The organism is Variovorax sp. 01N429 (assembly GCF_056399425.1).
Window position 1 is genome coordinate 223161 of record NZ_JBFTRG010000007.1, and the last position, 56666, is coordinate 279826.

Annotated in this window: 54 protein-coding genes and 3 tRNA genes (2 of these 57 cut by a window edge); 32 read left to right on the forward strand and 25 right to left on the reverse strand. The window is 64.3% G+C overall.

Annotated elements, in window-relative coordinates; genetic code table 11:
* The 7 genes from AC1DSF_RS15100 to AC1DSF_RS15130 all read left to right on the forward strand — a co-directional run.
* Positions 1–128 carry the final stretch of a TetR/AcrR family transcriptional regulator gene (locus tag AC1DSF_RS15100; RefSeq protein WP_478126988.1) on the forward strand. 547 nt of this gene lie to the left of the window's left edge, so 128 of the gene's 675 nt are visible here — the last part of the coding sequence; the start codon falls outside the window, past its left edge; its stop codon occupies positions 126–128.
* Positions 125–1312 carry an efflux RND transporter periplasmic adaptor subunit gene (locus AC1DSF_RS15105; RefSeq protein WP_478126989.1) on the forward strand — a complete coding sequence of 396 codons (1188 nt, stop codon included), beginning with the start codon at positions 125–127 and terminating at the stop codon, positions 1310–1312. The genes AC1DSF_RS15100 and AC1DSF_RS15105 overlap by 4 nt, the downstream gene beginning before the upstream one ends.
* A 10-nt stretch (positions 1313–1322) precedes the next feature.
* On the forward strand, positions 1323–4553 hold the full coding sequence (locus AC1DSF_RS15110; protein WP_478183045.1) for an efflux RND transporter permease subunit: 3231 nt from the start codon (positions 1323–1325) through the stop codon (positions 4551–4553).
* A gap of 20 nt (positions 4554–4573) precedes the next feature.
* Entirely contained in the window at positions 4574–5260 is a 687-nt protein-coding gene (locus AC1DSF_RS15115) for a protein-L-isoaspartate O-methyltransferase family protein (protein ID WP_478183046.1), read from the forward strand.
* 13 nt (positions 5261–5273) lie between these two features.
* On the forward strand, positions 5274–5612 hold the full coding sequence (locus AC1DSF_RS15120; protein ID WP_478126992.1) for a rhodanese-like domain-containing protein: 339 nt from the start codon (positions 5274–5276) through the stop codon (positions 5610–5612).
* Positions 5613–5778: 166 nt separating this feature from the next.
* Positions 5779–7278 (forward strand): TolC family outer membrane protein, encoded by a 1500-nt coding sequence (locus AC1DSF_RS15125; protein WP_478145701.1) that lies wholly within the window; start codon positions 5779–5781, stop codon positions 7276–7278.
* Positions 7279–7428: 150 nt separating this feature from the next.
* A complete protein-coding gene (locus AC1DSF_RS15130; protein ID WP_478126994.1) occupies positions 7429–8313 on the forward strand; it encodes an autotransporter outer membrane beta-barrel domain-containing protein in 885 nt (294 codons plus the stop codon).
* 16 nt (positions 8314–8329) lie between these two features.
* Here AC1DSF_RS15130 and AC1DSF_RS15135 read toward each other — a convergent pair whose 3' ends face one another.
* Entirely contained in the window at positions 8330–9688 is a 1359-nt protein-coding gene (locus AC1DSF_RS15135) for a 3-deoxy-D-manno-octulosonic acid transferase (protein WP_478126995.1), read from the reverse strand.
* Between the two features lie 11 nt (positions 9689–9699).
* Positions 9700–11082 carry a phosphomannomutase/phosphoglucomutase gene (locus AC1DSF_RS15140; RefSeq protein ID WP_478145702.1) on the reverse strand — a complete coding sequence of 461 codons (1383 nt, stop codon included), beginning with the start codon at positions 11080–11082 and terminating at the stop codon, positions 9700–9702.
* Positions 11083–11191: 109 nt separating this feature from the next.
* Here AC1DSF_RS15140 and AC1DSF_RS15145 point away from each other — a divergent pair, with 109 nt between their 5' ends.
* Genes AC1DSF_RS15145 through AC1DSF_RS15155 form a run of 3 tightly spaced genes read left to right on the forward strand, consistent with a single transcriptional unit; the run spans position 11192 to position 14237 of the window.
* Positions 11192–12730 carry a DNA-3-methyladenine glycosylase 2 family protein gene (locus tag AC1DSF_RS15145; RefSeq protein ID WP_478145703.1) on the forward strand — a complete coding sequence of 513 codons (1539 nt, stop codon included), beginning with the start codon at positions 11192–11194 and terminating at the stop codon, positions 12728–12730.
* A gap of 8 nt (positions 12731–12738) precedes the next feature.
* Positions 12739–13263, forward strand: a complete 525-nt coding sequence (locus AC1DSF_RS15150) for a methylated-DNA--[protein]-cysteine S-methyltransferase (RefSeq protein WP_478126998.1) — start codon at positions 12739–12741, stop codon at positions 13261–13263.
* Positions 13263–14237 (forward strand): DMT family transporter, encoded by a 975-nt coding sequence (locus tag AC1DSF_RS15155; RefSeq protein ID WP_478183084.1) that lies wholly within the window; start codon positions 13263–13265, stop codon positions 14235–14237. Before AC1DSF_RS15150 ends, AC1DSF_RS15155 begins: the two co-directional genes overlap by 1 nt.
* On the opposite strand, the gene AC1DSF_RS15160 is transcribed toward AC1DSF_RS15155, so the two are convergent.
* Both AC1DSF_RS15160 and AC1DSF_RS15165 read right to left on the reverse strand, forming a co-directional pair.
* On the reverse strand, positions 14187–14948 hold the full coding sequence (locus tag AC1DSF_RS15160; protein WP_478183047.1) for a DUF1345 domain-containing protein: 762 nt from the start codon (positions 14946–14948) through the stop codon (positions 14187–14189). The two genes, AC1DSF_RS15155 and AC1DSF_RS15160, sit on opposite strands and share 51 nt — an antisense overlap.
* A gap of 28 nt (positions 14949–14976) precedes the next feature.
* Positions 14977–15855, reverse strand: a complete 879-nt coding sequence (locus AC1DSF_RS15165; RefSeq protein ID WP_478183048.1) for a mechanosensitive ion channel family protein — start codon at positions 15853–15855, stop codon at positions 14977–14979.
* A gap of 133 nt (positions 15856–15988) precedes the next feature.
* Between AC1DSF_RS15165 and AC1DSF_RS15170 the strand changes: the two genes are divergently transcribed.
* The gene (locus AC1DSF_RS15170; protein ID WP_478127001.1) at positions 15989–16705 is read left to right on the forward strand and encodes a c-type cytochrome; all 717 of its coding nucleotides are present in this window, start codon (positions 15989–15991) and stop codon (positions 16703–16705) included.
* A gap of 6 nt (positions 16706–16711) precedes the next feature.
* Positions 16712–17980, forward strand: coding sequence for a cytochrome c (locus AC1DSF_RS15175; RefSeq protein WP_478127002.1), 1269 nt, complete (start codon positions 16712–16714; stop codon positions 17978–17980).
* 21 nt (positions 17981–18001) lie between these two features.
* On the opposite strand, the gene AC1DSF_RS15180 is transcribed toward AC1DSF_RS15175, so the two are convergent.
* Positions 18002–18976: a cupin domain-containing protein gene (locus AC1DSF_RS15180; RefSeq protein WP_478183049.1), complete on the reverse strand. Its 975-nt coding sequence runs from the start codon at positions 18974–18976 to the stop codon at positions 18002–18004.
* A 192-nt stretch (positions 18977–19168) separates the two neighbouring features.
* Here AC1DSF_RS15180 and AC1DSF_RS15185 point away from each other — a divergent pair, with 192 nt between their 5' ends.
* Positions 19169–21418, forward strand: a complete 2250-nt coding sequence (locus AC1DSF_RS15185) for a heavy metal translocating P-type ATPase (RefSeq protein ID WP_478127004.1) — start codon at positions 19169–19171, stop codon at positions 21416–21418.
* 17 nt (positions 21419–21435) lie between these two features.
* Positions 21436–21831: a Cu(I)-responsive transcriptional regulator gene (gene cueR, locus AC1DSF_RS15190; protein ID WP_478183050.1), complete on the forward strand. Its 396-nt coding sequence runs from the start codon at positions 21436–21438 to the stop codon at positions 21829–21831.
* On the opposite strand, the gene AC1DSF_RS15195 is transcribed toward cueR, so the two are convergent.
* Positions 21780–22475 (reverse strand): HEAT repeat domain-containing protein, encoded by a 696-nt coding sequence (locus tag AC1DSF_RS15195; RefSeq protein ID WP_478183051.1) that lies wholly within the window; start codon positions 22473–22475, stop codon positions 21780–21782. The two genes, cueR and AC1DSF_RS15195, sit on opposite strands and share 52 nt — an antisense overlap.
* Before the next feature lie 122 nt (positions 22476–22597).
* Between AC1DSF_RS15195 and AC1DSF_RS15200 the strand changes: the two genes are divergently transcribed.
* Positions 22598–24103 carry an ATPase domain-containing protein gene (locus AC1DSF_RS15200; protein WP_478183052.1) on the forward strand — a complete coding sequence of 502 codons (1506 nt, stop codon included), beginning with the start codon at positions 22598–22600 and terminating at the stop codon, positions 24101–24103.
* Positions 24100–25632: a hybrid sensor histidine kinase/response regulator gene (locus AC1DSF_RS15205; protein WP_478183053.1), complete on the forward strand. Its 1533-nt coding sequence runs from the start codon at positions 24100–24102 to the stop codon at positions 25630–25632. The genes AC1DSF_RS15200 and AC1DSF_RS15205 overlap by 4 nt, the downstream gene beginning before the upstream one ends.
* Positions 25633–25644: 12 nt before the next feature.
* On the opposite strand, the gene AC1DSF_RS15210 is transcribed toward AC1DSF_RS15205, so the two are convergent.
* Entirely contained in the window at positions 25645–26946 is a 1302-nt protein-coding gene (locus tag AC1DSF_RS15210) for an acetyl-CoA hydrolase/transferase family protein (RefSeq protein WP_478145708.1), read from the reverse strand.
* A gap of 57 nt (positions 26947–27003) precedes the next feature.
* Here AC1DSF_RS15210 and AC1DSF_RS15215 point away from each other — a divergent pair, with 57 nt between their 5' ends.
* Positions 27004–27378, forward strand: coding sequence for a VOC family protein (locus tag AC1DSF_RS15215; RefSeq protein ID WP_478127010.1), 375 nt, complete (start codon positions 27004–27006; stop codon positions 27376–27378).
* Here the strand turns inward: AC1DSF_RS15215 and AC1DSF_RS15220 are convergent, their stop codons facing one another.
* A complete protein-coding gene (locus tag AC1DSF_RS15220) occupies positions 27379–27843 on the reverse strand; it encodes an EVE domain-containing protein (RefSeq protein ID WP_478183085.1) in 465 nt (154 codons plus the stop codon). It lies immediately after the preceding gene.
* Positions 27844–27848: 5 nt separating this feature from the next.
* Positions 27849–29600, reverse strand: coding sequence for an IlvD/Edd family dehydratase (locus tag AC1DSF_RS15225; protein ID WP_478183054.1), 1752 nt, complete (start codon positions 29598–29600; stop codon positions 27849–27851).
* A 165-nt stretch (positions 29601–29765) separates the two neighbouring features.
* Here AC1DSF_RS15225 and AC1DSF_RS15230 point away from each other — a divergent pair, with 165 nt between their 5' ends.
* The 3 genes from AC1DSF_RS15230 (at position 29766) to AC1DSF_RS15240 (ending at position 31185) form a co-directional block, all read left to right on the forward strand.
* On the forward strand, positions 29766–30143 hold the full coding sequence (locus AC1DSF_RS15230; protein ID WP_478183055.1) for a hypothetical protein: 378 nt from the start codon (positions 29766–29768) through the stop codon (positions 30141–30143).
* A gap of 117 nt (positions 30144–30260) precedes the next feature.
* Positions 30261–30653 (forward strand): DUF3597 domain-containing protein, encoded by a 393-nt coding sequence (locus AC1DSF_RS15235; protein WP_478183056.1) that lies wholly within the window; start codon positions 30261–30263, stop codon positions 30651–30653.
* A 40-nt stretch (positions 30654–30693) separates the two neighbouring features.
* Positions 30694–31185 carry a hypothetical protein gene (locus AC1DSF_RS15240; protein ID WP_478127014.1) on the forward strand — a complete coding sequence of 164 codons (492 nt, stop codon included), beginning with the start codon at positions 30694–30696 and terminating at the stop codon, positions 31183–31185.
* A gap of 36 nt (positions 31186–31221) precedes the next feature.
* On the opposite strand, the gene AC1DSF_RS15245 is transcribed toward AC1DSF_RS15240, so the two are convergent.
* The gene (locus AC1DSF_RS15245) at positions 31222–32292 is read right to left on the reverse strand and encodes an AraC family transcriptional regulator (protein ID WP_478183057.1); all 1071 of its coding nucleotides are present in this window, start codon (positions 32290–32292) and stop codon (positions 31222–31224) included.
* Between the two features lie 142 nt (positions 32293–32434).
* Between AC1DSF_RS15245 and AC1DSF_RS15250 the strand changes: the two genes are divergently transcribed.
* Complete coding sequence (locus AC1DSF_RS15250) at positions 32435–33925, forward strand: coniferyl aldehyde dehydrogenase (RefSeq protein WP_478145713.1); 1491 nt, start codon at positions 32435–32437, stop codon at positions 33923–33925.
* Between the two features lie 40 nt (positions 33926–33965).
* Here AC1DSF_RS15250 and AC1DSF_RS15255 read toward each other — a convergent pair whose 3' ends face one another.
* Positions 33966–35681 (reverse strand): M30 family zinc metallopeptidase, encoded by a 1716-nt coding sequence (locus AC1DSF_RS15255; protein WP_478183058.1) that lies wholly within the window; start codon positions 35679–35681, stop codon positions 33966–33968.
* A 224-nt stretch (positions 35682–35905) separates the two neighbouring features.
* Here AC1DSF_RS15255 and AC1DSF_RS15260 point away from each other — a divergent pair, with 224 nt between their 5' ends.
* On the forward strand, positions 35906–36670 hold the full coding sequence (locus AC1DSF_RS15260) for a carbonic anhydrase family protein (protein WP_478127018.1): 765 nt from the start codon (positions 35906–35908) through the stop codon (positions 36668–36670).
* Positions 36671–36719: 49 nt separating this feature from the next.
* Here AC1DSF_RS15260 and AC1DSF_RS15265 read toward each other — a convergent pair.
* From AC1DSF_RS15265 to folC, 9 genes are all read right to left on the reverse strand, one after another.
* Positions 36720–36796: transfer RNA gene (locus AC1DSF_RS15265), tRNA-Asp, on the reverse strand.
* Between the two features lie 71 nt (positions 36797–36867).
* Positions 36868–36943 (reverse strand) — tRNA-Glu (locus AC1DSF_RS15270).
* Positions 36944–36973: 30 nt separating this feature from the next.
* A tRNA-Ala gene (locus tag AC1DSF_RS15275) sits at positions 36974–37049 on the reverse strand.
* Between the two features lie 35 nt (positions 37050–37084).
* The gene (gene gltX, locus AC1DSF_RS15280) at positions 37085–38473 is read right to left on the reverse strand and encodes a glutamate--tRNA ligase (RefSeq protein WP_478183059.1); all 1389 of its coding nucleotides are present in this window, start codon (positions 38471–38473) and stop codon (positions 37085–37087) included.
* On the reverse strand, positions 38470–39684 hold the full coding sequence (locus tag AC1DSF_RS15285; RefSeq protein WP_478127020.1) for an O-succinylhomoserine sulfhydrylase: 1215 nt from the start codon (positions 39682–39684) through the stop codon (positions 38470–38472). The genes gltX and AC1DSF_RS15285 overlap by 4 nt, the downstream gene beginning before the upstream one ends.
* A gap of 6 nt (positions 39685–39690) precedes the next feature.
* Positions 39691–41190: an amidophosphoribosyltransferase gene (gene purF / locus AC1DSF_RS15290; protein WP_478127021.1), complete on the reverse strand. Its 1500-nt coding sequence runs from the start codon at positions 41188–41190 to the stop codon at positions 39691–39693.
* A gap of 12 nt (positions 41191–41202) precedes the next feature.
* Entirely contained in the window at positions 41203–41688 is a 486-nt protein-coding gene (locus AC1DSF_RS15295; protein WP_478127022.1) for a CvpA family protein, read from the reverse strand.
* A 15-nt stretch (positions 41689–41703) separates the two neighbouring features.
* Positions 41704–42570, reverse strand: coding sequence for an SPOR domain-containing protein (locus tag AC1DSF_RS15300; RefSeq protein ID WP_478127023.1), 867 nt, complete (start codon positions 42568–42570; stop codon positions 41704–41706).
* Positions 42571–42632: 62 nt separating this feature from the next.
* Positions 42633–43940: a bifunctional tetrahydrofolate synthase/dihydrofolate synthase gene (folC, locus tag AC1DSF_RS15305; RefSeq protein ID WP_478183086.1), complete on the reverse strand. Its 1308-nt coding sequence runs from the start codon at positions 43938–43940 to the stop codon at positions 42633–42635.
* 34 nt (positions 43941–43974) lie between these two features.
* Here folC and AC1DSF_RS15310 point away from each other — a divergent pair, with 34 nt between their 5' ends.
* The 4 genes from AC1DSF_RS15310 (at position 43975) to argG (ending at position 46703) form a co-directional block, all read left to right on the forward strand.
* Positions 43975–44328 carry an ArsC family reductase gene (locus tag AC1DSF_RS15310; protein ID WP_478127024.1) on the forward strand — a complete coding sequence of 118 codons (354 nt, stop codon included), beginning with the start codon at positions 43975–43977 and terminating at the stop codon, positions 44326–44328.
* Positions 44329–44403: 75 nt separating this feature from the next.
* The gene (locus tag AC1DSF_RS15315; RefSeq protein ID WP_478127025.1) at positions 44404–44922 is read left to right on the forward strand and encodes a hypothetical protein; all 519 of its coding nucleotides are present in this window, start codon (positions 44404–44406) and stop codon (positions 44920–44922) included.
* A 104-nt stretch (positions 44923–45026) separates the two neighbouring features.
* Positions 45027–45350 (forward strand): pyrimidine/purine nucleoside phosphorylase, encoded by a 324-nt coding sequence (ppnP, locus tag AC1DSF_RS15320; RefSeq protein WP_478127026.1) that lies wholly within the window; start codon positions 45027–45029, stop codon positions 45348–45350.
* Between the two features lie 15 nt (positions 45351–45365).
* Positions 45366–46703 carry an argininosuccinate synthase gene (argG, locus tag AC1DSF_RS15325; RefSeq protein ID WP_478127027.1) on the forward strand — a complete coding sequence of 446 codons (1338 nt, stop codon included), beginning with the start codon at positions 45366–45368 and terminating at the stop codon, positions 46701–46703.
* A gap of 109 nt (positions 46704–46812) precedes the next feature.
* Here the strand turns inward: argG and murB are convergent, their stop codons facing one another.
* A complete protein-coding gene (murB, locus tag AC1DSF_RS15330; protein ID WP_478127028.1) occupies positions 46813–47865 on the reverse strand; it encodes a UDP-N-acetylmuramate dehydrogenase in 1053 nt (350 codons plus the stop codon).
* 75 nt (positions 47866–47940) lie between these two features.
* Between murB and AC1DSF_RS15335 the strand changes: the two genes are divergently transcribed.
* A complete protein-coding gene (locus AC1DSF_RS15335; RefSeq protein WP_478183060.1) occupies positions 47941–48426 on the forward strand; it encodes a YajQ family cyclic di-GMP-binding protein in 486 nt (161 codons plus the stop codon).
* Between the two features lie 267 nt (positions 48427–48693).
* Positions 48694–49266 (forward strand): retropepsin-like aspartic protease family protein, encoded by a 573-nt coding sequence (locus AC1DSF_RS15340; RefSeq protein ID WP_478127092.1) that lies wholly within the window; start codon positions 48694–48696, stop codon positions 49264–49266.
* A gap of 3 nt (positions 49267–49269) precedes the next feature.
* On the opposite strand, the gene AC1DSF_RS15345 is transcribed toward AC1DSF_RS15340, so the two are convergent.
* From AC1DSF_RS15345 to AC1DSF_RS15360, 4 genes are read right to left on the reverse strand one after another with little or no spacing between them, the layout of a single operon-like run.
* Complete coding sequence (locus tag AC1DSF_RS15345) at positions 49270–49623, reverse strand: RidA family protein (protein WP_478127030.1); 354 nt, start codon at positions 49621–49623, stop codon at positions 49270–49272.
* A gap of 15 nt (positions 49624–49638) precedes the next feature.
* Positions 49639–50274: a glycerol-3-phosphate 1-O-acyltransferase PlsY gene (gene plsY / locus AC1DSF_RS15350; protein WP_478127031.1), complete on the reverse strand. Its 636-nt coding sequence runs from the start codon at positions 50272–50274 to the stop codon at positions 49639–49641.
* Positions 50275–50326: 52 nt separating this feature from the next.
* Complete coding sequence (locus AC1DSF_RS15355) at positions 50327–50818, reverse strand: aminoacyl-tRNA deacylase (RefSeq protein ID WP_478127032.1); 492 nt, start codon at positions 50816–50818, stop codon at positions 50327–50329.
* A 10-nt stretch (positions 50819–50828) separates the two neighbouring features.
* Positions 50829–51890: an aldo/keto reductase gene (locus AC1DSF_RS15360; protein WP_478127033.1), complete on the reverse strand. Its 1062-nt coding sequence runs from the start codon at positions 51888–51890 to the stop codon at positions 50829–50831.
* Between the two features lie 83 nt (positions 51891–51973).
* Between AC1DSF_RS15360 and AC1DSF_RS15365 the strand changes: the two genes are divergently transcribed.
* The 4 genes from AC1DSF_RS15365 to pepN all read left to right on the forward strand — a co-directional run.
* The gene (locus AC1DSF_RS15365; RefSeq protein WP_478145719.1) at positions 51974–52891 is read left to right on the forward strand and encodes an alpha/beta fold hydrolase; all 918 of its coding nucleotides are present in this window, start codon (positions 51974–51976) and stop codon (positions 52889–52891) included.
* Between the two features lie 92 nt (positions 52892–52983).
* A protein-coding gene (prfB, locus tag AC1DSF_RS15370) for a peptide chain release factor 2 (RefSeq protein ID WP_478127035.1) occupies positions 52984–54088 on the forward strand; the annotation gives its coding sequence in 2 pieces (ribosomal slippage) (positions 52984–53064 and positions 53066–54088; 1104 coding nt in all).
* An 11-nt stretch (positions 54089–54099) separates the two neighbouring features.
* A complete protein-coding gene (locus tag AC1DSF_RS15375; RefSeq protein WP_478127036.1) occupies positions 54100–54774 on the forward strand; it encodes an HAD family hydrolase in 675 nt (224 codons plus the stop codon).
* Positions 54761–56666, forward strand: the 5' portion of a protein-coding gene (gene pepN / locus AC1DSF_RS15380; RefSeq protein ID WP_478127037.1) for an aminopeptidase N. 785 nt of this gene lie beyond the right edge of the window; the window shows 1906 of its 2691 coding nt (coding positions 1–1906); the start codon lies at positions 54761–54763; the stop codon falls past the right edge of the window. Before AC1DSF_RS15375 ends, pepN begins: the two co-directional genes overlap by 14 nt.

The following is a 56666-nucleotide window of genomic DNA, read 5'->3' on the forward strand; positions in this document are numbered from 1 at the left end:
TGATGCTGTGGAAGCACTCTGCTGCCATTTGCGTCGACGGAGAATCCGAAATCGACCCCCAGAAGTACCTGGCCCTCCAGGCCGAAATCGTCCTCAACGGCCTGCGTGCGCCCAAGGCCGGCGTATGAAGCGTTCCATCAAGTGGGTCGCCGCGGCCCTCATCCTCGTTCTTGTGCTCGGCGGCATCGTGCGCGCCATTGGCGCCCGCAAGGCGCATCAGGCAGCCGTTGCGGCAAGCGCCAAGCCGGCCGCAACCGTGGTGGAGCTTTCATCGGCCGACGTGGTGCGGGCGACCCGCCGCGAACTCGCCGAAACCCTGGCGGTGTCGGGCACGCTCAAGGCGGTCGACTGGGCAGCGGTCAAGGCACGCGTGGCGGGCGAACTCATCGGTCTCACGGTGCGTGAAGGCGATACCGTCAAGGCAGGCCAGGTCATCGCACGCATCGACCCGATCGAATACCGCTCCCGCATGCGTCAGGCCCAGGAACAGGCCGATTCCGCCCGCGCCCAGGCCGAAGTGGCACAGCGCACCTTCGACAACAACAAGGCCCTGGTCGACCAGGGCTTCATCTCGCGAACGGCGCTGGACACCTCGCAGTCGAATCTCAATTCCGCACTCTCCACGCATCGCGCGGCGCTTGCCGCCGTGGATGTGGCCCGCAAGTCGCTCGACGACACGGTGCTCAGGAGCCCCATCACCGGACAGGTGGCTCAGCGGCTGGCGCAGTCCGGCGAGCGCGTGGCCATCGACACCAAGGTGATCGAAGTCGTCGACCTGAGCCGCATCGAAGTCGAAGCCACGCTGGCCGCCGCCGACTCAGTGGCGGTTCGTGTGGGCCAGCGTGCGGTGCTTCAGATCGAAGGCGGCGGCGCCGACCGCCAAGGCAGCGACCGCAGCCTCGGCGCGACCGTGGTGCGCGTCAACCCCAGCGCGCAGGCAGGCAGCCGCAGCGTGCTCGTCTATCTGCAACTGGACCGCAGCACCGGCTTTCGCCAGGGGCTCTTCGCTCAAGGCACGATCGACGTGGGCCGCACGGAAACACTCGCATTGCCTTTGTCCGCGGTGCGCACCGACAAGCCCGCACCTTACGTGCAAATCGTGATCGACGGCCGCATCGCGCATCGCACGGTCGAAACGGGCATGCGTGGCCACGCGGAAGGACAGACCATGGTGGCGGTGCGCGGCATCGACGATGGCGCGACAGTGATCGCGGGCAGTGTCGGTCCGCTTCGCGAAGGCACCGCGGTGCGTCTCACGCCGGTCGCCTCGGCCGGCTCGGTTGCGAGCGCGGTCGTGCGTTCCAACCCCTGAGCGGCGCACCATGTGGTTCACCCGTGTCAGCCTGAAGAATCCCGTCTTCGCGACGATGCTGATGCTCGCGCTGGTCGTGCTCGGCGCCTTCTCTTACCAGCGCCTGCAGGTCGATCAGTTTCCGAACATCGACTTTCCGGTGGTGGTCGTGATCACCGAATACCCCGGCGCATCACCTGAAATCGTCGAAAGCGAAGTCACCAAGAAGGTCGAGGAAGGCGTCAATTCGATCGCCGGCATCAACGCCCTCACCTCTCGCAGCTATGAAGGCCAGTCGGTCGTCATCATCGAATTCCAGTTGTACGTCGATGGACGCAAGGCGGCAGACGACGTGCGAGAAAAGGTCGCGTCGGTGCGCCCGCTGTTCCGCGACGAGGTCAAGGACCCCCGCGTGCTGCGCTTCGATCCGGCCTCGCGCGCGGTCTGGTCGGTGGCCGTGCTGCCCGACGGCAAGAAGGACACGCAACCCAGCGCCGTGGAGTTGACCAACTGGGCCGATCAGGTCCTGAAGAAGCGTCTCGAAAACGTGCGTGGCGTGGGCTCTGTGACGCTCGTCGGCGGCACCCGGCGCGAGATCAACATCTATCTCAACCCGCAAGCGATGGAAGCCTTTGGCGTCAGTGCGACGCAGGTGGTCGATGCGGTCCGCAACGAAAACCAGGCGTTGCCGGTCGGCTCCGTGCGTTCGCTCGAGCAGGATCGCGTGGTGCAGGTCGATGCGCGCATGGAGCGGCCCGAGGACTTCGGCAAGATCATCATCATGCGCAAGGGCGGTGCACCGATTCGCGTGGAGCAGGTCGCGACGGTGAGCGACGGCGCCCAGGAAATCGACAGCCTCGCCCTCTTCAATGGCCAACGCACGCTGCTGTTGTCGGTGCAAAAGGCGCAGGACGAAAACACGATTCAGGTGGTCGATGGCCTGACCAGGGCGATTGCCGAGATTCAGCCCCAACTGCCGCCGGGCGTCAGGCTCGAACCCATCGCGGATGCCTCGCGGCCGATCCGTGTCGCGGTCGAGAACGTTCGCCACACGCTGATCGAAGGCGCGGTGCTCACGGTGCTGATCGTGTTCCTGTTCCTGAACTCGTGGCGCTCGACGGTCATTACCGGCCTGACCTTGCCCATTGCGCTGATCGGCACCTTCTGGTTCATGGCGATGTTCGGCTTCACCATCAACATGGTCACGCTGATGGCGCTGTCGCTGTGCGTGGGGCTGCTGATCGATGACGCCATCGTGGTGCGCGAGAACATCGTGCGCCACGTGCAGATGGGCAAGACACCCTTCGCGGCTTCGCTCGACGGCACGCAGGAAATCGGCCTTGCGGTGCTTGCGACCACGCTTTCGATCGTCGCGGTGTTCCTGCCGATCGGCTTCATGGAAGGGATCATCGGCAAGTTCTTCCACGAGTTCGGGATCACCATCGTTGCCGCCGTGATGATCTCGATGTTCGTGAGCTTCACGCTCGATCCGATGATGTCGAGCATCTGGCACGACCCGGCGATCGATCGGCAAGGCAAGCGCGAGGCGCCGGTCACCTTCTACGACAAGACCATCGGGCGTGTGACCGGATGGTTCGATTCGGCGACGGAACGGATGGCCGAGGGCTACCAGGGAATCCTGCGCTGGGCGCTCGTGCACAAGCTCGCGACGCTGCTCGCGGCACTCGGCATCTTCATCGGCAGTATTTTCATGGTGCCGCTTCTGGGCACCGAATTCGTGCCCAAGGCCGACTTTTCAGAAACGGCGATCAACTTCTACACGCCCGTCGGCTCGTCGCTTGAAGTGACCGAGGCCAAGGCGCAGCAGGTGGAGGCCGTGCTGCGCGAAATGCCCGAGGTGCGCTACACGCTCACCACCATCAACACCGGCGATGCCCAAGGCAAGATGTACGCGAGCATCTACGTGCGGCTGGTGGACCGCAAGGCGCGCAGCCGCAGCGTCGACCAGATGTCGACGGTGCTGCGGGAGCGGCTGCGCTCGGTGCCAGGCATCACGGTTACGCACGTCGGGCTGCGCGATTCCGTCGGCGGCAACAAGCCCATCGAGTTTTCGCTGCAAGGCACGGACTTCAAGGAACTCGAACGGCTCACGCAACGCGTGATGGATGCGATCCGGCCCATTCCAGGCTTGGTAGATCTCGATTCGAGCCAGAAGCCCAACAAGCCGACAGTGAGCGTGGTGGTGCGGCGCGATGCCGCATCGGACCTCGGCCTGGGCGTCGCGCCGATCGCTGCTTCGTTGCGCACGCTGGTGGCGGGCACCACGGTCGGCAATTGGCGCGCCCCGGACGACCAGACCTATGACGTGAACGTGCGGCTCGCGCCCGGCGTTCGCAATTCGCCGGCCGACCTCGCGCGGTTGCCGTTCGTCAGCACGGCCGTGGGCGCCAATGCCGACGGGTCGAGCCGCATCGTGCGGTTGCAGCAGGTGGCCGAAGTGCGTGAATCGACCGGGCCGAACCAGATCAACCGCCGCGCGCTGGCGCGCGAGGTCGCCATCAACGCCAACGTCGATGGCCGCTCGGCGGGCGAGGTGTCGGCGGACATTCGCAAGGTGCTCGCGGAAATCCCCTTCCCGCCCGGCTATGGCTGGCAGTTCAGCGGATCGACCAAGAACATGCAGGAATCGTTCGGCTATGCCGTCTCGGCGCTGGCCCTGGCGATCATCTTCATCTACATGATCCTCGCGAGCCAATTCAAGAGCTTCCTCCAGCCGCTGGCGCTCATGACAGCGCTGCCGTTGACGCTGATCGGCGTGGTGCTGGCACTGCTCATCTTCGGCTCGACGCTGTCGATGTTCTCCATCATCGGCATCGTGATGCTGATGGGCCTCGTGACGAAGAACGCCATCCTGCTGGTGGACTTCGCGATCCGCTCGCGCGAGCCGGGCATCGATCAAAACGGCAACCCGGTGCCTGGGTTGCCCCGGTCGGAAGCGCTGCTGCTGGCCGCTCGCGTGCGCCTGCGCCCGATCCTCATGACCACGCTAGCGATGATCTTCGGCATGGTGCCGCTGGCCTTTGCGGTCAGCGAAGGCTCCGAGCAGCGTGCGCCGATGGGACAAGCGGTGATCGGCGGCGTCATCACCTCGTCGCTGCTGACGCTGGTCGTCGTGCCGGTCGTCTATTGCTACATGGACGATCTGGCGAACTGGGCTCGCCGACGCTGGGGCCGTACTCCGAAGGCCGCTCCCGCCGGGGCAACCCTGGAGCCCGCGCCTAAAATTGAAGGTTTGTCCTGAGCCCGACGTAGGAAAAGCACATGAATCCCACCCCTTCTCTGGAGCGCCTGCGCTTCAACATGATCGAACAGCAGATCCGCCCCTGGGATGTGCTCGATCTCGAGATCCTCGACCTCCTCTCGAAGATGCGTCGTGAGGACTACGTTCCCGAGGCGCACCGTGGCCTGGCCTTCTTCGACATGGAAATCCCGCTCGAAGACGTCAGCACTCCCAGGGAACCCGGCCAGTGCATGCTTTCGCCCAAGGTCGAGGCGCGCATGTTGCAAGACCTCCACGTCCAGAAGCACGAATCCGTGCTCGAAATCGGCACGGGTTCCGGCTTCATGGCCGCACTGCTCGCTCAACGCGCCGCGCAGGTGCTGACGCTCGAAATCGACCCCAAGCTCGCCGCCACCGCCGCAGAGACGCTGCGCCGCAATGGCGCGATGAACGTCGAGGTGCGCCATGCGGACGGCTCCAAGCCGCTGCCGAGCGGCCCGACCTTCGACGTGATCGTGCTGAGCGGCTCTGTCGCGCGCATTCCGCAGGGCCTGCTGAGTTCCCTCAAGCCGGGCGGCCGGCTTGGAGCGATCGTCGGTGACGAGCCGATGATGCGCGCCAACTTCGTCACCCGCGTGAGTGAAGGCAAGTGGGACACCACGCAGCCGTGGGACATGGTTGCGCCCCGCCTGCTCAACTTTCCTGTGCCTTCGCGATTCAACTTCTGATCCCCGCCCTTTCATGATCGATCAAATCCGACCCGCCGATCTCGCCGATTGGTTCGCACGAAACCCGAACGCGACGCCGGTGGTTCTCGACGTGCGCGAGCCGTGGGAACTGCAGACGGCCAGCGTGGACCCGAAAGGTTTCACATTGGCGACGATCCCGATGAACGAGATTCCGGCGCGGGTCGGCGAGCTCAATCCAGGGCAGCGCATCGCCTGCCTGTGCCATCACGGCGCACGCAGCCAGCGCGTCGCGGCATTCCTCGTGCAGAACGGATTCGACGAAGTGGCCAACATCGTTGGCGGCATCGACGCGTGGTCGGCTCAACGCGATCCTGGCGTACCACGGTACTGATGGCTCGCCCCCAGGCTTCGCGCACTTCGTGTCGCTTCGCCCACCCCCTGCCGGGGGCAACACCGGCGGCCTGGCAAAGCCAGTTCCGCGGTGTTCCTGGGTTTGGCTGCGAGGGCGTTCGCTCGATGCTCGGCAAATTTGCTTTTGATTCTTTCAAGGACGTTTCATGCCCGTTCCCAGGCTTCTTCCTCTTTCGGCAGCGCTCGCRACGTTGTTCGCAGCGGCGATCGCGCTGCCGGCTCATGGCCAGAGCCTGATTGAACTTTATGACTCGGCGCGCAGCTATGACGCTACGTACCAAGGGGCGCGTGCTCAGTTCGATGCGAGCTTGGCGCGGGCTGCGCAGGCCAAGGCTGGGATCTTGCCGACGGTCGGGCTTTCGGCCAATGCCTCGTCCACGCACCAGGAGCTGTCGACCGACAACTTGTCGGCCACTCGCGGCTTTCCAAATCAGTCTGCCGGCATCAACGCGACGCAGCCGCTGTACCGCCCCGCCAACTGGGCGCTCTACGAGCAAAGCAAGCGCCAGGTCGACATTGCACAGGCGACCCTCACGATCGCTGAGCAGGATCTGGTCGTGCGGGTGAGCCAAGCCTATTTCGACGTGCTTTCCGCGCAGGACAGCCTGGCGCTGGTCCGCGCGCAGAAAGTCGCGGTGGCCGAACAGTTCGCTTCGGCCAAGCGCAACTTTGAGGTCGGCACTTCCACCATCACTGATTCGCGGGAGGCACAGGCGCGCTACGACCTCGTTCTCGCACAGGAGATCACGGCCGAGAACGATCTGCAGGTCAGGAAGATCGCGCTTGACCAACTGGTCGGCCGCACAGGAACCAACCCGACGCCATTGGCCGCGCCGGTGGTTCTGCCACCGGTGCTGCCGGCCGACATGAACGCCTGGGTGACACAAGCGGAGGCTGTGCATCCCGCCATTCAGCAGGCGCAACTCGGACTTGACGTGGCCAAGCTCGAGGTCGAGCGGGCCGAAGCCGGTCACAAGCCGACACTGGACGCGCAGCTTGGCTACAACGCCACGAACAATCCGCAAGGCACCAGCACAAGCACCAGCACTGGCCGCGTGAACGTGCGGGCGGCGAGCGTGGGAGTGGTGTTCAACCTGCCGCTCTTTGCGGGCTTCGCGACCGAAAACCGCATCAAGGAAACGCTTGCGCTCGAAGAGCAGCAGCGCCAGTTTCTCGAATCGACCCGACGCAACGTCTCGCAAAGCACGCGCTCGGCGTACCTGGGGCTCATCTCGGGCGCGGGACAGGTCAAGGCGCTCGAAGCCGCGGAGGCTTCCAGCCAGAGTGCGCTTGACGCCAACCGGCTCGGGTATCAGGTCGGCGTGCGGATCAACATCGACGTGCTGAATTCGCAAAGCCAGCTCTTCCAGACCAAGCGCGACCTCGCGGTGGCACGCTACAACGTGCTGGTGGGCAATCTCAAGCTGCGGCAGGCAAACGGCACGCTGACGGCGGACGACCTGCTTGCGGTGAACAACACACTCGCGACCAATGGCCGCGCGAGCGTCGACAGCGCCGCCTCACCGGACCAGCCTTCGGCGGCAACGCAGAGCCCGGTACCTGTCGAGCCGACGCCGAGCCTGACCCCACCGCCGAGGATGGCCGTGCCGCCACCGCCGCCGGTCATCGCGCCGCAAAGGCGCTAGTTGCCGGACCGAATAATCGCAAATCGTCGTTTGCAGGCAACTCCCCAAACGCTCACAATCGACGCACAATAGGTTACGGGTGTTCCGGTTCTTCCCGCGTTCTCCCGCGGTTTCCGGGTCATCGGATGGGTCCAGAAGGAGGGTTCGGCCGTGCGTGATGCGTCTCCTCTGTCAGCGGGCAGGTCGCCCGGGCAACGCGTACCGCGGTTAGCGGTCGCTGCCGCACTGTGCGCCGGCAGCGTTGGTGCTTATGCGCAGCAGTGTCCTACGTCCGGCTTCGGCGCGGCCGCCCTTTGTTCCGCCGGCCGCCCGAGCAATTTCAACAGCGATGCCGCGGCCGATGTCACGCAATGGTCGCTCTTCAGCGGAACCGACCGATTGCACCTGGGCACCACCGTCACCAGCGACCCGACACGCCTCGGAGACTCTCCCGGCGGCAGCATGGGTATCTACGGCACCTGGTACCAGGACGATCGGACTCGGCAAGGCTGGTACGCCGACCTGCGCGGGCAGTTCGGCGCATCCGACAACCGCGTGGCGCCCCTCTCCTTGGCCGGGACGGATGGCCGTTCCCGCGTGGGCCTTGCGTCTGCCGAACTCGGCTATGCCATCCCGCTCGGCGAGGCAGGCGGCTGGACACTGCAGCCTCAAGGGCAGCTGATCTATCTGCGCAACAACAACTACAACCTGCTCGACACCGACTTTTCCAGCATCGAGGCCAGCAAGCGCGCTGGCTGGGCATCGCGAATCGGTATTCGCGTGCAGCCGAACTGGGTGCAGAACTCGGGCTGGCGCTTTCGCCCCTATGCCGCCATGAACTGGTGGCACGACGATCTCAGCGATGAAATGCTGATCACCCAGCCGCCGACGCGCGACCTCTATCCGAGCAACCGCTACGAGTTGAAGGCCGGCGTCAACGTCGACTTCAAGCAGGGTTTGGGCGCCTGGGGAGACCTCGGGTGGCAATGGAACAACCAGTCGACCCAGCCCTATCAGGCCTGGACCGTGCGCGCCGGCATGAAGTACGCCTGGTAGATCTCCAGCGCCGCAGTCACTCCAGGTGAGGCTCGGCCCGCTCTTCGGGCTCGGTGGGCGACGCCCGCTCGGCGATCTCAAGCAATGCAGCGGCGGTACGTTCTGCCGCGCCGCGATTTGATGAAGCAAAGGCGAACGCCGCCTGGGCCATCGCTTCGCGCCGTTCGGGTTTTTCGACCAGCTTGAGCGCAGCCCTCACCGCCTGCTCCATGTCGGCCACGCGTGCCGAAGCACCGGCGGCCAGAGAGAGTTCCGCCGCTTCGGCGAAGTTGAAGGTCGATGGGCCCATGATGACGGGGCATCCGCAGGCTGCGGCTTCAATGAGGTTCTGCCCACCGAGCGGCTCGAAGCTGCCGCCCAACAGGGCGACGTCAGCCAAGCCGTAGTAAAGCGCCATCTCGCCCAGCGAATCGCCGAGCCAGATTTCGGCTTCGGTTGGCGCACCGGCGGCGCTGCGTCGCGCTACGGCGAATCCGTTCGATTCGATGAGAGAGGCCACTTCGTCGAAGCGCTGTGGATGGCGCGGCACGATCATCCACTGCACATCGTGTACGCGCTTGGCAATCGACTGCACCGCATCTTGCGCGGGAGGCACCGGCGCCAGGGCACCGAAGCGCTTGAGCACGTCGAGCAACTGCTGCTCCTCGCCGTCGCGCGAACTTGCGAAGATGATCACCGGCCGCGGAAGCTGGGTGCGCAGCTTGGCCGCCGCCGCGAGTTGCCGGGCGTCAGGCGTGGCGTCGAACTTGAGATTGCCAAACACGCCAGCGACTTTCGCGCCCAGCGACACCAGCCGGTGCGAATCGGCCTCGGTCTGCGCCCACACTGCTGCGAGAGATGAATACGCGGGCCGTGCAAGCCAGCCCAGGCGTTCGGCCCCGGCAAGCGACTTCTCGTTCAGGCGCGCGTTGGCGAGCACCAGCGGAATCCCGCGCTCGGCGCAGGCTGCGGTCATCTCGGGCCACACTTCGGTTTCCATCAGCACGCCGATGCGCGGACGGAAGCGATCGAGAAAACGCGCCACCGGCTCCGGGGCGTCCCACGGTTGCCACACCTGCAGATCGCCCGGTTCGAGCAATTTGGCCCCTTCCTCCCGACCGGTCGCGGTGCCGTTGGTCAGCAGGATCGGAATACCGGGCAACTGGCGGCGGAGTTCTTCGATGAGGATGGCCGCAGCGCGCGCCTCGCCGAGGGACACGGCATGGATCCAGCACCAGCCCGTCCCCTTGGCCGCTTCGTCGTAGTGGCCGAAGCGCTCTTCGACGGCCAGCGCGTAGCCCGGCTCGGCAGCCGCGCGCCGCCGAAGCTTGCGGCGCACCAGCGGCTTGGCCAGCGTTGTGACGGCGCCGTAGAAGCGCAACAGCAAGGAACGCACGCTTCTCGGCTTCAGTGGGCGGCTTCGGCGAGCGACGCGTCCGGCTTGACGCTCTTGAGCAGCGTGAGCATTTCTTCCTCGATGCGCTTCAGCGCTGAATCGGTCTGGCCTTCGAAGCGCAACACGAGCACCGGCGTCGTGTTGGAGGCACGAATGAGTCCGAAGCCATCAGGCCAATCGACGCGCAAGCCATCGATGGTCGACACCTTGGCAGGCGCCGCGAACTTTGCCTTTGCGACGAGTTGATCGACCACGGAATGCGGCTCGCCTTCGGCGCATTTCACATTGAGCTCGGGCGTCGAGAAGCTGGTCGGCAAGGCGTTGAGCACATCGCTCGCGTCCGGGCTCTTGCTCAGGATCTCCAGCAAGCGGCAGCCGGCATACGTGCCGTCATCGAAACCGAACCAGCGTTCCTTGAAGAAGATGTGGCCGCTCATTTCGCCGCCCAGCGGCGAGTCGATCTCCTTCATCCTGGCCTTGATGAGCGAATGGCCTGTCTTGAAAATCATCGGCTTGCCGCCCGCGGCCTCGATGGCAGGCCCAAGGCGCTGCGAGCACTTGACGTCATACACGATGGTCCCGCCCGGCACGCGCGACAGCACGTCCTGCGCAAACAACGCCATCTGCCGATCGGGAAAGATGTTGTTGCCGTCCTTGGTGACGATACCCAGGCGGTCGCCGTCGCCGTCGAAGGCCAGCCCCAGTTCGGCATCGCCGGACTTCAGCGCGGCGATGAGATCCTTGAGGTTCTCGGGCTTGCTGGGATCGGGATGGTGATTGGGGAAGTTGCCGTCGACTTCGCTGAAGAGTTCGGTCACTTCGCAGCCGATGGCCCGCAGGATCGCCGGAGCGGTCGCGCCCGCGATGCCATTGCCCGAGTCGACCACGATCTTGAGCGGCCGCGCAAGCTTGATGTCGCTGGTGATGCGCGTGGTGTACGCCTCGGTCACGTCGACCTTGCGCACGCTTCCGCCGGGGGCCAGCTTTGCGCTGTCGGCTTCCATGACCTTGCGAAGGCCCTGGATTTCGTCGCCGTAGATCGCGCGACCCGCCAGCACCATCTTGAAGCCGTTGTAGTCCTTCGGGTTGTGGCTTCCCGTGACCTGGATGCCGCTGGTGCACAGCGTATGGGCTGCAAAGTAGAGCATCGGGGTCGTGACGGCGCCGACGTCGATCACCTCCACGCCGGTGGCGACCAGGCCCCTGATCAGCGCCTCAGACAGCGAAGGGCCCGAGAGGCGCCCGTCGCGTCCGACCGCCACCGCCTTCTCGCCGGCCGCGCGCGCAGCGCTGCCGAAGGCCTTGCCGAGCGCCTCGGCGACTTGCGCGTCGAGCGTGGAGGGAACCACGCCGCGGATGTCGTAGGCCTTGAAGATCGAAGCGCTGATCTGCATTAAGCAACCCCTGGAGTTCAGAAAATGAAGACGATTGTAGGCATGGCCTTTTGGAGCCAGATGTCCGGAAATGGCTACTCTTGGCTCGGCGCAAACGTATCATCCTTGCATGCCATCCATCCCCGCCTCCACAGCCGGACTCGAGAGCGACGCGTGCTATTTGGCCATGAAGGCGCACGATGCACGCTTTGACGGGTCCTTCTTCACGGGCGTGACCTCCACCGGCGTCTATTGCCGGCCGGTCTGCCGCGTGAAGGTGCCCCGGCGCGAGAACTGCTGCTTCTTTCGCCATGCCGCGCAGGCCGAGGCCGCGGGGTTCCGGCCCTGCCTGCGCTGCCGGCCGGAACTCGCGCCCCGCGCCGCGAGCTGGTCGACCGAGGACGCATCGCGCATCCTCGCGCTGCAGGCGGCGCGCTTGATCGACGAGCCCGACGCCTGGGCCGACGACGGCCCGGGTGCGGCACGCATCGCCGCGCGTCTGGGCGTCAGCGATCGCCATCTGAGGCGCATCTTTGAAGCGCAGTTCGGCGTGTCGCCTCTGCAGTATTTGCAGACACGGCGCTTGCTGGCCGCAAAGCAATTGATCGCCGACACGCAGTTGCCAATGACGCAGGTTGCCCTTGCCAGCGGATTCGCGAGCGTGCGGCGATTCAACGCGGCTTTTCTGACCCACTACGGCCTGAACCCCAGCGCACTGCGCCGCGCCGGCGCCTCGGCTGGTGGAAAGGAGCGGGAAGGTGTCGATGTCAAGCTGGGGTTTCGACCGCCTTACGACAGCGTCGCGATGCTGGATTTCTTCGCGCGCCGCGCGCTGGGCGGCGTCGAGCTGCTGTCGGACATCAACGGCACCAGGCAGTTCGCGCGCACGCTACGCATCTCCAACAACGGCCGCACTTCGCAAGGATGCTTGCAGCTTCGCTTCGACCCGCAGCGCGAACAGGTGCTGCTGCGCGTCAGCGACTCGCTGGCGTCGGTGCTGCCCATCGTGATCAGCCGCGTGCGCGCCATGCTCGATCTCGATGCCGAACCCATCGCCATCAACAGCGCACTGCACGCCAGCTTTCCGCACGGCGATGGCCTGCGCGTGCCGGGCACGGTCGATGGCTTCGAGATTGCCGTGCGGGCGGTGCTCGGCCAGCAGGTCACGGTCGCGGCTGCACGCACGCTGGGCTCGCGGCTGGTGCAAGCCTTCGGCGAACCGATCGTCACGCCCATCGAAGGGCTGGACCGACTCTTTCCGACGCCCGCGGCCATCGCCGGCGCAAGCGGTGACGCGCTCGGCCAACTCGGCATCGTGCGGCAGCGCCAGGCGGCACTGCTCGCAGTCGCGCGCGAATTGATGGAGGGCCGACTCGCGCTGCATGCCGGCGCCGATGTGCCCGCGACCATCGCCGCGTTGCAGGCTTTGCCCGGCATTGGCGACTGGACCGCGCAATACATCGCAATGCGCGCCCTGCGCTGGCCCGATGCCTTTCCCGCGGGGGATGTCGCGCTGCAAAAGGCGCTCGGCGTCACCACGGCACGCGCTGCGGCGGAAGCCTCTGTAGCATGGCGGCCCTGGCGTGGCTATGCCGTGCTGCGCGCGTGGCACAGCCCCCCGTCCGCTCCGCCCGTCGACGCCGCGGCGGTCGTCCCCGCCACCGTCTGATGATCCCCATGAAATTCAAGACTTCAACGATCTACACCGCCCATCTCGACAGCAAGCTCGGGCGCATCATCCTGGCTGCGACGGACAAGGGCCTCGCCGGCGTCTGGTTCGAGCGCCAGCGCCACTCGCCTGACATGACCGGATGGCAGGCAGCGTCGGAGCATCCGGTCCTTCGCCAGGCGGCCGCACAACTCGAAGAGTATTTCGATGGCCGGCGCCAGCATTTCGATCTGCCGCTCGATCTGTCGCACGGCACGCCCTTTCAGCAGTCGGTCTGGCAGGCGCTGCTCGCAATTCCAGCAGGAGGAACCACCAGCTACGGCGCGATCAGTGCCGGTGTCGGCAAGCCCGCTGCCGTGCGTGCCGTGGGCGCGGCGGTCGGTCGCAACCCGATCAGCGTCATCGTGCCCTGCCACCGGGTTCTCGGCTCGGACGGTTCGCTCACCGGGTACGCAGGCGGCCTCGATCGCAAGACCGCGCTGCTCGAACTGGAAGGCGTGCTGGGCGCCGCGCTGACTGAGGTGTGTCCATGATGAGCGAAGCCGAATGCACAGTGGCCGCTCCAGCCATCGCGAATCCTGCGGCGTCGATCGTGAAACCCAAGCCAGCCAACCTTCGATGGCTCGTCGACCTGTTGCTGCTGGGCATGCTCTGGGGCGCATCGTTTCTTTTCATGCGTATTGGCGCGGCCGAATTCGGGGCGCTGCCGACTGCGGCAGTGCGCGTGGCGATCGCGACCATCTTCCTGCTGCCCTTGCTGTGGATGCGGGGGCAATGGTCGGCGTTCAGGCAGTACTGGAAGCCGGCGCTCGGCGTCGGCGTACTCAATTCAGGCATGCCGTTCGCATTCTTCGCATTTGCGCTGCTGACCCTCAACAGCGGCCTGGCGGCGGTGATCAACGCCACCGTGCCGATGTTCGGGGCGCTCGTCGCATGGGCATGGTTCGGCGATCGGCCCGACCGCTCGCGCATCCTTGGGCTGGTGATCGGCTTTGCCGGAGTCGCGATGTTGGCCGGGCGTGGCGCGGGATTTCATTCAGGCGCGGACGAAGGCGCCGCGCGCTGGGCGATTGCAGCGTGTCTTGCGGCCTGCGTCTGCTATGCGGTTTCGGCGAGCATGACCCGCAAATACCTGGTCGGCGTGCCTGCATTGGCAACCGCGACCGGCAGCCAGATCGGCGCCACGCTGGCGCTCATGGTGCCGGCCGTCTGGCTCTGGCCCGCCCAGATGCCGAGCATGCATGCGTGGCTCGCGCTCGTTGCCGTCGGCACTGCTTGTACCGGCCTCGCCTACATCCTGTTCTTCAGGCTGATCGAGAACGCGGGACCGGCGCGCGCGCTGACGGTGACCTTCCTCGTGCCGGTGTTCGCCCTCTTCTATGGCGCCGTCTTCCTGGGCGAAGAGATCACGCAATGGATGCTGATCTGCGCGGTGGTGATCGTCTGTGGTGTCGCGCTATCGACAGGGCTGGTCAGACTGGGTCGCACCGGGCGCCAGGGTGCCTGAAGGCGCTGACGGCGGCGAAGGCGGCGACTGCATCGACGCAGCCACCACGTTGATGGACAGGGCCAGCACCAGCATGTTGAAGGTGAAGGCAAGGACCCCGTGCACGAGCGTGATGCGCCGCATCTCTCGCGATGTGACCTGCACGTCGGACACCTGCGATGTCATGCCGACCACGAAGGAATAGTAGAGGAAGTCGAAGTAGTCCGGCTCGGACTTGCCCGGGAACTTCAGGCCGGGATGCTCGGCATTGGGGCCCTTGGCGCTCTCTTTCTGCTCGCGCTGGTAGTAGCGATGCGCGTAGTGAAAGGCATAGATGGTATGAATCACCAGCCATGAACACGCGAGGCCCGCCAGCCCCAGGGCGATGTGGCCGACGCGGTGTCCGCCGCACAGCTGCGGCACCTGCTGCAGCAACATCGCGATCACTCCGACCGCGACACCGACCGCCACCAGCATGATCAGCAGGATCCACGCTTGCGGCTGATCGAGTTGCTGGGAGCGCATGCGCGTTCCCTCTGCAGTCGAAGTCTCTGCCAGCCACCATGCGGGCAGCAAGTACGCGACTGCCGCGACGCACCAACCCACCAGCCCGCGGGTGGCATCGTCGAGCGGCCAATGAAGAAGGGGAAGCGCCAGGCTCACGACCAAGCCGAGGAAAGCGCCGGACAGCAGACGCTGCCAGCCGGTCATCTTGGTGAAGTGCCTTCGCATGGCGGCAACTGTAGCGCCAGCGCTCGCCTCAGGTTGCTGGCGCGGACTTGGAGACGAGCGGGCCGTACAGCGCCATGCGCGGAAGGTGCAGTTCGATGCCTGAATGATCGAAAGCGATCTTGAGGCGACGCAGGTATTCGCGGCGAACGCTCCATTGCTGCAAGGGCATCACCTTGAAACGGCAGCGCAGCACGACGGCGCCGTTCTCGAAACGCTCGACGCCTGCCATTTCCAGGTTCTCCAGGATTCTTGCCGCATAGGCAGGATCGGTCTGCAGCATGGTGGCGACGTCCTCCATCAGGGACATGACGTGGTCGATGTTCTCGCGGGAAGAGACGCCGACTTCGACCACGGCCTGCGCGAAAGAGCGCGACATGTTGGTCACCGTCGTCACGAGGCTGTTGGGCACGAAGTGAACGTTGCCTTCGTAGTCGCGCAGCCGGACATGGCGCAGCGTGATGTCTTCGACGATGCCGCTGAGATCGGCGATGGTCACGAAGTCGCCCGTGCGGATCTGGTCCTCGAACAGGATGAAAAAGCCCGTGAAATAGTCCTTGACGAGGCTCTGCGCGCCGAAGCCGACGGCAAGCCCGACGACACCGGCAGCGCCAAGGATCGGCGCCAGCGATATGCCGAGTTCGGCCAGCACCAGCATGACCGCCACCACGCTCACTGTCAGTGCAATCAGGTAGCGGACCACGCGCCCGAGGGTCTCGGCGCGCTGAGGGCCATCGGCCGCGTCGAGCCGGGCCTCCACCCGAAGGCGAACGGCGCCGACGACCCGTTGCAGCACGAGGATCGCCATCCAGGCCGCAGCCACGATCAGCAAGATGCGCAGCCCCGACAAAACGGGTGCGCTCCACTGCTCCCAATCGATACGGCCGAGCGCTTGCAGGTATTGATTCATGCGATCGATTCTCCGGAGGTGCCGCCTTTTCTGCGGCACCGGAACGATCTGAAAATCACTGCGAACTGTCCGACTTCGCGTGGCGCAATCGCGTTACGCTCCGGCCTGCTCGATGTCAGCCAATGAATTCCGAATGAACATTCCCCGTCTTCTTGCCGCCCTGCTCACCGCTTGCGCCATGCCGGGACCGGCGCTTGCCGCACCGCCTGCGCCGGGGCACGTTCCCGACACCATCGAACAGCGCGTCGCCGCGTGCATTGCATGCCATGGCCGCGAGGGTTCGAGCACCGAGGCGGGCTATTACCCTCGGCTTTCCGGCAAGCCGGCGGGCTATCTCTTCAACCAGCTGCAGAGCTTTCGGGACGGCCGTCGCTTCAATTCGGACATGGTCCACATGGTGCGGCATCTGTCGGATGCCTATCTGCGCGAGATCGCCGAGTATTTTTCGTCCATCGACCTACCCTACCCGCCCGTTCCCACCACCACCGACGCCACGCCCGAGATGCTGGCGCGCGGCAAGGCGCTGGTGTTCCAGGGCGATCCCGCGCGCGACATCCCGGCTTGCGTTCGCTGCCACGGCGAAGCACTGACCGGTGTGCTGCCCGGCATTCCCGCGCTTGTGGGCCTGCCGCGCCTCTATCTTTCATCTCAGCTGGGCGCCTGGATCACCAACGAGCGCCACGCGCTCGCGCCCGATTGCATGGCCGAAGTGGGCCGCAAGCTCACGTCGGCCGACATCAACGCGGCGGCGAGTTGGCTCGCGATGCAGCCGGTGCCTGCCAACCCGAAGCCGCAGGCCAACGCGCCGAGCCCCGTCCCGATGGCGTGCAGTGCGCTGAACAACAACTGAGCCGCCATGCGACGCTTTGTTTATCTGCTGACCTTCGTGATCACGCTCGCTGTTCTTGCGGGACTCGCCATCATCGGACTCAATCTGCGCGGCGAGGACAAGCTGCCGGACACACCTGCCGCCTTCGATCCCTCGCCGGCCCAGGTCGAACGCGGGCGCTATCTGGCGCTGGCGGGCAACTGCGCCGGATGCCACACCGCGCTCGGCGGCGCGCCGTACGCTGGCGGCGTCGGCATCGAGACGCCCTTCGGCACCGTCTTCGCGAGCAATCTGACGCCCGACCCGAAGGCGGGCATCGGCAACTGGAGCGCCGACCACTTCTGGCGGGCCCTGCACAACGGCCGCTCGAAGGACGGGCGTCTGCTCTATCCGGCGTTTCCATATCCGAACTTCACGCGCGTGACGCGCGAGGATTCGGACGCGATCTTTGCCTACCTGCGCAGTGTTCCGCCTTCGCCCATGCGCAACCTTCCCCACCAATTGCGCTTTCCCTACGACACACAACCGGCGCTTGCGGTCTGGCGGGCGCTTTCGTTCACCCCCGGCACCTTCGCGCCGAACACCGCCAAATCAGCCGAGTGGAACCGGGGCGCCTATCTGGTCGAAGGCCTCGGCCATTGCATTGCATGCCACGGCAGCCGCAATGTGCTCGGCGCCACTCAGGAGAAACTGGGTCTCTCAGGCGGGCTCATTGCGATGGAAAACTGGTATGCGCCTTCGCTCACCTCCAACCGCGAAGCAGGGGTTGCGGACTGGGATCCGCAGGATGTGGCCGAGCTGCTCAAGAACGGGCGGTCCGCGCGCGGCTCCGTCATGGGGCCCATGGCCGACGTCGTGTTCGGCAGCACCCAGCACCTCGAAGAGGCAGACCTGCACGCAATGGGCGTGTACCTCAAGGCACTGCCGAGCACCGCGTCCGCCGCGGCGCGGACCGCTCCGATCCGGCGCGATGCGCGCACCATGGAACGGGGCGCCAAAATCTTCGACCAGCGCTGTGCCTACTGCCATGGCGACTCGGGCCAGGGTGCCGAGGGCGCGTATCCGCCGCTCGCGGGCAACCGCGCGGTACTGATGGATTCGGCAGTGAACCTGATCCAGATCGTGCGGCACGGCGGCTTCCTCCCTTCGACCGGAGGCAATCCGCGCCCTTACGGCATGCCACCCTTCAGCCCGGTCCTGGACGACAGCGATGTGGCAGCCGTGCTGACCTACATTCGCGGCTCCTGGGGCAACGACGCACCGCCGGTTTCACCGCGCGACATGATGCGCCAGTGAGGGCGGGCGTTCGGTCCAAGTTCAATAGGAGCCGGGCGGCGGCTTGAAGCCCAGCGCGTTCTTCGTCTTCATCGCATAGGACACGCGCGCCAGCGTCGACTGGGCGACGCCGATGACCTTGCCCAGCGGCGATTTGAGCGCGTCCGCCACCGGCGACTCCCCCGGCTGCGCTGGCGACAGGCCGCACTTGCGCATCAGCCGGTTGAACTGGTAAATGCGCGCTGTCTTGCGCGTATGCGCGGTGTAGAAGTTCACGCCGATCGAGATCGCCACGCGGTCGCCGGGCGCCGTCCAATCCGGGTCCGAGCGCGTCATGTGAGGCGAAGTGCTCGGGAAGTAGATGCCATCCCCCGCCCGCGCCTCGAATTCATGGCTGCGCGCGCGGAACTCATCCTTGAGCCGGACCTTGCGCGCCGAGTGGGCGACGATGTAGTCCTCCACCGCCTCGGCCGGCACGACCACTCGATCGGTATGGTCCCAGACGTTCATCACTTTCCGTCCGTGCAGCATCAGCCAGAAATTGTTCTCACGGTCGATGTGGAACGGCGTCACCGAAGGCGGCGCCGAGATGAAGATGAAGCCGGTGACCATGAAGATCCCGCGCTGCTCTCGCATGATGGTTTCGCGCACGTTGTCCAGCACGTTTTCGAGCAGCGCCCGATATCGCGGAATGGCTTCGACGTCGTAGAGCGCGATCCATGAACCCGGCTCCTCGATGCGCCGGAAAACCTCCTCGATGCTGCGCCCGTCCGGATGATTGCTGTCATGCGCAAAGCCCGAAGCCTGCGTGATGCCGGGTCTCACGAAGCGGCATTGCTTGAGCGGGACGAGTTCTTTCGCGAGCGCCTCGAGTTCCGTCAACTGGAATAGCGGGTGCCGGTCATAGGTGTGATGCAGCCGCCCGACCTTGTGGGTCGTGAAGCCCGCGGGGTCATCCACCCACATCCGGCAATCGGCGGTCAGGCCCGTGATTTTGTCGATTTCGCTCGCTCCCATGAGACTTCCTTGAGGTGATCCCGGAAGAATACGTGGACGTAACAAAAAATACTAAATAACTTTCGATGTAGTACTAAAGGCCAATATGCGACGGAGCGGCTGGGCCCACTTGACCCCACTTGACCCTCCCATCATGGAAAGGTTGAAACTCACGGCACTTCGCATTGAGCACGAAACAGACAGGAAAACCGAATGAACAACAGCTTGGCGCTTTCGCCCGGCGCATCGAACGGGCTTCGCGAGTGGTCGCTTCCCATTGAAGGCATGACTTGCGCGTCCTGCGTCGCGCGGGTCGAACGATCGCTGGCCGGCGTACCCGGCGTCACCGAAGCCAGCGTCAATCTGGCGACGGAGGCGGCGAACGTACGCACTGATGGCTCGGTCGAACTCGCCACATTGCGGGCCGCTGTCGAAAAGGCGGGCTACAGCGTCGGCGAGGAAGAGGCCCCGCCCCCCCATGGCGGCGAGACGCCCGTTGCAGGCGCGCCGCCGGCGAAGCACCGCGGGCGCAACGATGCTTGGCCCGTTGTCGTCGCAGCCATCCTTTCCGCACCCCTCGTGTTGCCGATGTTCGGCATTCTCTTCGGCGAAGAATGGATGCTCGACGGCTGGCTGCAATTCGCCCTGGCAACGCCCGTCCAGTTCTGGCTGGGGGCGCGCTTCTATCGATCGGGATGGAAGGCGCTGAAGGCGCGCGCCGGCAACATGGACCTGCTGGTTGCGCTCGGCACGTCCGCGGCCTATGGACTCAGCGTTTATCTCCTGCTTTTCACCCCGGCCGACGAGGGGATGTCGCATCTCTATTTCGAGGCGTCGGCCGTCGTCATCACCCTGGTGCTGCTCGGCAAATGGCTGGAAACACGCGCCAAGCGACAGACCACCGAGGCCATCCGCGCGCTCAACGCGCTACGCCCGGAGCGAGCCCGCGTGCGAAAAGAAGACGGCGAGCACGACCTGCCCCTGGAGCAGGTCCGGATCAACGACCTCGTGGTCGTCCGGCCCGGCGAAAGGGTGCCGGTGGATGCATGGGTCGTCGAAGGCAACAGCGAAGTCGACGAGTCGCTGATCACCGGCGAAAGCCTGCCGGTCACCAAGCAGGCGGCCGACGCCGTCACGGGCGGCTCAGTCAATGGCGAGGGGCTGCTGCTCATCCGGACGACCGCGATCGGCGCGGAGTCGACGCTCGCGCGCATCGTTCGGCTGGTCGAATCCGCGCAGGCGAAGAAGGCGCCGATCCAGCGGCTGGTGGACCAGGTCAGCAGCGTCTTCGTGCCCGTCGTCATCGGCATCGCCCTGCTCACCTTCATCGGCTGGGGCATCGCAGCAGGCGACTGGGAGACAGCCATATTGAACGCCGTCGCGGTGCTCGTCATTGCCTGCCCCTGCGCGCTGGGTCTTGCGACGCCGACTGCCATCATGGCCGGGACCGGCGTTGCCGCGCGGCATGGCGTGTTGATCAAGGACGCTGAAGCCCTCGAAGTCGCGCACAAGGTCAAGGTCGTCGCGTTCGACAAGACCGGCACGTTGACCGAAGGGCGCCCGGTGCTCATTGCCTGCGAATCCGTCGACGGAAACACGCATTCGTTGCTGCGCGCGAGCGCCGCCATTCAGGCCGGCAGCGAACATCCCCTGGCGCGTGCGACGCTCGCCGCAGCGAAAGACGCCGGCATCGAAATCCCGCGCGCCAACGCCGTGCGAGCGATTGCGGGGCGCGGCATGTCGGCTGTGGTCGAGGGCCATGAGATGCGACTCGGAAGCAGCCGCTTCATGCAGGAGTTGTCGGTGCCGCTCGGCACGCTCGAAGGACTCGCTTCGCAGCTGCAGTCAGAAGGCCGCACCGTCTCATGGCTCGCGGACTTGACCGATGGCCGCACGCTGATCGGCATGCTTGCTTTCGGCGACACGCCCAAGGCATCTGCCGCCGAAGCCATTCGGCAATTGCATGCGCAAGGCATTCGCACTGCACTGGTCTCCGGCGATAACCGCGGCAGTGCCGAAGCCGTGGCGCGCGCGCTCGACATCGACACCGTTCGCGCGGAAGTTCTGCCGGAAGACAAGGCGGACATCATTGCCCAACTGAGGTCCAACGGCGACTGCGTGGCGATGGTCGGCGACGGCATCAACGACGCGCCCGCGCTGGCTGCCGCCGATGTGGGCATCGCGATGTCCACGGGCACCGACGTTGCCATGCACGCGGCGGGCATCACGCTCATGCGCGGCGATCCGGCGCTGGTGGGCGATGCGATCGACATCTCACGCCGCACCTACGCCAAGATCCGGCAAAACCTGTTCTGGGCCTTTGCCTACAACGTGGTTGGCATTCCGTTGGCGGCGTTCGGACTGCTGAGCCCGGTGATCGCGGGCGCCGCGATGGCTTTCAGCAGCGTGAGCGTGGTGAGCAATGCGCTGCTGCTGCGGCGCTGGAAAGGCAATGCGCGATGAGAGCTGCAGGAACATCCATGGGCCCCTTCAACATCGGCGAGGCCGCGGCACGCTCTGGCGTTTCCGCGAAGATGGTGCGGCATTACGAGTCGCTCGGACTCGTGCCGAATGTGTCGCGCACCGAGGCCGGCTATCGGCAATACACCGAGAGCAACGTGCATACGCTGCGCTTCATCCGGCGTGCGCGCGATCTGGGTTTCAGCATGGCCGAAATCGGCGAGCTCCTGAAGCTCTGGCAGAACAAGGGCCGCGCAAGCGCCGACGTCAAGCGCATCGCGCTTTCACACGCCGAAGACCTGCATCGCCGCATCGAGGAAATGACGGCCATGAAGCGTACGCTGGAGCGCCTGGCCGAATGCTGTCATGGCGATGAGCGACCTGATTGCCCGATCCTCGACGAGTTGGCGGAATAGAGCTGCGACTCGCAGTGCATACCGACCCACTGCCGCCACTGCGCAGCAGCAGCTTCACGCACGGCCCGATCCGGCTCCATCGGATCGTAGGTACCGAGTGATTCCCACAACGGCTCCCATTCACCGGCCTCGGGCATGGCCGAGGCCAGGGTCCGCAGCACGACGTATGCGCGCTGGCGCGTGAGCGGGTTGGGCGCACCGAGCAACGGCACGACGGCAGGCAACGCATCACGGCCGCGTGCAATCAGCACATAGGTGGCAACGGTATGGGGTGGATGAAGTTCATCCGGATAGTCGTCGATGGTGCGCACGAGCGCATCCAACGCGCGAGGGTCGCCGATGGACGCCAGCGCCTGCGCTGCGCGCGCACGGACCCGCGGCTCGGCGTCGTCCAGCGTGCTGGCCAGCGCTTCGGCGGCTGAGGGATCCGCGACCTCGGCGAGTCCCTCCGCCGCCATTTCGCGCGCTTCGGGCTGGGTGCTTGAAAGTGCGCGCAACAGCGTCGCCGTCGACGCACGGCCGGCCACGACCAAGGCGGCAAGTGCGCTGGCGCGATCGAGGGGGTCTGCGGCGTCGAGGCCGCCCATGTCCTGACTCATGGCGCCGTAGCGTGACAGCACACAAGCCGGGCCGATGTAGGCCACCGCCGCATGCCGCGATGCTCTCCTACGGCGGCCTCGTACCTCGCCTCACATCGAGCTCTCGCGATCGCATACAAAATCACGCGTCGCGTTGCTGCGCTAACCTCCCGCAATCCGGAGATTGAATGAAGGCACTAATCCCGGCCGCCACCAAAGCGGCCACCTTGACCCCTCTGTTGCAGTTTGGAGTACCGGGCCTGGACGACGTCCTCGGTGGCGGCCTCACGGCCCACAGGCTCTACCTGCTGGAGGGAGCGCCCGGCGCAGGCAAGACCACAGTGGCCATTCAGTTCCTTCTTGAAGGCGCGTCGCAGGGCGAATCGGTGCTCTACGTCACCCTCTCCGAAACGACGGGCGAACTCAAGAGCGTGGCTGATTCACATGGATGGGATCTGGGTGCCATCCAGATCCGCGAAATGCTGCCCGCTCACGACGCCCTGGAGCCCGACGAGCAATACACGATGTTCCATCCGTCCGAGGTGGAGCTCAGCGAAACGACGCTGAAGATCCTGGCCGACGTCGATGTGATCAAGCCGACGCGGGTCGTTTTCGATTCGCTGTCGGAGCTGCGCCTGCTGGCCGGTGGCTCGCTGCGCTATCGGCGGCAGATTCTGGCGCTGAAGCAGTTTTTCTCAGGCCGGCAGTGCACCGTGCTTCTGCTGGACGACATGACCGCCATGGAGCACGACCTGCAAGTCCAGAGCATCGCGCATGCAGTCATCCGCCTTGAGCAAGTGATGCCCGACTACGGATTGGCGCGGCGCAGGCTCACCGTCACCAAGTACCGCGGCATGGCGTTTCGCGGTGGCTACCACGACTACAAGATCGTGCGCGGCGGCCTGCAGGTGTTCCCGCGGCTGATTGCGGCGGAACACGCGACCCCGATCGAGCAGACGCGCATGCCCAGCGGACTGTCTGCCCTCGACGACCTTCTCGGCGGGGGCATCGAGAGGGGAACCAGCACGCTCTTCGTCGGCGCTCCCGGCACCGGCAAATCGACCGTTGCCGTGCAGTTTGCGATTGCCGCAGCGATGCGCGGCGAATGCGCAGCCCTCTTCTGCTTCGACGAAAGCATCAACACCTTGCGCACGCGCTGCGCCGGGATGAACATGGACCTCGGGCCGCACCTCGATTCAGGCGCCATTCGCGTGCGGCAGGTCGACCCTGCAGAGCTTTCGCCCGGCGAATTCGTGCACGAAATTCGCGAGGTCGTGGCAAACCATGGCGCGACGGTCGTCATCATCGACAGCCTGAATGGCTATCTCAATGCCATGCCCGACGAGCGCTTTCTCATCGTCCAGCTTCACGAGCTGCTGACCTATCTGGGCCAGGCCGGCGTCGCGACGATGCTGATCGGTGCGCAGCACGGCCTGATCGGCATGCAGATGCAGACGCCTGTCGATGCGAGCTACCTTGCCGACTCGGTGGTGCTGCTGCGCTACTTCGAGGACGAAGGCGAAGTGCGGCAGGCGATCTCGGTGCTCAAGAAGCGCGGCGGTGCGCATGAGCGCAGCATCCGCTCGTTCTCACTGGGCAGCAACGGCATTTGTGTCGGGCCACCGCTGCGCAACTTCCGCGGCATCCTGTCGGGCATTCCCATCCCGCTTGACGGGGTTCGGGCCCAAACGTGAGCCATTGCGAGACGGAACTCGACTTCCGCATCCTGTTGCGGACGGCGACCTCCAGGGATGCATTGATGGCGAGCGCCGTGTTGAAGCGCGCCGGTTTCACAGCTTTCACCTGCGAGACCATGCAGCGACTGACACACGAGTTCGCCGCCGGCGCCGGCGCCCTCCTGCTGGCCGAGGAAGTGATCGCAGGCACCGCGATGGCCGAGCTGGCTGCCACGCTGGCGCAGCAGGCACCCTGGTCGGACGTGCCCGTGATCGTCCTTGCGCGTCAAGGGATGGACACGCGCGCCATCGTGCATGTCATGGATGAGATCCCCAACGTCACGGTCATCGAGCGGCCCATGCGGGTGGCCTCACTGGTCAGCGCCGTGCGCACGGCCATGCGCTCGCGGCGGCGGCAGTATGAACTGCGCACGCTGCTCGACGGGCTCCGTGATGCGGACCAGCGCAAGACCGAGTTCCTCGCGACGCTGGCGCACGAGTTGCGCAATCCGCTGGCGCCGCTCAGTACGGCGCTGGCGCTGCTAGCGCGCAAGAAGTTCTCCGCCGAAGAGGCCGACAAGTACCACCAACTGATGCGGCGGCAGGTCGACCACATGGTGCGCCTGGTGAACGACCTGATGGAGGTATCGCGCATCACCCGCGGCAAGATCCAGTTGCGCCGGAGCCCGGTGCGACTGCAAGCCGTGATCGAAGATGCGGTGGAGCTGAGCCGGCCGTTGATCGAGAACGCCCGGCATTCGCTGTCGCTGGACATCGAGTCCGGGCCGCTGGTCGTGCAGGGCGATGCGGTTCGCTTGACACAGGTGTTCTCGAATCTCTTGAACAACGCGGCCAAGTACACGCCCGCCGGCGGCCGGCTGCAACTGAAGGCCTTTTCGGAAGGCCGCCGCGCCGTGGTGCAGGTCACCGATTCAGGAACCGGTCTCGCGCCCCACATGCTGGCTTCGATCTTCGACATGTTCGTGCAGGTGAGCGGAACCGCGAGGCAGGCCCAAGGCGGCCTTGGCATCGGCCTGACGCTCGTCAAGAGCCTGGTTGAACTGCATGGCGGCAGCGTCGAAGCGGCGAGCGAAGGGCTCGATCGCGGCGCCACCTTCACGGTCCGCCTTCCGCTGGCCAGGCAGACCGCCGTCACCGATGCTCGCGCGGAGCAGCGCAGCCGCGCGATGGCCAAGCTCGAGGGAACCATCCTGGTCGTTGACGACAACCGCGATGCCGCCGACAGCCTCTCGGAGTTGCTGGGGTCGATGGGTGCCGAATCGCTCGTCGCCTATAGCGGCGAAGAGGCCCTGCGGCTCGCCCGGCTGAACCCCGTGGAAACCGCCATCCTCGACATCGGCATGCCTGGCATGGATGGATGCGACCTGGCGCGGCTCCTGCGGGCGGAACCCGATGGCGCGGCGATCAAGCTCATTGCGCTCACCGGCTGGGGCCAGCACGGCCACCGCGAACGCATCGAAGAAGCGGGCTTCGACCACCACTTGCTCAAGCCGGTCAACATCGACCACTTGCTGTCGCTGCTTTGACTCCGGCGTGGCTCAGGCCAGCCGCATCTTCTGCGCCGCCTCGCGAAGCTCGTCCCGAAAGTCCGGATGCGCAATCGCGATCAGCGCTTCGGCGCGTTGCTTGGCGCTCTTGCCGCGCAACTGCGCGACGCCGTATTCAGTCACCACGTAGTTGACGTCGTTCTTGCTCGTCGTGACGTGAGTGCCCGGGCTCAACGTCGGTACGATGCGCGAAATGCTGTTGCCCTTGGCCGTCGACGGCAACACGATGAACGCCTTGCCGCCATTCGATCGATTGGCGGCCCGCACGAAATCGCTCTGGCCGCCCGTTCCGGACACCGGCGAGAAGCCGAGGCTCTCGGAACCGCACTGCCCGATCAGGTCCACCTGCATCGTCGCGTTGATGGCGATGAGGTGGTCGTTCTGACCCGCAAGAAATGGATCGTTGGTGACGTCGACCGGGTGCAGCTCCAGCATCGCATTGCGATGCATGAACTGATAGAGCCGCTTGGAGCCCAGCGCGAAAGTCGCGAACATGCGCCCCGGATGAATGTTCTTCAGCCGATTGGTGACCGCGCCGGCTTCGACCAGCGTGAGGATGCCGTCGCCCACCATCTCGGTGTGGATGCCGAGGTCGCGCTTGTGCGTGAGCTGCATCACCACGGCGTCCGGAATGCCGCCATAGCCGATCTGCAGGGTCGCACCGTCCGGAATCATTTCGGCCACCTGCCTGCCGATGGCCTCCTGGACTGGGCCGATCGTCGGCAGGCCGACGACCGGAAGCTCGTCGTCTGATTCGACGAGCGCACTCACCTGCGACAGATGGACGCGGCAGGCGCCATATGAATACGGCACGTTGGGATTGACTTCGAGCACGATCGCTCGCGCCTCGCCGACGGCCGCCATCGTGTAGTCGGCCGCGAGGCCGAGCGAGAAGTAGCCCTCCTCGTCCATCGGCGAAGCCATGCTGAACACCACGTCGGCCGGCGTGAGGCCACGCTTGATCAGCACCGGCAGCTCCGAGAAATTGGCCGGCACGTAATCGCTCCATCCGTCCTGCCCACCCGCACGCGATGCGGGCCCGAAAAAGTACGCGACATGCCGCACATGCTGAACCGTCTCCGGGTCGAAGTAGCCGAACTTCCCGAGCGGCAGGATCTGGGAAATGCGCACGTCGCGGAATTCCCGACGCTGCTCGGACAAAGCCGTCAGCAGGTGCGGCGGCTCTCCCGGTCCCGTCGGCACGATGATGGTGTCGCCGTCATGGACCAGTCGCACCGCATCGGCAGCGGACATCCGCTTGCTCTGGTACTTCGATTCGAAAGCGAGGGTCATGACTTACTCCAGTGTGGGCGCACAATATCTGCCGTTCGAGGACTCAAGGAGCATGCCGTGTTACAGCAATCCCCTCTGTATGCCTACATCCCCGCCAAGGACGTCGCGCGAGCCAGGCAGTTCTACGAAGACAGGCTCGGATTCAAGCCGAAGGCCGAGCTCGGCGGCGGAGTGCATTATGAGTTCGGCGGCGGCACTGGGGCGTTTCTGTACCCCACGCCGAATGCAGGAACCTCGCGCGCCAGCCAGGCCTTCTGGCAGGTCCAAGACATCCGAAAGGAAGTCGCCGAACTGAAGGCGCGCGGCGTGGTCTTCGAGGACTACGACATGCCCGGCAAGGACGCCGACGGCATCGTGACGCAGGGCGGCGCGATGGCGGCGTGGTTCAAGGACACGGAGGGGAACATCCTCGCTGTCATCCAGAGCCTCTGATCAGGCGAGCAACTGTTCGGTGATCAGACGCCAATGCGCTTCATCGACCGGCGTGATCGACAGCCGATTTCCTTTTCGCAGCACCAACATGTCCGCGAGCGCGGGCGTTGCACGCATCTCGGGCAATCCCAGCAGGCGCGTCTTGCGCAATGCCTGCACGTCCAGCAGCAACCAACGCGGCGATTCGGGCTTGGAAGCAGCGTCGTAGTACGGCGAGGCTGGGTCGAACTGCGTCGGGTCCGGACGGGTGCCCGATGCGACACGCGCGATGCCGACAATGCCCGGCTGCGGGCAGCTCGAGTGATAGAAGAGCACGCCGTCGTCCACATGCATCGCATCGCGCATGAAGTTGCGTGCCTGCCAGCTGCGAACGCCCGTCCAGGGCACGGTGGCGTTCGGCGCCGCAATGGCATCGTCGATCGAGCAATCGTCGGGTTCGGATTTCATCAACCAATACTGCGTCATCTGAGTCATGGACGTCCTCCAGCCTTCGGCGCGCGAAGGAAATCAAAGTCGGCTCCCTGGTCGGCCTGCGTGACCGTCTGAAGAAAAAGTTTGCGGTAGCCGCGTTCGGCCGTCGGCGGAATGATCGGCGATTCGTTGGCGCGGCGCGCGAGTTCGTCGTCGTCGACGAGCAACGACAGTTCACGGTTGGCAACGCTGAGCCGGATGCGGTCGCCGCTGCGCACATGCGCGAGCGGGCCACCGATGGCCGATTCTGGCGTCACGTGGAGCACGATGGTGCCGAAGGCCGTGCCGCTCATGCGGCCGTCGGAGATGCGAACGATGTCCTTGACGCCTGCACGCGCCAGCTTGCGCGGAATGGGCAGGTAGCCCGCTTCGGGCATGCCCGGCGCGCCCTTGGGGCCGATATTCTTGAGCACAAGGATGTCTTCGCGCATCACGTCGAGATCATCGCTGTCGATGCGCCGCGCGAGGTCTTCGAGGTTCTCGAACACGACTGCCCTGCCCTCGTGCTCCATGAGCGCTGCATCGGCCGCCGACTGCTTGATGATCGCGCCGCCCGGTGCCAGGTTTCCCCGCAGCACCGCGATGCCGCCCTGCGGATAGATCGGCCGGCCGATGGGCCGCACCACGTCCTGCGCAAACCCCGGCCCGGCACGTTCGATTTCTTCCCCCAGCGTGCGACCGGTGACCGTCAGTGCCTCGAGACGAAGCAGCGGCTTGAGCTCGCGCAACAGGGTCGCCATGCCGCCAGCCGCATGAAAGTCTTCCATGTAATGCTGACCCGAAGGCTTGAGATCCAGCAGCACGGGCGTCTCGCGGCCCATGCGATCGAGCGTCTGCAAATCGATGTCGATCCCCACGCGCCCGGCAATCGCCGCGAGATGCACGATGCCGTTGGTCGACCCGCCAATGGCAAGCAGCACCCTCATCGCGTTCTCGAAGGCGGCAGCTGTCAGGACCTTGTCGATGGTCAGCCGCTCGCGAGCGATCTGCACGGCTTGCGCGCCCGTCTGCTCCGCGATGCGAACACGATCGGCCGTGACGGCCGGGGGCGACGCGCCACCGGGCACCGTCATGCCCAACGCTTCAGCGATGCAGGCCATGGTGCTGGCGGTGCCCATCACCGAACATGTTCCCACGCTCGCCACGAGCTGGTTGTTCACTTCCACCGTCTCTTCGGCGTCGATCTCATCGGCACGAAAGCGAGCCCAGTACCGCCGGCAATCGGTGCACGCGCCCACGCGTTCGCCGCGATGGCTGCCCGTGAGCATCGACCCGGTGATGAGCTGAATCGTCGGAAGACCCGCGGACGCCGCACCCATGAGCTGCGCCGGGACGGTCTTGTCGCAGCCGCCGATGAGCACCACGGCGTCCATGGGCTGCGCGCGGAGCATCTCTTCAGTGTCCATCGACATCAGGTTGCGAAGGTACATGCTGGTCGGCGCCGCGAAGCTCTCGTGGATGGAGATCGTCGGAAATGCCATCGGCAATCCACCCGCGAGCATCACGCCGCGCTTGACCGCCTCGATGAGCTGCGGCGAATTTCCGTGGCAGGGGTTGTAGTCGCTGCCGGTGTCGGCAATGCCGATCACGGGTCGGTCGAGCGCCGCGTCGGTGAATCCCGCGCCCTTGATGAAAGCCTTGCGCAGGAACAGCGAGAAGCCCTGGTCGCCGTAGCTGGTCAGCCCCTTGCGCATGCCGCCCTCGTCGCTGGCATCGATGGAGTCATCGGGTTCGAACGGAGAACTGGCCATGCAAACGCCTTCCGGGAGATCGTGGAAAAAAAGTCATCGCTTTGTACGCGATCTACGCGATCCTGCACATCTTCGCCCGCCTTGCGGGTTGTGTGGGCGTCTCTTAAGCTGTCGCACGGTTTCGTCCTTGAGACACATGAAAGATGAATGATGAAAGGCGATCGGATGCTCAGACCGAAATGGATCATCGCCTGCGTGCTCGGCGCAACTGGCGCACTCGCGCTGAACGCGCAAGCGCAGCCGGTGCGCTGGCGCGGCGACTTCGTCTACTTCGCGGATTCGGCCGTTTTCACCGATTGCGCGACCGGCACCCGGTGGCCCGTGGCGATGACTGGCGACTATCTCGCGCTGGAGCACGCCTACATGCAGTGGCGTTCCGAGCCGAAGGCGCCCCTGCTGGCGAACGTCGACGGCCGCCTCGAAACCATGGATCCAATGGAAGGCCCGGCGCGGGAACATATGGTGGTCGACCGGTTTGTGTCGGTGCAGCCCGGATACACCTGCGAGTCCATGGCGGCCAGTCCGCCAGCAACCCCTCACTGAACCAGTACCAATCCCGCCATGGAAGCGACCAGTAACAGTTTGCAGCCTTCCAAACACGTCACATCCGCGTCGCAGAATGAACCAGCCGCCAGTCCCAACTCTTTTTGAGGAAAACCCATGAGCATTTTCAGCAGCATTCTTGCCAAGATCATTCCGCATGCAGCCGCCGCCCCGACGCAAGAAGCACCGGCGCCTGCAGCGCCGGCCGCTCCCGCAGCGTCAGCGTCAGCCGCCGCTGCGCCCCCGGCCGCCATCTCGGTGGTCGACGTCGAAGCGCTGCTCGACGGGATGCCCGGCGCAAAGAATCTCAACTGGCGCACGTCGATCGTCGACCTGTTGAAACTGCTCGGCCTGGACAGCAGCCTCGAAACCCGCAAACAGCTCGCGCAAGAATTGAGCTACGGTGCGGACACGAGCGACAGCGCCAAGATGAATGTCTGGCTGCACCGGCAGGTCATGACCAAGCTGGCGGCCAACGGCGGCAAGGTGCCGTCGGAACTCATCGCCTGAACCACTAGGCAACCAGACAAACGGACAAATGGAGAACGCCATGGGATTGCTCGATCTGTTGCAGCAGGCGCTTGGCGCCAATCCGGAAGCGCACTTCGATCAGGTCGTGCAGAACGCTTCCACGGACCAGCTCGGCGCGGGCCTCGCCGCCGCGATGAAATCCGACCAGACGCCGCCATTCGCGGACATGGTTGGAAAGCTCTTCAACGTGTCGTCGTCATCGCAGCAAGCCGGCCTGCTGAACCAGATCCTCGCCACGCTCGGCCCGGCGGCAGCGTCGGCCGTGGCTGGCGGCGCCCTGGGGCGCGTGCTGGCGCCGGGCCAGACTCAGGTGACCCCCGATCAGGCCTCGCAGCTCACGCCAGCGCAGGTCACCGAAATCGCGGCGCATGCCGAACAGGCGCATCCGGGCATCGTCGATCAGGTCGGCCAGTTCTATGCACAGCACGCCGGACTCATCAAGATGATCGGTGGCGCGGCCCTGGCTGTCACGCTTGCGAAGATGAAAGAGCACGCGACACAGCAACGCTGAGGCGTTGTCACGAGATCCGAGGTCTAGGGTCCGGGTTCAGCGCCCGCGATCCCGAAAATACGCGGGCGTCTGGCCCGTCCACTTCTTGAACGCCTTGCGGAAATTCGAGGCATCGGAAAAACCGCTGCGGCCAGCGATTTCCTCGACGGACAGGTCGGTGCGCTCAAGAAATTCGATCGCCACGCGCTGTCGGATACCGTCGATGATTCCCTGAAAGCTCGTGCCGGCATCGACCAGCCGGCGGTGCAGTGTGCGGGTCGACAGATGCAGTCGCTCGGCCATCTGTTCGGCGCGTGGCAGGTCGCCGACGCTATCGAGACACGCTTCCTTGATGGATTTGACCAGCGGGTGCTCGCCCATGAACTCTCCCATCATGCGGCCGCAAAAATCGGCGGATACCTCCGCGGTGATGGGGTTCGCATTCGGCAAGGCCGCGCTCAGGAGTGCAGCATCGAACTGCCATTGCATGACACCCGCGTCGAAGGTCACGTCGCATTGCAGGATCTCTTCGTAGCGCTTTGCATACGCCGGGGCGGCATAAGGCAGCAGCAGGCAACGACCTCCGTAATCACGCTCCAGCACGCGGCTCGTCAACGCGCGTATCGAGCTGAACCAGAACTCGGTCGCAAGAGGAAGGAGCGGCCCGAGGTCCATGACGTCCTGCGCCTCGAAGATCGCGACATCACCTTCGACGCGGAAGCTCTTCTCGAGCACAGGGCCGGCGAGCCGCACGTGCTGAATGCCGAAAGCCACCGCATCCGCCAGCGTGGCGCTGGTCAGCACTGCATAACCGAAGACGCCGAAATCCGAAATGCGCTGGCGCTGTCCGGCGACGAGCCCGATGGCCGGCTCCGGGCTGAGCCGATGGACGTTGCCGAAGAACGCGATCTTCTGGCGATGTGAAATGCGCGCCTGCGGATCGGAGATGGCCTCCGGCGAGATGCCGGTTCCGTCGAACAAGTCGCGCGTCGCCACGCCGAGTTCCGCGAGGGAATCGATGATCGCCGTCAGGCCGAGCATGCTGTGCGCCGGTGCATCCATGTCGGCGACGTAGCGGGCCGCCATGCGGGGCGTTGCCGTCGGGGTGGCGAGAGCTTCTTTGGGCACGGCGATCGGGTGAGATGGTTTGGCAGATTTTCACCCTAATGTGTCGAAGTTGAACCTGTGCGCAACCCTTGCAAAAGCCTACAGTCGCTTCCAGACGGCGCGACAGTTTCCCCTTGCAAGCTCGCGTCCATGGAGACAACACATGAACGACACCACCGATCTGGCGCATGCAGCAGCAACTGTCGACGCAACCGAACGCGTCGGTCGCCTCTTCGCGGCGCAACGAGCGGCCTTCGCCTTGCAGCCTTGCCCGGACGCCGCGGAGCGCCGGTCCCGGCTGACTGCACTCAAGCGGCAGATCCAGCGCCACCAGGACGTCCTGACCGCAGCCATGAGCAAGGATTTCGGCTATCGATCGGAAGCCGAGTCGAAGATGCTCGACCTGCTGGGATCGGTTCTGGAGATCGACCATGCGGTCTCGCACGTCCGCCGGTGGATGAAACCTAGCCGCCGTTCGACCGAGTTGCTCTTCCTCGGCAACCGCGTCGAGGTGCGCTACCAGCCCAAGGGCGTCGTCGGCGTGATCGTGCCGTGGAATTTCCCGCTCTATCTGGCAATCGGCCCTCTCGCCGCAGCGGTGGCGGCAGGCAATCGCGTGATGATCAAGATGCCGGAAGTCACGCCGGCCACCAACGCGGCGCTGAAGGCGTTGCTCGCCGAAGTCTTCTCCGAGGATCTGGTGTCGGTCGTCGGCGAAGAACTGGCGGACCCGAACGTCTTCACATCACTCCCTTTTGACCATATCGTGTTCACCGGCTCGCCCGCCGTCGGCCGCATCGTGATGCGAACCGCCGCCGAGAACCTCACACCGGTGACGCTTGAGCTGGGCGGCAAATCGCCGGCAGTGGTCACGCGCAACTACCCGATTGCCGATGCGGCGAAACGCATCACGCATGGCAAGTCGACCAACAGCGGACAAATCTGCGTGTCGCCCGACTACGCACTGGTGCCGCGCGAACGCATGGAAGATTTCATCGCGGGCGTCAGGAACACGTTCAGCCGCTTCTACGACAACCGCACCCACGGCAACGCCGACTACACGGCCGTGGTCAATCAGCGGCAGATGGACCGCATCCGCGGCATCCTCGAAGACGCGCGGGCCAAGGGCGCACGCATCGAAGCCTGTGCGCCTGATCCGCAAGGCGCCGGTCGCCAGATGCCGCTACACATCGTGACCGGCCTGACGCCGGACATGCGCATGATGCAGGAAGAACTCTTCGGCCCCATCCTCCCGGTAGTGCCTTACGACACGACAGACGAAGCGATCGCCTTCGTCAATGCGAGGCCGCGTCCGCTGGCGCTCTATTGCTTCACCCACAGCGGCGCGGAGCGCGACGAACTGCTGCGCCGCACGCATTCCGGCGGGGTCGCCGTCAATGACTGGGGATGGCAGGTGGTGAACCACGACGCGCCCTTTGGCGGCATCGGCAATTCGGGCATGGGCACCTATCACGGCGTGGAGGGCTTTCGGGAACTGTCGCATGCGCGTACCGTCTTCCAGCGCAACCGCTTCTTCCCGATCGACCTGTTCTATCCGCCCTACGGCAACTTCGTGCAGCGCTTGGCGCTGAAGTTCTACCTCCGAAGCGCCGACCCGAAGCTCGCGGCCCAGCACACCGCTGATCGCCCATGATCCGCGCCGGCTGGCCCTCCGCTTTCCCGCTTTCGCTTTCCTAGTTCACGACGACCGACAGCGTGCTGCCCGGCGGAACCCGGACGACTTCGCTGTAGGTGCCTTCGATCTTGGACCGGATCACTGGAAAGCTCGCAAGCGCCTGCAGAAACTGCGGCGCAGCGCGCGGCAGCTTGCGGTTGGCTTGCCCGAGACTGGCCGGGTCGATCGCCGGCAACCTGAAGATGTCGTCGTTGCGCGCCGGCATGCTGTATTCGGCAATGCCTGCACCCAGCGGGATCAGCCCCGCCGAAGCCGCGGTGAATCGGCGCAGCTCTTGTCCGGTGCTCGAATCCGGACGGCGCGACTTGATCGCCTGGTCGAGGATGTCGGCCGACTTTGTCTTGGGTGGACCATTGAGCAGCGCCTTGTAGAAGTCGAGCCCGAACTGGCGATTCAGGAAACCGCCGAACGACCCGTTCACCGCATAGCTCTCGCAATTCACCCCCATCGGCGTCCATTCGGTCAGCCCGCAGTTGTAGCTGCCCGCACCGTTGTAGCTGAGATAGTACGGATAGCGCGAATCGCGGATGGCGTTGTGAGCGGGATCGATGTTGAAGCTCGCCCAGTCTTCCATCATCAATGCCGACATTTCTTCGAGCCAGGTATCGAACGTGGAGTCCGGGCCCATCTTCACACCTCGGCGATAGAAGTTCTGCATGTGCATGCCTTCATGCGCCATCACCGTCGCGATCTGCTTGACGCCCGTTTCACCGTCCAGATAGAGCGACTCCGAATCCAGGTACAGGCTCAAGGATTCATTGCTGTAGGCCCGGTCGCCAGTGCCCTTCTTGAAGTTGTTCAAGGCCCAGAAGTAGCCCACGAGGCCGTACGGCTGATGGTCGCGGTCGAAGTTGACGATGAAGATGTCGACTGGCTGCCCACTGCCCGGCAACAATTGCGTCGTGTCGTGATCGCCCCAAAGGGGCCCGCCGACTCGAACGAGCATGTCGTAGATCCCCCCCGGCGCCGCGAATTTGTCCAGCATGCGCATCACCAGCGTGTCCGACACGGCAGAAGGTGAGAGCTCGGCGGCCTCGACCCACACGTTCACCATCGTGCCGTCGCCGGCCGGGCGCCGAGCCGCGAGTTTGACCGTCCGCTGCGATTGGTCGTAGAGATAGATGCTGCGCTGGTCATTGACTGCGTAAGCGGCAAGCGGCGCCATCGATTTCATGATGCCCGACGGCTGCTTGGTCTGAGGATCCAGCAGTTTGGCGAATCCGGAGCGGTTGAAATCGTCGATCGCGCTGCGGTAGTCGCCCACGCCATCATGCGGTTCCACGATCGCCTTGTTTGCCGTTGCGACTATCTCGGCGCTCGCACGCACGTTCAAACCCGGCAGCGCCTCGGGCGAGTTGCCCTCGTTCGTCAACACCAGCGTCACCGTCTGCCCCTTGAGGCCAGAGATGGAGAGCGGCACATCCACCGGAGCCTGCGAGGCGTTGACGCCCTGCCAGACTCCCGTGCCGGTGCCCGCGTAGGTTCCGTCGTCGAGCGCTCCGCACGAATTGCACGTCGCCTTGACCGCGTTGGTTACTGTCAAATCGCTGGGAGGATTCGATGCCGTCGCCGGTGAAGTCTGCGCAGTTGCATAGCCGGCACCTCCGCCTCCAGCCCCACCGCCGCCGCCTCCGCCGCATGCGGACAAGAACATTGCAGCCACCAGCAGTGCCGTTGGTCTACACACTTGGTCGAATCGCGAATTGCTGCGCATGAGATCTTTCCTGTACGTTGAAGACACGTGCAATCGAAAGTGCTCGTTGCCGTGCAGAGCTTCTCGGGCTCCACCCGGATATCGGCAGCAGGGGCTGAAACTTGAATGTCGGACGGGCAGTTCGCCAGTTCCGTCAAGCTCATCGAACGCCCCCTTCAGAAGTGGCGGCGGCCCGACGAACTCCCTAGCATCTGGCGGACGCCATATTCACTGAAAGAATCCCAATGAAACTGATGACTGCATGCTGTGCATCGGACGATCACAGCCCCACGAGCAACGGCCGCCGGTCGTGGTTGAAAAAGGCAGCCGCAGGTGGCGGCGCCGCCGTCCTGATGGCCAGCATCGGCTTGCGAACAGATGACGCCGAGGCCGCCTCGCTGAACCAGGCGCAGCGCGACGCGATGACCCCAGACCAAATCATCGAGATGATGAAGAAGGGAAATCAGCGGTTCCGGTCAGGAAAGATGAAAGCGCACGACTATCTTGCGCAGAAACGCTCCAGCGCCTCCGGGCAATACCCGGCGGCTGTCATCCTGAGTTGCATCGATTCGCGTGCGCCGGCCGAGATCATTCTGGACATGGGCATCGGCGACAGCTTCAACGCACGCGTGGCGGGGAACATCTCCAACAAGGACATGCTGGGAAGTCTCGAGTTCGCTTGCGCCGCAGCGGGCGCAAAGGTAGTCCTCGTCATGGGACATACCGCTTGCGGCGCAATCAAGGGCGCCATTGACGGGGTGGAACTGGGGAGCCTGACCGGTCTGCTTGATGTCATCAAGCCCGCCGTCGCTGCGACGACCTACGCAGGCGAACGATCCGCCAAGAACGCCGAGTTTGTCGATGCGGTGGCTCGCACGAATGTGCAGCAGACGATGGACGCACTGCGCAGTGGAAGCTCGACCCTCGCAGATCTCGAAAAGAAGGGGCAGATCAAGATCGTGGGATCGATGTACAACCTTGCAAATGGTGTTGTCACGTTCATGGCTTGAACGAACAAAAAAAGCCGTTGCAAGTAACTTGCAACGGCTTTTTGCTTTTTGGCGGAGCGGACGGGACTCGAACCCGCGACCCCCGGCGTGACAGGCCGGTATTCTAACCAACTGAACTACCACTCCTGATAGACAACGTTCGCTCCGACTGGAGCCAAGTGTTGCCACTTGTGCCTTCTTCACCTGATGGTGAAAACTGGCGACCCTACGGGGATTCGAACCCCGGTACTCACCGTGAAAGGGTGATGTCCTAGGCCTCTAGACGATAGGGTCAAAACCTGGACTGCTTTCTCGACGCCCTGTTGGTGGAGGTAAGCGGGATCGAACCGCTGACCTCTTGCATGCCATGCAAGCGCTCTCCCAGCTGAGCTATACCCCCATGTGGGTGTCGAGCCTCAAATTATATACAGGTTTTCAGACCTTCCTGAGTCTCTCAATCACTTTCTCGCGAGAAAAAAGTGAGAGCACTGCATCGAGTGACGGGGTCTGCGGCGTACCCATGACAAGCACACGCACGGGCATTGCGAGCGCGGGCATTTTGATGCCATGTTCAACCAACACTTCCTTGATTGCAGATGAGATCGCAGCCTTATCCCAAGTGACATTCGCGAGCTTGTCCGCCAGCGTCGCAACCACCGGGCGCACGGCGTCGGTGAGGTGCTGCGCGCGATCCGCTTCGCTTGCAGCCACATCCGAATAGAAGGCTGCTGCCCAGCCGGCGAGTGCAACCGTGGTTTCGCACCGATCCTTGAAGAGTCCGCAGATCGCCGAGAGGCGGTCGTCGGCCGCGATGCCGCGCTTCTTCAATTGGTCTGCGACCAAAGGCGCCAGCGCATCGTCAGCCATTGCCTTCAGATGTTGCGCATTGACCCAGCGCAGCTTGGCTTCGTCGAACTGTGCCGCGCTGCGGCCGAGGTGATCCAGATTGAACCACCCGATGAATTGCTCACGCGAGAAGATCTCGTCATCGCCGTGGCTCCAGCCCAGCCGAGCGAGGTAGTTCACCATCGCGTCAGGCAGAAAGCCTTCATCGCGGAATTGCGTGACCGGCTTTGCGCCGTTGCGCTTGCTCATCTTCTCGCCCTGCTCATTCAGAACAGTCGGCAGATGCGCGTACACCGGCGGCTCCTTGCCGAGCGCCCGAAAGATATTGATCTGGCGTGGCGTGTTGTTCACATGGTCGTCGCCGCGGATCACATGCGTGATGGCCATGTCGATGTCATCCACCACGACGCAGAAGTTGTAGGTGGGTGTTCCGTCCGGGCGAGCGATCACAAGATCGTCGAGCTCGTCGTTGCCGATCTCGATGCGGCCCTTGACCTTGTCATCCCACGCGACCACGCCACCCTGCGGATTGCGAAAGCGAAGCACGGGCTGTACGCCTTCTGGAACCGGCGGGAGGGTCTTGCCGGGTTCCGGGCGCCAAGTGCCGTCATAGCGCGGCTTTTCCTTGGCAGCCATCTGCTTTTCTCGCAGGGCGTCGAGTTCGGCCATGCTCATGTAGCACCGATACACCAGACCGGTGGCCTGCATTTCGGCGAGCACTGCCTTGTAGCGGTCCATGCGCTGCATCTGGTAATACGGGCCTTCGTCGTGGTCGAGGCCCAGCCACTGCATGCCGTCCAGGATGACGTCGACGGCCTCCTGCGTCGAACGCTCCACATCGGTATCTTCGATCCGGAGAATGAAGTCGCCGCCGGTCGAGCGCGCAAAGGCCCACGGATAGAGCGCGGAACGGATGTTGCCGAGATGGATGAATCCCGTCGGCGAAGGGGCGAAGCGTGTACGTGTCTTTTGCGTCATGCGAGGGTGCTCAGGCCGCGCAGCAGGTCGGCCTTGATGTCGTCGATGTGGTCGAGCCCGACCGCGATGCGGATCAGGCCTTGGCTGATGCCGGCCGCCTGGCGTTGCGCTTCGCTGAGGCGCCCGTGCGAGGTGGTGGCTGGATGGGTGATGGTGGTCTTGGTGTCGCCGAGGTTGGCCGTGATGCTCAGTACGCGCGTGCTGTCGATGACCTGGAAAGCATTGGCGCGCGCCGCCTCGGGACCGTCGCCACGCACGTCGAATGACACGACCGCCCCGCCCTGCCCCGACTGCTGGCGCATTGCCAGTTCATGCTGTGGATGCGAAGGCAGTCCTGGGTAGTAGACCCGCGCCACACCGGCTTGTGTCTCGAGCCACTGCGCGAGCGCCAAAGCGCCTTCGCAATGCGCTTTCATGCGGATGCCGAGCGTTTCGAGCCCCTTGAGCACGACCCACGCGTTGAATGGCGACAGCGCCATGCCCGCAGTGCGCACGACGGGACCGAACACCTCGTTGATCAACTTTGCGGAGCCGCAGATCGCACCCGCCAGGACACGCCCCTGCCCTTCGAGGTACTTGGTGCCCGAATGAATGACGAGATCGGCGCCGAGTTCACTGGGCCGCTGCAAGGCCGGCGAACAGAAGCAGTTGTCTACGACCAATAGTGCGCCTGCGTCGTGCGCAAGATCGGCGAGAGCGCGAATGTCGCAGATGTCCGTCAGCGGATTGGTCGGCGTTTCGGCGAACAGCAGCTTGGTCGTCGGTCGGATGGCGATCTGCCATTCGGCGACGTCCGTCTGCGAAACGAAGGTGGTTTCAACGCCGAACTTGCCGAACTCGCGCCCGATGAGATTGAGCGTCGAACCGAACACCGAGCGCGAGCACACGACGTGGTCCCCCGCTTTGAGCAAGCCCATGCACATCATGAGGATCGCGCCCATGCCGCTGGATGCGCCAATAGCTGCTTCGGTGCCTTCGAGGGCCGCCAGCCGCCGCTCGAAGCTGGCGACTGTCGGGTTGGACGTGCGCGTGTACGTGAAGCCGTCTTCGGTGCCGGCAAATCGGCGTGCCGAGGTCTCCGCGTCCGGCTGCACGAAGCTGCTGGTCAAGAAGAGCGCTTCGGAATTCTCGCCGTACTGACTTCTTTCGAGCGCAGTGCGCACCGCCAGCGTGTCGCGGTGAAGTCCGGGTGGCAGGGGTCGATCGGTCACGTTGTTTCAGCTCAGGTTAGGAAGGGCCAGGCGGGACGAATCTTCTTCCGTCTCTTCGATGCGAGGACGATTTCCGTTCATCCTCGAGATGGCTTCCGTGTCGATGTCGCCGGTCACGTAGACGCCGTCGAAACAGGACGCATCGAACCCATCGAGCTTCGCGTTCAACGAACCGATTGCGCGCTTCATCGCGTCCACATCCTGGTAGATCAGCGCATCGCAGCCGATCAATTCGCGGATCTGTTCGATGGTGCGGTCGTGCGCCACCAGTTCGTCCTTGGTCGGCATGTCGATGCCGTAGACGTTGGGAAAGCGCACCGGCGGGGCAGCGCTGGCAAGGTACACCTTGCGTGCGCCCGCGTCACGCGCCATTTGCACGATCTCGCGGCTGGTGGTGCCACGAACGATGGAGTCGTCGACCAGCAGCACGTTGCGTCCCTTGAACTCGCTGGCGATCACGTTGAGCTTCTGGCGCACAGACTTCTTGCGGACCCCCTGGCCCGGCATGATGAAGGTGCGGCCGACATAGCGGTTCTTCACGAAGCCTTCGCGATAGGGCACGCCGAGCAGATGCGCAAGCTGCGTCGCGCTCGGCCGGCTGGATTCCGGAATGGGAATGATGACGTCGATCTCGCTTGGAGGGACCGTCGAAACCACACGCTTGGCCAAGGTCTCGCCGAGGTTCAGTCGCGCCTGGTAAACCGAGATGCCATCGAGCACGGAATCGGGCCGCGCCAGATAGACGAACTCGAAGATGCACGGGTTGAGCGTCGGCGAATCGGCACATTGCTGGGCATGCACTTGCCCCTGCAGATCGACGAACACCGCTTCGCCCGCGCCGATGTTCCGTTCGAAGACGTGGCCGGAACCTTCGAGTGCAACCGATTCGCTTGCGACCATCACGGTGCCGTCTGCGCCGCGACCCAGGGCGAGCGGGCGGATGCCATAGGGATCGCGAAACGCCAGCAAGCCATGCCCGGCGATCAGTGCCACGACGGCATAGGAGCCGCGCAGACGACGGTGCACGTTGCGCACTGCTTCGAACAGCGTTGCCGAGTTGAGCGCCCCGCCTCGCGTCGAGCGATCGATCTCGTGAGCCAGCACGTTGAGCAACACTTCGGAGTCGCTCTCGGTGTTGGTGTGACGGTGGTCGGTCGAGAACAGTTCGGCGCGCAGCGCATGTGCGTTGGTGAGGTTGCCGTTATGCACCAGCACGATGCCAAAGGGCGCATTCACGTAAAACGGCTGCGCCTCTTCCTCGCTGTAGGCGTTGCCGGCCGTGGGGTAGCGCACCTGGCCCAGCCCGACGTCGCCGGGCAGTGCGCGCATGTTGCGCGTGCGGAACACGTCGCGAACCATGCCCTTGGCCTTGTGCATGAAGAACTTGCGTTCCAGCAGTGTGACGATGCCGGCCGCGTCCTGGCCGCGGTGCTGCAGGAGCAGCAGTGCGTCATAGAGCAGCTGATTGACGGGGGCGCTACTGACAACGCCGACGATTCCACACATGAAGCAATCCTCTCAGGGCAGGTAGCTTGCCAACTTTTCAGGCAAAGCGGGTTTCAGGCCCTGCAATGCCGCATCGAGAACAATGGCGCTTCGCGATTCGTGCCACCAGGCACTGTCGCTCAACGCCAGCAAATGAACAACCACCGCAACGGCCAACAAAGCCGTCGCGCCGCGAGCCACGCCGAAGACGCCGCCCAGTATTCGATCGACGGGCCGCAATCCAATCGCGGTCACCAGCTTGCGCGTGAGCGAAGCAACCAGCCCCACTCCGAAGACCACCGCCACGAACACCAGCACGAAGCCTGCCGCATAGCGCCAGGTCGCGGCCGGATCGCCAAAAGGCAACCACCTGCCGACGTCTTCCGCAAGCCATTGCGCGCACAGGAAGGCAGCCACCCATCCGGCGAGCAACATCACCTCGAAGACCAGGCCGCGCATCAGCCCCAGCAACATCGAAACCACCACCAGGGCGACGGCGATCCAGTCGAGGAGGGCCACTTGGTTGGGTGCAGGCTACAAGCTGAGGATGGCTGCCGGCAAAGACAAGCCCTTGACCTTGCTTGCAGCGCGATCTGCCTCCGCGCGCGAAGCAAAGGGGCCGACACGCACACGCGTGCGTTCGCCATCGGCAGTCTTCGCGACGTGCATGTAGGTCTTGAGTCCTGCCTTTTCGAGTTTCTGGCGCACTTCCTTCGCCTTGTCTGCATCGGCGAACGCGCCGACCTGCACCACGAAACGGCCGTTTTCGTCGGATGTGGCGGCGGCGGACTTTGTGGTCGTTGCAGTGGAGGCAGTGGACTTGCCCTCGAGCAAGGCGCGCGCACGGCCGCCGTCATCCGATGCAACCGCTGGCTTCGGCGGCGCGGATTTCGGCTCGGGTTTGGCTTCGGCTTTGGGCTCGGGCTTAGGCTCGGGTTTTGGCTCGGCTCTGGCCTCCGCCTTTGGCTTCGGCTCAGGTTTGGATTCAGGCACAGGCTCGGAATTGGCGTTTGCCGGCGGCGCTGCGGCAGTGGCCTTGCCCTGCGGAATCTCGCTGCCGTCCGCTGCCTCAGTGATGATGCTGTCGTTGGCCGATGCGCTTGCACCGGGCTTGCCGGAGGCAGCGGGTGCGGGTGCCGGCGTGGACGGAAGCGTCAGTGGCTTGGCCTTGGCTCGATCCGGCACTTCGATGGGGATGTCGACAGGGACGGGACGCGGCTGCGTGTCGAACAGCAGGGGGAAACCGATGACGCCGATCAACACCAAAACGGCAGCGCCGACAAGGCGATGGCGTGCGCGCCGGCGCATTGCCTCGACGCTCTCCGCCGGTGGTGCCGAGGCGGCGGTGTTTCGCCCTTCGTTGCCCTGAGGACCGCGTGCGCGGAACTTGAAGAACGCCATGAAATTCGTTTTCCTGATGGAGTGCAGCGTGAGGTGGAAAAAGCGCCGGAGATCAGGCTGTTTCAGGAGCCCGGCGACAAGTGCCTGGCCCCCAGACGAGGGGTTCCGTGCTCGAGCACGCCACCCACGGTGAAGAACGATCCGAAGACGACGATTCTATCAGTGGGGTCCGCGTGCTCGATGGCCGCCTGCAGCGCTTCCACGGGTGTGTGGTGCGCGCTTCCGCTGACGTCCGAACGCTTGTTTTGAGCTTGCCAGCGAGCCAGCAAACCGTCCGCCTTGGCTGCGCGCTCCGTTGGCAAATCAGTGAAGTACCAGCGATCGATCATCGGCCCGATCCGGGACAGGATGGGCGCCAGATCCTTGTCGGCCATGACGCCGAAGACGCCATGGGTGGTCGGGTAGAAGCCCATCGCGTCGAGGTTTTCGGCGAGCGCGGCAACTGCGTGCGGGTTGTGCGCAACATCGAGCACCAGCGTCGGCTCGCCGGGGATGATCTGGAAACGCCCTGGCAGTTCGACCATCGCCAGCCCGTTGCGCACGGCCTGTGCGGTCACGGGAAGGCACTGCCGCAGTGATTCGAGCGCCGCGAGCACCCCTGCGGCATTGATCAACTGGTTGGCGCCACGCAATGCCGGGTAGGCCAAGCCACTATAGCGGCGGCCCCGGCCGCTCCAGCCCCACTGCTGCTTGTCGCCCGAAACATTGAAGTCGCGGCCGACGAGCCATAGATCGGCGCCGATGGCATTGGCATGATCGATCACGCTCTGGGGTGGAACCGGATCGCTGACGATCGCCGGACGCCCGGCTCGCAGGATGCCGGCCTTCTCGAAGCCGATGCTCTCTCGGTTGGGACCGAGGAACTCCATGTGGTCAAGATCGATGCTCGTGATCACGGCGCAATCCGCGTCGATGATGTTGACCGCATCGAGCCGGCCGCCTAGCCCGACTTCGAGGATGGCGACGTCAGGCTTGTTTTCCGCAATGCACAACAAAATGGCGAGCGTCGTGAATTCGAAATAGGTGAGCGCGACATCGCCGCGGCCGCGCTCGACGGCTTCGAAATGCTTCGCCAGTTCGGCGCCGTCGACTGCTTCGCCGCGCAACCTGAGCCGCTCCTCGAAATGCACGAGATGCGGAGAGGTGAAGACGGCCGTTCTGTAGCCGGCATGCGCGAGGATCGACTCCAGCATGGCGCAGGTCGAGCCCTTGCCGTTGGTGCCGGCTACTGTGATGACGGGGCAGTCGAAGGAAAGGCCCAGCCGCTCGGCGACTGCGCGGACCCGGTCGAGCCCGAGTTCGATGTTCTTGGGGTGCAGGCGCTCAGCGTGCGCCAGCCATTCGGCGAGGGTTTTCATGGAGCCCGGAATTGTCGCCGACGCGGGCCCGGGGCATCATCGAGGCATGACAACCCTTTATGGCATTCCGAACTGCGACACGGTCAAGCGCGCCCGCGCCTGGCTTGACGAACACGGTGTCGCGTACCGATTTCACGACTTCAAGAAGGAAGGCGTCCCCGAAGCCCGCCTGGACCAATGGCTGCTCGCGCCAGGTTGGGAAGCGCTGGTCAATCGCCGCGGAACCACATGGCGCCGCCTCGACGACGCGGCTCGCGCGACGGTGATCGATGCACCGTCCGCTCGCGCCGCCTTGCTCGCCAATCCAAGCCTGATCAAAAGGCCGGTGGTCGAGTGGGGGCCCTCCGCGGGCGTAACGACCGGATTTGATGCCGACCAATGGAAAAGCCATGTCGTGTAAACGGTTGAACCCAATCCAGGCCAGCGCGTCAAATCCGGTCATCGGGGCATGCGGCCCATTTTCAGGAGTTATGACATGAACACGAACACCCCTCGCAAGATTTCGGCACTTTCGGTATTGGCCGCCGCGCTGGCAAGCGGCGCCACCATGGCTCAGGCAGAACAGGTGTTGGCGAGAGTGATTTCCACCTCGCCGGTGACCGAGTCGAACGGGCACATCAGCTTCAATGTCACTTACGAATATGCAGGGCGCCAATACACCACCCGAACAGACACGCCTCCGGGGGCGAGCATTTCGGTGGACGTCGGCAACTATGGCGTGACCACGACGCCGGTGGCGCCGCAGTCCCAGATCGGACAGGCACCGGCGCCTCAGAACTGGGACAACGTCGTTCCGGAACAAGGTCTGGTGGTCTCCGGCGGCGGGGCTCCGATGCCAGCGCCCGTCTACGCACAGCCGGCCCCCGTGTACGTGCAGCCGGCGCCTGTCTACTACCCAGCGCCCGCTTACTATGCGCCGGCTTACGCCTATCCGCCAATCGGCATTTCGCTGGGCTTCGGCTACTCGCGCGGGTGGGGCGGCCGCTGGCGCTGAGTCCGGCATCGCGCCGCAGGCCCGGAGGGCCGGCCGGGAAGCCTAAAATCACCGGCTTTTCCAACCGGCGCCGACCGCGTCCGGTGCCACGCCCCTCCAATTTCATGAGCACAACCGAATTCCTCCAGAGCGCCTCGGTATCGACCAAGGCCAACGTGTACTTCGACGGCAAATGCGTGAGCCACAGCCTCACGCTCGCTGACGGCACCAAGAAATCGGTCGGCGTGATCCTGCCGTCCACCCTCACTTTCAGCACCGGCGCGCCGGAGATCATGGAAGGAACCGGCGGCAGCTGCGAATACATGCTTTCAGGTAGCAGCGAATGGGTGGCGTCGGGCCTTGGCCAGAAGTTCAGCGTGCCAGGCAACTCCAGCTTCCAGATCCGCGTGAGCGGCGAGCCCTACAGCTACATCTGCCATTTCGGCTGAACTGGTAATCAGAGCATGTCCACCATTCTCCAGAACGTTCCCGCCGGCCAGAAAGTCGGCATCGCCTTTTCGGGCGGCCTCGACACCAGCGCCGCGCTGCATTGGATGCGCAACAAGGGCGCCATTCCCTATGCCTACACCGCGAATCTCGGCCAGCCGGATGAACCGGATTACGACGAGATTCCCCGCAAGGCGATGCTCTACGGCGCCGAGAACGCCCGCCTGATCGACTGCCGCACCCAACTCGCCGCCGAAGGCCTTGCAGCGCTGCAGGCCGGCGCCTTCCACGTCACCACGGCCGGAGTGACCTACTTCAACACCACGCCGCTCGGGCGTGCGGTGACCGGCACCATGCTCGTTTCGGCCATGAAGGAAGACGATGTCAACATCTGGGGCGACGGCAGCACCTATAAGGGCAACGACATCGAGCGCTTCTACCGATACGGCTTGCTCACCAATCCGGCGCTGAAGATCTACAAACCCTGGCTCGACCAGACCTTCATCGACGAGCTGGGCGGCCGCGCCGAGATGTCGGAATTCATGCAGAAGGCCGGTTTCGCCTACAAGATGTCTGCAGAGAAGGCCTACTCGACCGACTCCAACATGCTGGGTGCAACGCACGAAGCCAAGGACCTCGAGCACCTGAACAGCGGCATGAAGATCGTCCAGCCCATCATGGGCGTCGCCTTTTGGAAGGACGAAGTCGAAGTCAAGCGCGAAGAAGTCATCGTGAGCTTCGTCGAAGGGCGGCCGGTCGCCATCAACGGCGTCGAATACGCGAGCCTGGTCGACCTGATTCTCGAAGCCAACCGCGTGGGCGGCCGCCATGGCCTGGGCATGAGCGATCAGATCGAGAACCGGATCATCGAGGCGAAGAGCCGCGGCATCTATGAGGCTCCCGGTCTCGCGCTCCTCTTCATCGCCTACGAACGCCTGGTGACCGGCATCCACAACGAAGACACCATCGAGCAGTACAGGGACCAGGGACGACGGCTCGGCCGCCTCCTCTATCAGGGCCGCTGGTTCGATCCACAAGCCATCATGCTGCGGGAGACCGCTCAGCGCTGGATCGCCCGCGCCATCACCGGCGAAGTGACCATCGAACTGCGCCGCGGCAACGACTATTCGATCCTGAACACCGTATCGCCCAACCTCACCTATCAGCCTGAGCGCCTGACCATGGAAAAGGGCGAATCCAGCTTCTCGCCCGCCGACCGCATCGGCCAACTCACCATGCGCAACCTCGACATCGTCGACACCCGCGACAAACTCGCCATCTACACCCGCGCCGGGCTCCTCTCCTCCACCCAAGGCGCCGCCCTCCCCCAGCTAAAAAACGACGACCCCAAGTAACCCCGCGCAAACCCAGAAACACCGCAGAACCGGCTCCGCCGGGCTGCTGGTGTTGCCCCCGGCAGGGGGTAGGCGAAGCGACACGAAGTGCGCGCAGCTTGGGGGCGAGCTAAATGACCACTGGCTCGGGCTCGAGACGGATTCCGAACCGTTCGTAGACGCTGGTCTGGATGGCCTTGGCAAGTGTCATCACCTCGCCGCCGGTCACCGGGTCCGTCTTGCCACCGCGATTGACCAGCACCAGCGCTTGCCGCTCATAGACGCCGGCATTGCCGACCGACTTGCCTTTCCAGCCGCAGGCGTCGATCAGCCAACCGGCCGCGAGCTTGATGGTGCCGTCCGCCATCGGGTAGTGAACGATCTTCGGGTCGCGCGCAATGATGTCAGCGCACTGTTCGGGCGTGACGGTCGGGTTCTTGAAGAAGCTGCCGGCATTGCCGAGCACGCGCCAATCGGGCAGCTTGGCGCGGCGGATCGCGCAGATCCAGTCGAAGATTTCCATTGCGCTGGGCGTGAAGTTGCCGGTTTCGGCCATCTTGCGTTCAAGGTCCAGATACCCGAGCACTGGCTTCCAGGGCTTTGGCAGGCGGAAACGCACTCGGGTGATGAGCGCACGCCCGGCGAGGCCAAAGTCGTTTACGCGCGTAGCGACATGCTTGAACACCGAATCGCGGTAGCCGAACGCACACTGCGCCGCGTCCAGCGAGAAAGCGCGGCCTGTGTCGAGGTCGATGGCATCCAGCGAATCAAATCGATCTTGCAGTTCGACACCATAGGCGCCGATGTTCTGCACCGGCGACCCGCCCACGGTCCCGGGAATGAGCGCCAGGTTTTCAAGCCCCGGGAAGCCTTGCTCGAGTGTCCACAAGACCGTGTCGTGCCAGACTTCGCCCGCGCCGGCTTCGACGACCCAGGCGTGCGACGTCTCTTCGAGCATCCTGAGCCCCTTGATCTCGACCTTCAGCACGAGCGGCTTGACGTCGCCGGTCAGCACGATGTTGCTGCCGCCGCCGAGCACGAACTTGGACATCGAGTGCCATTGCGCATCAGCCAGCAGCGCCGCCACGTCTGCATCGCCGGCGACGCGTGCCAGATGCTGCGCACGGGCCACGATGCCAAAACTGTTGTGCTGTTGCAGCGGTACGTTGTGCTCCACGATCATGGGAGAATTGTCGCATTCGCACCGCCGCGCGGCACTGCGCGTGGCCCTTTCAATTTGTTGCCGCCCGGAGCCTTCATGCCGTCTTTTGACACCGTTTGTGAACCCAACTTGCCCGAGGTCAAGAACGCAGTGGAGAACACCGCAAAGGAAATCGGAACGCGCTTCGATTTCAAGGGCACAGCGGCCGCTGTCGAGCTCAAGGACAAGGAAATCACCATGATCGGTGACGCCGAATTCCAACTCGTGCAGGTCGAGGACATCCTGCGCGCAAAGCTCACCAAGCGCAGCGTCGACGTCCGCTTTCTCGACAAGGGTGACGTCCAAAAGATCGGCGGCGACAAGGTCAAGCAGGTCATCAAGGTCAAGAACGGGATCGAATCCGAGACGGCCAAGAAGATTCAGCGCCTGATCAAGGACAGCAAGCTCAAAGTGCAGGCCGCCATCCAGGGAGATGCGGTACGGGTCACTGGCGCCAAGCGCGACGATCTCCAGGCAGCGATGGCACTGATCAAAAAGGACGTGCCCGACATGCCACTGACGTTCAACAACCTCAGGGATTGAGTGGCACACCCCCAGGCTTGCCCACTTCGTGTGGCCGCCCACCCCCTCGCCAGTGGAAACACCGGCTCGCCCCCAGGCTCGCGCACTTCGTGTCGCTCTCCACCCCCTACCGGGGGCAACACCGGCGGCCTGGCAAAGCCAGTTCCGCGGTGTTCCTATTTTTCGAGCGGCCCGGCTAAGTCGGTTCCGCGGTGTTCCTGGTCTTGGCGGGTGGGCGCGCTGGCGTTACTGGTGGCGGGCTGTACTTTGGCTCAGGCTCAGTCGGTGATGCTGACGGGGACTATTGGGAGCCGGGCGATACTGATGGTAGACGGCGGTTCGCCGAAGACCGTGGCGGTGGGCGAGACGTTCAAGGGGGTCAAGTTGCTGGCGCTGCAAGGTGAGCAGGCGACTGTCGAAGCCGGCGGCAAGCGCATGGCGCTGCGTATGGACACGCCGGCGAGCATCGGCGGAGCATCCAGCGTCGCAGGTGGGACGCGGATCGTGCTGCCTGTGTCGAGCGGCGGCCATTTCATGACGCAGGGAGCCATCAACGGGCGGGCCGTGACGTTCATGCTGGACACAGGCGCGACGAATGTCTCGATGTCGGCTGCCGACGCGCAACGCATCGGGCTCGACTTCAGCAAGGGGCAACCCGTGCGCATGAACACCGCCAATGGCCCTGCGCAGGGCTATCGCCTACGCCTGGATTCAGTGCGGGTCGGCGACGTGGAAATCTACGACGTCGATGCGATCGTCTCGCAGCAGCCGATGCCCTACGTCCTGCTCGGCAACAGCTTCATCAGCCGCTTTTCAATGCGGCGCGATGCCGACCAGATGGTTCTCGAAAAGCGGTTCTGAGGCTCAAGCAGCCGCGGCCGTCACAACGATTTCGATCTTGTAGCCGGGGTTAGCCATTGCGGCCTGCACCGTCGCGCGTGGCGGCGTGTTGTCGGCGGGAATCCAGGCGTCCCACACTTCGTTCATCGCGCCGATTTCAGCGATGTCGGCCAAAAAGATCTGCGTCATCAGGATGCGCGATTTATCGCTGCCGGCCTCGGCAAGCAAGCGGTCCACCATGGCGAGAACCTGTGCGGTCTGGCCGCGGATGTCCTCGGTGGTGTTGTCCGCCACCTGACCGGCAAGATAGATAGTGCCGTTGTGCACCGCCGTCTCGCTCAGGCGCGGACCGACGTGGAAGCGTTGAATGGTTGGCATGTTTTGTCCTTCTGTTTATTTACGAGCTTTGGAACCGAGCCTGGATTCGGTGCCAGCGGCAAGGCGCCGGATGTTCTCGCGATGCCGCCAGATCAGGAGCAGGCTCACGGAAACCAGCGACAACAACACCGTGAGGTCCAGCGGCCACGCGATGTCGCCGCCGATCAGGTAGTAAGCCGGCGCAAAGAAAGCGGCCACGATCGAAGCCAGCGACGAATAGCGAAAGAAAATGGCAATGATCAGCCATGTGGCGCCGGTCGCCAGCCCGAGCAGCCACGCGATGCCGACGAGTACCCCCGCCGCAGTGGCGACGCCCTTGCCGCCCTCGAAGCCGAAGAAGACGGGGTAGAGGTGTCCGAGAAATGCCGCCAAGCCGGCGAGCGCTGCAACACCCTGCCCCATGCCGAAACCCGCGCCGAAGTGCTGGATCAGGAACACGGGGATCCAGCCCTTGAGTGCATCGAGCAGAAGTGTCGCCAGCGCCGCGCCTTTGTTGCCCGAACGCAGCACGTTCGTGGCGCCCGGATTCTTGCTGCCATAGCTGCGAGGGTCCGCCATGCCGAGCGATTTGCTGACGATCACCGCAAATGACAAGGATCCGAGCAGGTACGAAAGAACGATCGCGATGAGCGAAGGAAAGTAAGAACTCACAGTGTCTCCGGGCCGGCAAACCCGGCGGCACGCCTCCGAATGAGGCAGCCGGCTATTCTGCCAGCGCGCACTGCACCGGCTTTGCGCCCAGCAGCTTCACGCAGACCTGCGGGTCGATCCCGATCAGATAGCCCCGCCGTCCGCCATTGATGGCGATGCGAAGCAGTTCAAGGATGGTCGACTCCACGTAGACCGGCATCTCGCGCCGCGTGCCGAACGGCGACGTGCCGCCGACAAGATACCCACTGTGCCGGTTCGCCACTTCGGGTTTGCAAGGTTCGACCGATTTCGCGCCGATCTGTCGCGCGAGATTCTTGGTCGAAACGGTGCGATTGCCGTGCATGAGCACGATCAGCGGCTTGGCGTCCTGGTCTTGCATCACGAGTGTCTTGACCACCGTGAAGGGATCGAAGCCGAGCACTTCGGCGCTGTGTTGCGCGCCGCCGTGTTCGAGATATTCGTACGGATGTTCGGTAAACGCGATGCCGTTCGCCCGCAGCAACTGGGTTGCGGGCGTTTCGGAAACGTGCGTTTTCTTGCTCACGTCGCCGTCATCAGGCTGCGGGATCGCGCATTTCCCAGCGGATCTTGTCGATCTCGGCCAACACCTGGGGCGAGAGCTTGGTGCCCCAGGCGTCGAGGTCCTCTTCAAGTTGGGCAAGCGAAGTCACACCGATGATCGTGCTCGCAACCTGCCATTTGGTGTAGCAGAAAGCCAAGGCGAGCTTTGTCGGGGTGAGACCGTGCGCCTTTGCCAGCGCGTTGTAGCGCCGCGCTGCCGCGAGCGCGTCGGGACGGCCCCAGCGCTGCTTGCGCACCGATTCATATCCCGAAATGCGCGCACCCTTGGGTGCCGAAGGGCCTTCGGTGCCGCTCTCGTCGTACTTGCCGGTCAGCAGGCCGAAAGCCAACGGCGAGTAGGCCAGAAGCGAAACACCAAGCCGATGCATCGTCTCGTCGAGGCCGTTTTCCAGCGCACGGCTGATCAGGCAATAGACGTTCTGTACGGTCGCAACCCGTGGCAGGCCGTGCTGCTCGGAAAGCCGCACGAATTCGTGGACCCCGTAGGGCGTTTCGTTCGAAAGCCCAATGGCGCGCACCTTGCCCGCCTTGACGAGCTTGCCCAAGGCTTCGAGCTGCTCATGAATCGACGTGGCCGACCTCTCCTTCGTCGGGTCGTAGTAGATCGAACCAAAGGCCGGCACATGGCGCTCCGGCCAATGGATCTGATAGAGATCGATCACGTCCGTCTTCAGTCGCTTCAGGCTTGCGTCACATGACGCGGCGATGTCGGCGGGCGTCATGCCCTCGCCTTCTCGCACCCACGGCATGCCGCGCGACGGTCCGGCAACTTTGGTCGCCAGCACGATCTTCTGGCGCATGCCGGGGTTCTTGTCGAACCAGTTGCCGATGATGGTTTCCGTAGCCCCGAAGGTTTCCTTGCGGGCCGGCACGGCGTACATCTCCGCAGTGTCGATGAAATCGATGCCGCGCTCGAATGCACGATCGAGGATCGCGTGAGCGGTCGGCTCATTGACTTGCTCACCGAAAGTCATGGTGCCGAGGCAGACCGGGGTGACGTGGAGGTCGCTCTGACCGAGTTGGATTTTTTGCATGGGCGAAATGCTACCTGCTGCCGCCTCCGCATGTCTTGCACCGGACTGCGCGGCGCTGGCGGCATCCGTATCATTCGAGCCCGATGTACCAAGCTCTCCGCGTCTCGCGCAGCGAATTCGTTCCTGTGCGCAATCTGAATTACCACGTGCGCCTGTGGGGCTCGCCTTCGACTGCGCGACCGCCGCTGGTGCTGCTTCACGGCTGGATGGACGTTGCAGCGTCCTGGCAATTCGCGGTCGACGCAATGGCGGACGATCGCTGGATCATTGCGCCGGATTGGCGAGGGTTCGGCCTCACCAGTGGCGGCAACGTCGACAACTACTGGATGCCCGACTACCTCGCAGACCTGGACTGGCTGCTGGACCACTATGCGGGTGAATCCCCCGTCGATCTGGTTGGGCACAGCATGGGTGGCAACGTGGCCATGCAATATGCCGGCGTGCGCCCGCAACGGGTCCGCCGGCTGGTCAACCTCGAAGGCTTCGGCATGCCTGCGTTTGTCCCCGAGCAGGCGCCGGAGCGCTATGGCAAGTGGATCGACGAACTCAAGCGTCTGCACCGCGGTGAAATGGCGCTGGCCGGCTACTCGCAGGCGGACGGCGTCGCCCGCCGGCTCATGAAGACCAATCCGCGTCTCACCCAGGACAAGGCCGACTGGCTCGCTGCTCACTGGTCGGTCGGCAAACCGCACCCGGACGGCGGTGATCGGTGGGAAATCCTCGGCGACCCGGCGCACAAGATCATCAACGCCCATATCTTCCGGGTCGACGAGACGTTGGCCCTCTATGCCGCCATCACCGCTCCGCTGCTGGCCGTGGAGGCCTCGGACGACAGCCTCAGCCAATGGTGGAAGGGACGCTACACGCTGGCGGAATTCCACGAGCGCCTGAAGAAAGTGCCGAACGCTCGCATCGCCCGGATCGAGGACGCCGGCCACATGCTGCACCACGACCAGCCTGCACGCCTGGCATCGTTGATCGAGGAATTTCTGAGCTCTTGAAAGCGGTTCCGGGCAGGCCGCCCTCCCCCGGACCCGGCCATGGCGGGCATGAGAAAATGCCCGGTTTTCCCCGAACACAGTCAGGACACCCCATGGATGCAGAGCAAATCAACCAAATCGGCGCAACCCTCGCGGACCTGACCGCCCGGACCGTCGATTTACGGAGGTATCTTTGACTACGATGCCAAAGCCGAACGCCTGAGGACGGTCAACGCATCGCTCGAAGATCCCAACGTCTGGAACGATCCCAAGAAGGCCCAGGAGCTGGGCAAGGAAAAGAAGTCGCTCGACGACGTGGTCGTCACGCTCGACCGCCTCACCAGTGGCCTGTCGGACAACACCGAGCTCTTCGAAATGTCGAAGGACGAAGGCGACATGGATGGCCTGCAAGCCATCGCCGATGACGCCGCCAAGCTCGAAGCGGACATCAAGCAGCTCGAATTCCGCCGGATGTTCAACAACCCGGCAGATCCGCTGAACGCATTCGTCGATATCCAGGCTGGCGCCGGCGGTACCGAAGCTTGCGATTGGGCCAGCATGCTGCTGCGCCAGTACCTCAAGTACGCCGAGCGCAAGGGTTTCAAGACCCAGATCGAAGACGAGACGCCGGGCGATACCGCCGGCATCAAGGGCGCAACTATCAAGGTCGAAGGTGACTACGCTTTCGGCTTGCTGCGTACCGAAACAGGCGTGCACCGGCTGGTGCGCAAGTCGCCCTTCGACTCCTCGGGCGGGCGGCACACCAGCTTTGCGAGCATCTTCGTCTACCCGGAAATCGACGATTCCATCGAGATCGAGATCAACCCGGCGGACGTGCGCACCGACACCTTCCGCGCCAGCGGCGCTGGCGGCCAGCACATCAACAAGACTGACTCTGCCGTGCGGCTCACGCACATTCCGACGGGCATCGTCGTGCAGTGCCAGGACGGCCGAAGCCAGCACAGCAACCGTGACGTCGCCTGGAAACGCCTGCGCTCGCGCCTGTATGACCACGAGATGCGCAAGCGCCAGGAAGAGCAGCAAAAACTCGAGGACAGCAAGACCGACGTGGGCTGGGGTCATCAGATCCGCAGCTACGTGCTGGACAACAGCCGCATCAAGGACCTTCGCACCAACGTCGAAATCTCGGCCACGCAAAAGGTGCTGGATGGCGACCTCGATGCTTTCATCGAAGCCTCGTTGAAGCAAGGCGTCTGATGCAGGGCGCGATGGAAAAGCCCGAAGCCCTGATCTTCGACATGGACGGCACCATGATCGACTCCATGCCCTGGCACGCCAAGGCCTGGGTCGAGTACGGGCGCCGCAACGGCCTCGATATCGACGTGCCTCATTTCATGCGGCGCACCACCGGCCGTACGGCGTTCGAATGCGCCTGCGAGCTCATGGGCCGCGAAGTCACGCCGGCAGAAAGCGCTGAGATCACGCACGCCAAGGAATCGATCTACCGCGAGCTGTTCGGTGCGGCATTTCGCGAGGTCGACGGTTTTCGGGCTTTCGCAAGCGCAGCGGCAGCACGAGGCCTCAAGATCGCTGTTGGCACCGCCGGGGACAAGCACAACATCGCCTTCACGATGTCGAATCTCCGCCTGGAGCGGGCTCCCCTGGCCATTGTTGGCGGAGACGAAGGGTTTCCGGGAAAACCCGAGCCAGCCATCTTTCTCGAAGCGGCGCGCCGCATCGGCGTCGCTCCTGAGCGCTGCGTCGTCTTCGAAGACGCCCCCTTCGGCATTGAGGCCGCCCGCCGTGGCGGCATGATGGCCGTGGCGGTCTGCACCACCCATAGCGCCTCCGAACTCGCGGGGCCGCACGTGATTGCGGCCGTGCGTGACTACAACGAACTCGCAAACTCAAACTTTCTGGAGACATTCGATGCTGTTGCGTGATGCCCAAGGCCAGCCCGTGGCGATTCGCCGCGAGGACTACAGCGCGCCTGCCTACTGGATCGATACGGTCGATCTCACCTTCGACCTGGACCCCGCCAAGACGCGAGTGCTCAACCGCATGCGGCTGCGCCGCAATCCGGACATGGCGCCGGAGCCGTTGCGCCTCGATGGCGACGAGCTCAATCTCGCCCGCGTGCTGGTCGACGGCCAAGGTGCGTCCTTTCGCATGGAGGGCGATCAGCTGGTGATCGACAACCTGCCAGAAAGCTTCGAGTTGGAGATCTTCACCACCTGCTGCCCGAGCAAGAACACCAAGCTCATGGGCCTCTTCGTCAGCGAGGACACCTTCTTCACGCAATGCGAAGCCGAGGGCTTCCGCCGCATCACTTATTTCCTGGACCGCCCGGATGTGATGGCGAGCTATACCGTGACACTGCGCGCCGCCAAGGCCGCCTACCCGGTGCTGCTGTCCAATGGCAATCTCGTCGAGCAAGGCGAACTGCCCGAAGGCCGCCACTTCGCGAAATGGGTCGATCCCTTCCGCAAGCCGAGCTACCTCTTCGCGCTGGTCGCTGGCAAGCTGGTGGCGCGCGAGCAGCGCATCAAGGCGCGCAATGGCAAGGAGCATCTGCTGCAGGTCTATGTTCGCGCGGGCGACCTCGACAAGACCGAGCACGCAATGAATTCACTCATCAATTCGGTGATGTGGGACGAAGCCCGCTTCGGCCTGCCGCTGGACCTCGACCGCTTCATGATCGTCGCGACCTGCGACTTCAACATGGGTGCGATGGAGAACAAGGGCCTGAACATCTTCAACACGAAGTACGTTCTCGCCAACCAGGCCACCGCGACCGATGCCGACTACAGCAACATCGAAAGCGTCGTCGGGCACGAATACTTCCACAACTGGAGCGGCGACCGCGTGACTTGCCGCGACTGGTTCCAGTTGTCGCTCAAGGAGGGCCTCACCGTCTTCCGCGACCAGGAGTTCAGCCAGGACCTGTGCGCCGATGCGTCGGCTCGCGCGGTCAAGCGCATCGAGGATGTGCGGGTCCTGCGCACCGCGCAGTTTCCCGAAGACGCCGGCCCGATGGCGCACCCCGTGCGGCCCGACAGCTATATCGAGATCAGCAACTTCTACACCGTCACCATCTACGAGAAGGGTGCCGAGGTCGTTCGCATGATGCAGACGCTGGTCGGCCGCAAGGGTTTCGAGCGCGGAATCACGCTCTATTTCGAACGCCACGACGGCCAGGCCGTGACTTGCGACGACTTCGCGCAAGCCATCGCCGATGCGAATCCCGAGTCCGATCTGGCGCGCCTGCTGCCCCAGTTCAAGCGCTGGTACAGCCAGGCAGGCACGCCGCGCGTCGCCGCACACGGCGTCTATGACGCAGCCAGCCGCAGCTACACGCTGAGCTTTGTTCAAAGCTGCCCGCCCACACCGGGCCAGCCTGTCAAGGACCCATTCGTGATTCCGGTGAACATCGGCTTGCTGAGTGCCGACGGGCGCGAACTGCCGCTGCAACTCGAAGGCGAAGCCGAGGCGACGCAAGGCACGCGCACCCTCGTGCTCACGCGTGCCGGCGAGCAAATCACTTTCGTCAATGTCGACGCGGAGCCGGTGCCTTCGATCCTGCGCGGGTTCAGCGCACCGGTGATCCTCGACTACGACTACGCCGACGCGCAGCTGCTGACGCTGCTCGCCAACGATCCCGATCCGTTCAACCGCTGGGAAGCCGGACAGCGCCTGGCCCTGCGTGCCGCTCTGCGAGCCATTGCGTCGCCGGCAAGTCCGGGCGAACTGCCGCTGAACGACGCGTTCATCGACGCGATGCGCAGTGTGCTGCGCCATCCCCAGCTCGATGCGGCCTTCAAGGAACTCGTCCTGA

Excerpts from the sequence above, each read along its gene's own strand:
- AC1DSF_RS15170 (WP_478127001.1), top strand. The coding sequence starts at position 15,989 with ATGAACATTCCCCGTCTTCTTGCCGCCCTGCTCACCGCTTGCGCCATG.
- AC1DSF_RS15375 (WP_478127036.1), top strand. The coding sequence starts at position 54,100 with ATGGAAAAGCCCGAAGCCCTGATCTTCGACATGGACGGCACCATGATC.
- AC1DSF_RS15335 (WP_478183060.1), top strand. The coding sequence starts at position 47,941 with ATGCCGTCTTTTGACACCGTTTGTGAACCCAACTTGCCCGAGGTCAAG.
- AC1DSF_RS15185 (WP_478127004.1), top strand. The coding sequence starts at position 19,169 with ATGAACAACAGCTTGGCGCTTTCGCCCGGCGCATCGAACGGGCTTCGC.
- AC1DSF_RS15235 (WP_478183056.1), top strand. The coding sequence starts at position 30,261 with ATGAGCATTTTCAGCAGCATTCTTGCCAAGATCATTCCGCATGCAGCC.
- AC1DSF_RS15220 (WP_478183085.1), bottom strand. The coding sequence starts at position 27,843 with ATGACGCAGTATTGGTTGATGAAATCCGAACCCGACGATTGCTCGATC.
- murB (WP_478127028.1), bottom strand. The coding sequence starts at position 47,865 with ATGATCGTGGAGCACAACGTACCGCTGCAACAGCACAACAGTTTTGGC.
- AC1DSF_RS15180 (WP_478183049.1), bottom strand. The coding sequence starts at position 18,976 with ATGGGAGCGAGCGAAATCGACAAAATCACGGGCCTGACCGCCGATTGC.
- AC1DSF_RS15115 (WP_478183046.1), top strand. The coding sequence starts at position 4,574 with ATGAATCCCACCCCTTCTCTGGAGCGCCTGCGCTTCAACATGATCGAA.
- AC1DSF_RS15145 (WP_478145703.1), top strand. The coding sequence starts at position 11,192 with ATGCCATCCATCCCCGCCTCCACAGCCGGACTCGAGAGCGACGCGTGC.
- argG (WP_478127027.1), top strand. The coding sequence starts at position 45,366 with ATGTCCACCATTCTCCAGAACGTTCCCGCCGGCCAGAAAGTCGGCATC.
- cueR (WP_478183050.1), top strand. The coding sequence starts at position 21,436 with ATGGGCCCCTTCAACATCGGCGAGGCCGCGGCACGCTCTGGCGTTTCC.
- AC1DSF_RS15120 (WP_478126992.1), top strand. The coding sequence starts at position 5,274 with ATGATCGATCAAATCCGACCCGCCGATCTCGCCGATTGGTTCGCACGA.
- AC1DSF_RS15345 (WP_478127030.1), bottom strand. The coding sequence starts at position 49,623 with ATGCCAACCATTCAACGCTTCCACGTCGGTCCGCGCCTGAGCGAGACG.
- AC1DSF_RS15300 (WP_478127023.1), bottom strand. The coding sequence starts at position 42,570 with ATGGCGTTCTTCAAGTTCCGCGCACGCGGTCCTCAGGGCAACGAAGGG.
- AC1DSF_RS15160 (WP_478183047.1), bottom strand. The coding sequence starts at position 14,948 with ATGCGAAGGCACTTCACCAAGATGACCGGCTGGCAGCGTCTGCTGTCC.
- AC1DSF_RS15250 (WP_478145713.1), top strand. The coding sequence starts at position 32,435 with ATGAACGACACCACCGATCTGGCGCATGCAGCAGCAACTGTCGACGCA.
- AC1DSF_RS15150 (WP_478126998.1), top strand. The coding sequence starts at position 12,739 with ATGAAATTCAAGACTTCAACGATCTACACCGCCCATCTCGACAGCAAG.
- purF (WP_478127021.1), bottom strand. The coding sequence starts at position 41,190 with ATGTGTGGAATCGTCGGCGTTGTCAGTAGCGCCCCCGTCAATCAGCTG.
- AC1DSF_RS15255 (WP_478183058.1), bottom strand. The coding sequence starts at position 35,681 with ATGCGCAGCAATTCGCGATTCGACCAAGTGTGTAGACCAACGGCACTG.
- AC1DSF_RS15105 (WP_478126989.1), top strand. The coding sequence starts at position 125 with ATGAAGCGTTCCATCAAGTGGGTCGCCGCGGCCCTCATCCTCGTTCTT.
- AC1DSF_RS15155 (WP_478183084.1), top strand. The coding sequence starts at position 13,263 with ATGAGCGAAGCCGAATGCACAGTGGCCGCTCCAGCCATCGCGAATCCT.
- AC1DSF_RS15175 (WP_478127002.1), top strand. The coding sequence starts at position 16,712 with ATGCGACGCTTTGTTTATCTGCTGACCTTCGTGATCACGCTCGCTGTT.
- AC1DSF_RS15210 (WP_478145708.1), bottom strand. The coding sequence starts at position 26,946 with ATGACCCTCGCTTTCGAATCGAAGTACCAGAGCAAGCGGATGTCCGCT.
- AC1DSF_RS15230 (WP_478183055.1), top strand. The coding sequence starts at position 29,766 with ATGCTCAGACCGAAATGGATCATCGCCTGCGTGCTCGGCGCAACTGGC.
- AC1DSF_RS15140 (WP_478145702.1), bottom strand. The coding sequence starts at position 11,082 with ATGCAGATCAGCGCTTCGATCTTCAAGGCCTACGACATCCGCGGCGTG.
- AC1DSF_RS15240 (WP_478127014.1), top strand. The coding sequence starts at position 30,694 with ATGGGATTGCTCGATCTGTTGCAGCAGGCGCTTGGCGCCAATCCGGAA.
- ppnP (WP_478127026.1), top strand. The coding sequence starts at position 45,027 with ATGAGCACAACCGAATTCCTCCAGAGCGCCTCGGTATCGACCAAGGCC.
- AC1DSF_RS15260 (WP_478127018.1), top strand. The coding sequence starts at position 35,906 with ATGAAACTGATGACTGCATGCTGTGCATCGGACGATCACAGCCCCACG.
- AC1DSF_RS15200 (WP_478183052.1), top strand. The coding sequence starts at position 22,598 with ATGAAGGCACTAATCCCGGCCGCCACCAAAGCGGCCACCTTGACCCCT.
- AC1DSF_RS15110 (WP_478183045.1), top strand. The coding sequence starts at position 1,323 with ATGTGGTTCACCCGTGTCAGCCTGAAGAATCCCGTCTTCGCGACGATG.
- AC1DSF_RS15340 (WP_478127092.1), top strand. The coding sequence starts at position 48,694 with ATGCTGACGGGGACTATTGGGAGCCGGGCGATACTGATGGTAGACGGC.
- AC1DSF_RS15165 (WP_478183048.1), bottom strand. The coding sequence starts at position 15,855 with ATGAATCAATACCTGCAAGCGCTCGGCCGTATCGATTGGGAGCAGTGG.
- gltX (WP_478183059.1), bottom strand. The coding sequence starts at position 38,473 with ATGACGCAAAAGACACGTACACGCTTCGCCCCTTCGCCGACGGGATTC.
- AC1DSF_RS15365 (WP_478145719.1), top strand. The coding sequence starts at position 51,974 with ATGTACCAAGCTCTCCGCGTCTCGCGCAGCGAATTCGTTCCTGTGCGC.
- AC1DSF_RS15360 (WP_478127033.1), bottom strand. The coding sequence starts at position 51,890 with ATGCAAAAAATCCAACTCGGTCAGAGCGACCTCCACGTCACCCCGGTC.
- AC1DSF_RS15310 (WP_478127024.1), top strand. The coding sequence starts at position 43,975 with ATGACAACCCTTTATGGCATTCCGAACTGCGACACGGTCAAGCGCGCC.
- AC1DSF_RS15225 (WP_478183054.1), bottom strand. The coding sequence starts at position 29,600 with ATGGCCAGTTCTCCGTTCGAACCCGATGACTCCATCGATGCCAGCGAC.
- AC1DSF_RS15315 (WP_478127025.1), top strand. The coding sequence starts at position 44,404 with ATGAACACGAACACCCCTCGCAAGATTTCGGCACTTTCGGTATTGGCC.